The following is a 57,671-nucleotide window of genomic DNA, read 5'->3' on the forward strand; positions in this document are numbered from 1 at the left end:
TTGAAAAACAGGGCTATTTTAGGAGATAATTTGATTTTACAAATAAAATAAATTATGTCGGAGTAATTTTCAAATGAAATGCAATATAAAGATTAAAAAAATTAATTAACTTGTAAACTTAAGAATTATGAAAAAATTATATTTTGCCGGACCCCATGGTTTTTCTGAAATAGGAGTTACTGGAACTCAACAAATTAAAGATCTGTTAAAGAAGTATTTTGATGTTATTGATCCCTTCAATTACCCTAAAAACATAAAATTGGGGAAACAAATTAATACAATTATGAAAAATCTGCATGTAATGGATCGCTCTGGGGCTATTCTCAATTTTCATAAATCAATTGATGAATTATCAAAAATTAATATTCAAATTGCAAGAAATAATAAGGAATTGCTTCAATCGAGTGATTTAATTTTTGCAATTTTGGATGGTCCAGATGTAGATTCAGGAACTGCGACTGAAATTGGAATGGCGTATATACTTGGAAAAAAAATTTATGGATTTAGGAGTGATTTTCGGCTTTCAGGTGATAATTATGGGTGTACAGTCAACTTACAAGTAGAATATTGTATTAAAGAAAGTGGTGGACGTCTGTTTCACAGTTTAGCAGATCTTGAATCTTATCTTAATATTAATTAAGTGATCAAGTTTTAGTTGAAATCGAATAAATAATTGGGCTTGAAAAGTAATATATAATCAAAATCATTCAATTAAAGTGATGGAATTGCAAGAACTTCTCCTCAAACAGAAAAGATATTTAAAATTTCCTGATGATTTAAATAAAATTTCTAATTACAATCCAGATATTGAAAAATTATCATTTCATAATTGCTCAAATTGTAATCTTTTATTAGATGGTGAGCACTGGCCAAATTTGAGGTATATTGAAATGATAGGTTGCAAATACTTCTCTTTTTCCCTATATTTTCCTTCTTCAGCGAAATTTGAACAAATTTTTATTTCTAATTCAGAATATTTTGACATTCTTGATATAATTGGAGAATTTCCTTCATGGCGTCGATGGTTATTTAAGAATTCCAAATACATTAAGTTTAAAGGTGATTTATTAGGAAACATTCAATTAGAATTGCTGGAGTTTCATAAATGTCTTCAATCTACCCTCTTTTTAGGAAAAACCGTTCTTCCAAATTTAGTTTCAATTCAATTTCTTGATCATTCTCATTTTTGTTCAATCGATTTTAGATCATTAAAGGCAGAACGGCTGCAACAGCTTTGGTTTGCAGATTCAAATTACTTGAATATAATATCATTAGGCGATATCGCTAAAAATCTAAGATCGTTCAAATTTGAGAATTGTTCGTATCCAAAATTAAATGTCGATTTTTCAAAGTTGAATCAAGCAGCTAAATTAAAAGAAAAGAAAGATATCGATTCATATATCCAAGATATAAAAAGAAGCCTTCCATTTCCTTTTCGAAAAGTATCAAATCCTCTAAATAATAAGGAAATAGATCAAAATCACCTTAAAATGCAAACCCAAAAGGAATTGCAAGAAGAATTAGAGGAAATCTCGCTAAATAGAGACTTAAATACCAAATATTGTCCAGAATGTGGAACAAAAAATTTATTATCTGCTCAATTTTGTCGTGGATGTGGTAATCCATTTCCATTTTAATATTTCTTATTATTAATTATTTATATAATCAACTGAAACTTATTCGCACATCTCACACTAATAAGATTATTTACTCTTTATGACTAAATATTTAATTTGAAATCCTATCATCAAATTTAGAAGCTAACCAAATACCTGGTTGTATACTAAGAATTGGAGATAAGATATATGGGATTGCAATAAAAAATTGTATAAATGGAATAATTTGGAGTAAAAACCATAATCCAGAAAAAATTGTGATAATGGAAAAAATTGATGTAACTAGACCAATTATACGAGATTTCCAAGCAAAATGCGAATAATCTACGTTAATGGTTTGTTCTGTTAGATAAAAATTAAAAGAGCAGCCAATTATCAATCCTGTAGTTACAGAAAGATCATAAATAATTTGAACATGATTTTCTGGATAAATTCTCACAAAAATAGCAACTAAAATACCCCAATAAAATAATCCACTTAAAATTCCAATTATTCCGCATTTTTTATATTTTAAGTGAAAATTAATAAAATTAGCATCAATTATTAAGAAAATACTGAGAAATGCAAAGCTGATTAGGTATCCACCAAGAATGTCTTCTAGATCGTTAGTTCCAATTACAATTCGACTTAAAGGTAGAATACACATTAAAATACTACCAATCCAGTATAAAATCTTTTTAATCTTTCTAGTTTGCAAATCTTTTGCCCGAAATAGTACATATCCCCAAAAACATATGGTACTTGCAGTAATACTTGATGGAAAACCCCATCCTTGTGCAATTGGACTGCCTGCATAGATATTTTGCGGCGGTCGTAAATCTTGAATAAGAATTTTAAAAAAAGTAGTAATTATCAAGACGCAACTATATGAATATAAGGCACTTCTTGCAATTTTTTTATCTACAAGGAAAAAAAGCAAAGAAAAAGCAAATAGAACTGCAATGGTGGAACCTAAATAAGAAATTGTTCTAAAAAACCAAAAAAAGATTTGATTTTTCGCATAAAAATATTTATCAATATCCCAATCATTAAAGAAAATTCCAATAAAGAAAAATACTAATGAAATAACTAGAATAATTGTTAGGAAATGGATGAATTCCTTCCGATCTAAACGAGATCCCCAATTTTTCCAATCGATATTATCCAAAGGCAAGAAAATCATGTTACAATTAGATTTTTCGCTTATTAATATATTTATACGCCAATTTTCGTTTATTTTTCCCAGCTAATATATGCAAATTTCGTAGTGAGTGCAAGCTATTCGGATTGAAACGGTTTAATGGGATAAAAATTATTGTAAGATTTAGCCTTGCTGCAAATGTATAGAAAATTTGTCGAGGTTTAGATGTAGAAACATAAGTTATAAATTTTTTTTGAGCGAAAATAAGTGCACTTGTTAAAAGAATCTCTGCTTTTGATTGAACAAAGGGATAATCCTTTCGAAATTTTGTAGACCAAACATTTGGTACATTTCTTGGGGGGAAAAAGGAAGTAACTCCTCCTAATTCTATTCGAGAAATACCTGGCCCAACAAGATTTACTCCAGGAAAAGTGCTGTAAAATGCTAAATCACTCTCTTTTGGATGTTCTGCATACCACATCATTTTATATGGGTATTTTTCTTTATTTGAATTTGATTTTGGATCATTATCAGGATCAAAAATAATCACAACACTATCCACAGAACCATGAATTGGAAATTCTTCTTTCACATAAATCGTCTGATTAAGAGGCCAATTTCTTATAGTTTCGCGAAAATCTATTCCGTCCATTAACGTAGATGAAAATTTATAGGTTTTTTTATATGTATCACGAAGAATTTCAAAAGAACGATCGCGAATATGATGAAAATATTGCTCTTCAAAAATATCCTCCGGTATATGCGAAACAAGCTGAAATCGTCCCTTATTCCATTCATCTTTCCACTCTCCCTTATAATGTTCTTTTGGTTTTGGTTTTAAAGGGAGCTTTACAGCTTTTAATTTAATAGGGATACTTCTCCGAAGGGTAAAATACTTTCCATTTAAGAATAAACCTTTGTTTGAAAGTTCTAAAGTCGGAATTTCTGCAGGATCTTCAGAGAATGGATAATCTATACATTCCTCATAGACAATCCATGCAAAATCATCATTGATAATACTTTTTGATGCTAAAACTAGGTTAAAAAGATCTGGAACAAGTTGGTTTTCAATTAAAGCAAGATTTCTCGCATATTTTGTTAAAGATTGTATTTTAAAAATTGAAATTCTTTCTTGATATTCATTTTTATATCGTTCAATTGATTTACTTAAAATTTCCCTAATACCTTCTAACACATCGAAATTTTGAAATAGTTCTGCTGGCGGTTGCTTATTTTCCAAATCATCCCATTTCATTTTTTGCTGATGTCGAAAAATCTCAAATTGAAAAATTATATTAGGAATTCCTTGGAACAATTGAGGCATATCCTTATTTCGAATATTGAGTAAAGTTGTTTTGACTTCCGGTTGAAAAGCTGTAAGATCTAAATCAATTATTTTATGATCTAATAATATTTTAATTTGTTCCCAATGATTTAATCCAATTACAACAAGAATTGTTGCATTTAAATTCTCCACCATAATCTGGTGCAATCGAGACGCCATATATAAATTACGCATTTCATCCAATTCTTTAGATGATTGCATCCATTGTTCTGCGTCTTTTCCTATTTTTAATGTATCTTGAAGAGAGTCATCAGAATTTGTTTCATTATTCAGATTTTGATTTTGGTTCTTATTTTTATATTTAGATCCTAGTTTATCTGGAAGTTTTTTTTGATAATAATGTTGTGCTTTTCTTTTTAGTCCTAATGTGTTATTGAGAATAGAATAAAACTGTTTAAGAGAAATATAATGGAGTGCATAAGAATCTGGAAGGGGAATTACTGGAGGATCGTAATTTTTAATAAAAATGTCAATAAATTCCACAGGGATTCCATATTCATCCCCTAGTCGAATAGCTTCAACCAAAGAGTCAATCGGAGTGATTGGAATATATAATTGTGTTTTTAAAAATTCATCAAAATATAGAACCACTGAAATTTTAGGTAAACGCGCTACTCCAGTTAAGATGTCTTGTTTTAAATTCTCAGGAAATTCAACTGCAATTATATCGGGAGGGTTACGATAGAAAATATTCCTGATCTCTGTAGTAAATTCAAGTGAATCGTGATAAGTTGGAAGAATAAAAAGATTTTTATATCGGATCATTTGGGTCTTTCCCCTGAGTTCCATGCTTAAGTTTTTTATTTTTAGAATCTTTAGAAGGTTTTTTTTTTATTCTTTTCTTTTTCTCTCGATATTTACGTTCTAAAAATTCCCTAATTATTTCATTCGGATCTCTATCTAGGGGTTCTTTTTTAAGTCTTTCATCAAGATCATCATCCAATATTGGTTCAAGAAAATCTTTTCTCTCTTTTTCAGAATTCCATTTGATATCACTTTTTTCTAATAAATCAAGAAAATCTTCATCTTCTTCATTAAATTCATCAAGCTCATCAAAGAAAGTTTCTTCATTTCTAAAATTATGGTATTTCTCTGTTTTTTCTTTATCATTTTCAAACCTTTCATTATAGTTCTCTTCATCAGAAGAAAGATCATTATGATATCCAGGGTTATCAATAGTTTCATCATAAAAAATTGCATTTAATTGATCAAAGATATCTTGAAATTGAAGTGAATTATCGGATTTAGTTGATTTTTTTCCTAAATAAAAATTAAAACCCTCTTCACCGAGAATATGAAAAATTGCTTGTTGAAATAATTTTTTATTTATTCTATCCTTTTGAATTTGATTCTCTTGAGAATTTTCATGTAAAGAATCAAATGAACCTTTAGTTGATGGTTTATTGGGAGAATTAGTCCTTATAGGTGATGTTTCTTCCACATGTTCATCCATTTTTGAATAATATATAGATTTGTCGCGCATTTTGTCATTTTTTTCTTCAGTAGATGATACAGATGAAATTGATTTTTGAGAATGATATTTATTAAAGAAATATTGTTCGATTTTTAAATAATATCTACAAATATTGATTCCGTCTCTAATTGTGTAATCCTTATTTGCTTTATGGGCTCTTTGTAGAAAATTGACTGTATAGTCAATTATTTGCTTAGGAGAATAAGGAATATTAAATTTTAATATTTGATATTCCTCTTCTGAATCTGGAAATTCAATGAAAATTTGGGGTTGCAAGCGAGAGTGAATATATTCTGGGATTTCAAAGGTACTTGAATCTTCATTCATTGTAACACATATTCGAAAATTTGGATGGGCAGAGAGTTTAATTCCAGCTATAACAGATTCTACATATCTTCTACGATCTAATAATGGTGCTAAAGAAGCCCATGATTTCTCTGCCATTCGGTTTGCTTCATCTAAAATGCAAATTCCTCCCTCAATCAAAGCAGTGACAAGTGGACTTGCATGATATTCGATGGTATTATTCTCTCCAATTACAGGAGTTATTAAAAGATCTTCAGGACGAGTATCAACTGTGCATTGAAATATATATACAGGAAGATTAAGTGATTTTGCAGCACTATAAGCTAAAGTTGTTTTTCCTACTCCTGGTTTTCCTAAAATTTGCGGACTCATAGGAATATCATGATTTGTATCCACTATAGTCCATGCTGCTAAAAGTTGAGATAAATATAACTCACCACCGATCCATTGAATATGAGGTATTTCATCGGGGGTACTTAAAATAAGTGAAATTCCAGCAATTTGAACAGTCTTTCGCATCGGTGTTGCCTATTTACGATTTAAATTATATCTCTATAATAATTTCTTTTCTTGTAAAAACGGTTATCTAGTATTCCAGAATAGTATTAAGATCCGTTTTTTACTCGCAATGAATACAATGAAATCTATACCTAAATTCCTTCTGATATTATTCAAAGCTTTAATACATAGAATATATATTCAGATTATATCCAGAATTTCTATCGTACTTGAAAAAGAATTGAAAAAATATTTCTCAAGGTAGCCTCTTGCATGGCGTTGGTGAAAGACATTGATCGAAGCAATTTGATCATTTTGTTTATTCTTTCACTTCATTCAAATCTTGAGATAAAGTCTTTTGATGATATTGCTTATTGTAGAATTGATATATTTCTGAATCTTCACCGCACTGGGTTTTTAATCCGTTTAGAAATTTTCCAGGTTTCAACCGCTCTTCTACTGCATTTCATCAACATTGTGCATCTGGCATCAAGACTATCCATGCATTATTAGGTACAGGTGTTTTCCATTCTATTTCGACAGGAACTGTACGAGATTCAGGAGGTGGAGTTCTACATTCAACTCCAACATCATCATAAAACATTCCTGTTTCTGGATTCCACAACATTTGCAAGCTGCTTTTTATTTTTGGAGCCATAAAATCTAAGCGATGGCTGCGTTTTGAATTTTTTCGGTTCTTGAAATATTGCTTATCAATTTGATAAATCACATCGATAATATTCATATCCAGAGGCCCTCGCAAGATCTGTGGTATTTTTACATAACGCTTCAGTGGATGCCAGCTGATTGAAACGTGCATTTCTTTTTCTTTCATGTATTTATAAACGCCTCCTATTGCACGTAGTAAATTGAATTTTAAATTCTTAAAAAAGATTGATCTTTCTTAAAATAAGAATCAAATATTTTTTTCTCTTTTCAATAATGTTAATGAAATATTTATCAAAGGAATTATAACTTAATCATTTTCATATGGTTCTGTATGGATTGTACAGTCCTTCAATTGAGGATAATGAGTAAAAAGCACCTGTTCAATTTGCTCGTTAAGAGCATGTGCTCGCATAATTGAAATATTTCCATCGATGTGTATCATAAATGAAAGGAACCACCCTTCTGCTTCTGTCAATATTCGGACATCGTGAATCTCCTTAACATCTGGAAATTTTTTCACAATTTGCTCTATTTCAACTTTAAGATCTTCAGGAGCTTGTTCTAAAACAGGATGAGAATGTACTCTCTCATATTCATGTGTTGGCTCTAAATGTGTAATTATCTCAATATTTGTGCTTTGATTTAGTGTTTGATTTATAATATCCCTTAAATCTTTTTCATATTGTGTGATAATTTCATGTCCTTCAGATAATGATAATGTACCTGGAATATCCATATGTAATTGAATTAAAAAATCGTCTTTGAATTGATCTATAGCAATATTGTGAACATTGGTTATAAATGAGTTGTTTTCTGCTAATTTTCTTATTATATTAGAAATCCATTGAATGTCAGTCAAATGGGGGTGTATTTTGGGAGATTGAGTGCAGAAATATGTGTTACAATTATATTCTAAAAATTCTTTTTCAATTATTTTGCGCATTCTTTCGTTAATCAAATCTATTTGAAATGCTCTTTGTTTTCCCTTAATTTTAATACATAGTGATAAATCGAGCTTATTACCAGCAGTTCTAATTTTAAGATCTTGGATTTCTCGAATTCCTGGAAGACTTTCTAGTTTTTTCTGCAATTTTTCAACTTGTTCTTTCGAAATTGGGTTAGTATCGATTAATTCTTTATAACTTTGTAATAATATTTGGAATCCTTCAAAAATTGCTTTAAGTGAAAATAAAATCGCAACAATTGCATCGATATATTTAATACCAAAATATGATACTGTCAAACTGAATATTACAGTAATATTACGATAAAAATCGCCACGAAAATTGGTTCCTTGGGCCAGAATTAATTGGTTTTTACTTTTCCTTCCAATTTGAATTATTTTATGAGAAATAATAAACACTAATGTAATTATTAGCACTAATGCACCTACTCCCCATAAAGTGTTGGATGTTTCAATTAGAGTTCCGTTTATCCAATTTTCTATAGTGCTGAAAAGTAATCCCCCATATAATCCTAAAATTAGTAAACTCTGTAAAAATGCAGCAAATGAATTAATCTTTTCATGACCAAACATATGCTCAAAATCAGGTTCTTTTTGACTTTCTTTTAGTGCGATAAACGTAATTGAAACAGCTACCAAATCTATTATAGAATCAGAAAGTTCAACTATAAAAGATAAACTTCTGGTAATAAAAGAAACACTTACCTTAATTATGAAAACAATAATAACCAATATAATCGATAATCGAGTAACTATACTCTCATCGGAATATTTTTTCTTATTTTTAGTGTTTTTCTCTGTTTTAGTACCTTTTTCTTTCTTCGTTTTATTACCTTTTTTGTGATAAAGACGATTAAAACTATCATTCTTAATATTCTCTGAAGTTAATTGCGTAGAAGAATCCGGTTTATGGGTTGAATTACTCATGTTCACATAATCCTTTTTTTATTAATTTACATTTGAATATTTGGTTAAAAATTGCTAATAATAATTAATTTGAAATGGAAATTTGTGTGTTTGGTGATTTTATGGGCATTTACGGATTTTTAAGTGGCGTTATATGTGACTTTAATGATTTTATGGGGAATTCGGGTGATTTAATGGTCTTTAGATAATTTACAGGAAATTTGAGGGTCTTATATTAATTTTATAAAAATATAAGGATTTAATTGGAACTTGATGAATCTTGAGGATTAGGTTTAGTTGGATCATATTTTCTGATGATTTCAAACTGGAAAATCTCCTCATCTGGACTTTCTCGGGGAACCTTTTTGATTTCCTTTATGCGAATTCGATCCCACATTTTTCCTGTGAAATACTGTGGTAATGTCATTTCAAAATACGGATCCAAACCTAAATTCTCCACATGTTCCCAAGTCTGTTGATCAATTATGAAATTCAAAGTCAACCAACAGCCCTTATTATTCTTAACCACTTTATCTAAAGTTACATCAAAGCGATCTGCCCATTGCTTCCATTCCGGATTTTGACCAAAAAAGCTCATCGTCAAAAATCCAATGTTTTCCCACTAATAAATTCTTTTAGAAATTAGTAAATTTAAGAAAAATTATGGCACAAGTTGGAATTTGGATCGTGTGGGCTCTCTCACTTTTACTTTCTACTGTGTTTATGTCAATTTATATTCGGAAAGTTCACAAATCTGAGGGAATTATCGCCGTATATGTAATTTATTTAGCACTAAGTCAAATTTTAGCTTTAAAAATTGTGAAAATTGGTATTTGGGAACCTCCTGCAGGTGTTCTTACTTTTCCATTTTTATTTCAGCTAACAGACACCATGAATGAACATTTCGGGCAAAAAGAAACCCATAAAATGGTTTTTATTGCTTTTATTACTCAAATATTAATGGTAATGTTTATCTTTTTTGCAAACGAACTGCCTGCGGGTGATTCTTGGTGGGTTTCTCCTGATGCATGGTTAGCAATTTTCCAGCAACAAACCGCGATTGTTGCAGCCTCGTGGATCACCTTTCTACTTACAAATAATCTAGATGCTGTAATTTTCACGTGGGTGAAGAAACTTACCAAAGGTAAATATCTCTGGGTGCGCAGTATTTTTTCTGATGTCCCCATGTTGATGTTAGATTCTGCAATTTTCATCACATTAGGCTTTGGACTCTTTCAAGGTCTTTGGTTTTTGGTTTGGGAATTGATCGTGGCACAAACCATTACAAAATGGATTTTTGGGGTAGTGGATACGCCTTTTATCTATCTTGATCGTTGGATTGTTAATTCCTCAAAATTATCAAAATTTTTTGGCGAATATTCATCTGTCAATTAATTTTTAGTAAAGTTTTGGAGAATAAAAGTATTCAATAACGATTATTTAATCAAAGGTCAAAAAGAATATTAAATAGAATCAAATCAGAGTGAAGTTTTGCTCTTTTTTTAAATTTATTCTCCTATTTTCACCCCAGGTTAAATAAATTATAGATTTACTTTGAATATACAAATAATTCACTACAAACGTTCACATGAGCGAAAATCTACTTATCTAGTAATGCCATGTTGGTATGTAAAATAAAAAAGTTAAATTGTTATACCTAAAGAATTTGTAAAGAAAAATATCTAAACGAAAAATAACCTGCTCATTCTTCTAAAAAGAGAACTTCAACTTGAGAGATATTGAGAATAATTCTTTTGAAGATATCTCTTTTATTTTTAACAAAGTGAAAAAAAAAATATTCTCTTTATAATCTTAAAGCAATTCTAAAGCTAACTTAATGTCATCGGCGATTAATTTCTTACGCCCACTGTGTCTTGTCATTTCAAGTGCTTTATTCGTAATTTTTTTCGCTTCAACTTCTAAAAACTCGATCATACGATCGACAGCATCTTTTGATACCATCTCAGCGCCGCTTTCTTTCATAAGTTCACGAATTGGGCTCCATGCAAATACTTTGGTCATTTTTCATTCACTCCTTATTTGGATTTTTAATCCATTAATTCCAAAGCCATCTCCATGTCAGACTTTGTAAGTTTTTTCCTTTGAGAATGTCTTGTCATTTCAAGAGCACGTGTTGTTAGTGCTTTGGCGTATTTTTCCAAATAGCTGATAAGTTCATCTACAGCATCTTTAGAAACCATTTCTGCGCCCGCTTCTTTCATAAGTTCGCGAATTGGGCTCCATGCAAATACTTTCATATCGATTAATCCTCCGTGTGAAGTATTGTGATGAGGAAGTATTGTTCCTGCAGTAAACTGCAAGTTCTATATGACCTTCCCGCAATACTTACTAATGTATTAATGGATGGATGGATATATAAATGTTTGTCATTTCGGGAAAATTTTGTGGCGATGGGGTTGATCTGGGGGAAAGATTGGTCGACAAAAAGGATTCGGTCAATGATCTATCTTAGTATGTTTTTACGTGCTAAAGAAAAAATGGGGATTTTTTGAGAGATCTCAGATCAATATAGGGATTTTTTTTCAAATGTGTAGCAACTGTGGATGAAAACTAAAGCATAGTTGGGAAAATTATAATATTTAGGGTAAATCTAATAATTATTTTGCACAATCAAATAATATTCTTTTTTTATGATTGTTTTTTGTAAAATAAAGTCTTATAAAAAATAAATTAATATATAATTACTCTCCTCAAAATCATCAAAAAGCATAGAATTAAAGATAAAGATTATATTAGTCTTGTTCATAGAGAAGGATTATCTAAATATTACTATTTTTTCATCTAGAAGCATTCTTTATTCTAAAGATCGTTTTTATACAATAACAAAAGAATTTTATTGCAATAGTGTAGATTAGATTTTATTCAAACTTCCTAATTCCACTATGTCCGGTTGCCATGATCTGAATTGGGTGCTCTGCTAGAAGAGATTTTATACGTGCAATTGATTCTCGTTGTTGGGCATTGTTCATATTTACAAACAACATGAATGGAATAATTTTTCCTGATGGAAGCAGGCGAAGAGTATCACCTGTAAAGAGAACGCAATCATTAAGCAAATAGCATGTATGACCGATAGTATGACCTGGAGTAAAAATTGGTTTAATAGTAATATCTTCAATTTCAATTGAGTTTTCATTTTCAATGCCAATAAAATCAGAGCGAGCCATTGAGTTAAATTTCTTTTTTCCAAATCTTGGTGTTTTTCCAGTAATTAGTGGGATTTCTCTGCTGTTTAAATAAATTTGGGCGTTAGGAAGAAATTGAATACATCCTACATGATCATAATCAGAATGGGTTAAAAAGACCCTTTGAATTGAAGCAGGTGAAATTCCCAACGATTTTATCTCCTCAATAGTAGCATTACTTATACCAGCATCGATTAAAATAGTTGTTTTAGTAGATTGTATCAAATAACTATTAACCATTCGATCTTTTAAGGCATAAACTACCAAGTTCTTGCCATTAGAAAAGATTTCTCGTGTAGGGTTTGGACGAAACGTGATAAAAAACCAAATAAAAAGGGTAGCAAGTAAAAATAAAAGGAAAAATAGAATAATAATTAGAATTGGATGCATGTTACTGTTAATTATGCTGGCATCTATTTAATTACCTCGATATTGTGATTAAGTAACATTTCAATCTAATTCACCAATCATTAAAATGATTTCATGAGTTAATTAGCTTAAGTATTATGTGCGCTTCTTCATCTACAAATATTCTAAAGTTGGCTGGACAGACTATATATTTCCAATCAGCAGAAAAAATGAGTATGATCCCAGATAATTCTGTAACATTAGTAATAACTTCTCCTCCATATTGGAATGTACGGGATTATGGAGGGGAGCAAATAGGTTTTGGTCAAAGTTATCAAGATTATATCACATCTTTAAATCGAGTATGGAGTGAGTGTTTAAGAATATTACAACCAAATGGAAAGATTTGTATAAATGTTCAACCATTACCTATATCTTCTTCACTTTCTGGATTTAATTTTAGAATTATAAAGAATATTATGCATGATATTGAAGCATTTTTTCGATCTCACAACTGTTTTTTAAGCGGGATGCATTATTGGGATAAATCTGCTTATATTAACACTGTATCTTGGGGTTCTTATCCTCGTCCAACCAATATTGCTTCAAATACATCATTTGAGCAGATTTTTACCTTTGTAAAAGCAGGAAAAACGCGCAAAGTGTCAAAGGAACTAATGAATCAAAGTTTATTAACAAAAGAAGAATGGCGACATTGGGCTGTTAGGTGTATTTGGGATGATATTTCTCCCGTGATTAAAATTAATCCAAAAGGTGAAAATCTTTTTGGACATAGTGCCCCTTTTCCTGAAGATATTCCATATCGCTTAATAAAAATGCACACTATTGTGGGTGAAACAGTTGTAGATCCATTTTTAGGGTCAGGTACTACATTAAAAATGACCCGTTTATTGAATCGGCACGGTATTGGCTTTGAGCTCAATAAGCAATACTGTAATCTAATTAAAGAAAGAATAATGGAAACTTGGACCCCTCCATCGATTGAATCTGGATATAAAACATTGGGATTTGATTCTCTCATAACAATTCTCTATGATACAATCCAAATAGCTAAGAATTCTCAAAAAAATAAAACAGAAAAGCAATTATTAGAGAAATCTATTAGAAAAATGTATGAAAAAAGGATGTTAACTTCTCATCAAAGAAAAAAAATACTAAAATTAATCCAAAATTCGAAATTCGATACTTAAGGATGCTAATTGATCATTGATAAGCACAGGAAAGATAAAAGTATCACCATCATGAAGATTTAATCCTTCTGAAGTTAGAAATTGGTTATTCATGTATGTTTTTTGAAGATTAGCTTGATCCTTGATACGAAAAACTCCTCTTTTAGATTGTTCAATCACGCAATGCTCTGAAGGTTTTTCAGATTCATTTGAAAGTGGAATTATAGGTTCAAAGAAATTATCAGGTAATTCAATGGGAATTTCTATAGTTGCAAATAGGTCTCTACCAATTCGATATGTTGTTTGATCAAAATTTAATTGAATTTCTAAACCTAATTGGGAAATTATCAATTTTGCTGATTTATAAGGAGACTCTGATGGCATTTTTTGTGTTTCTTTCGATTTGCTAATCTCTTTTTCATTTAATGAATCAGGAAATGGTTCAGAGGCAATTTCAGACAAAGAAGATTGGAGTTTTTTAATTTGTTCTTCAGTTTGTTCAAAAATGTCTTCAGTAGATTGAGTTTTAGTTTGACTTTTAGTTTGATTGATTGATTGATTTGAAGTTAGATCATCTGTTTGCTTAATGTCTTGTACATTTTTTTCAGATATTGTTTGAATTTCTTCTTCATAATCATTATTCTTTGGTTGAATCATCGCTGGATTTGATTTATTTTCTGTTGATTGTTGAACTTTTTTGTATGTTTTATTTTTTAGAGATTTCGAAGCAAAAACAGATTTTTGGGATAATTTTCGCAAAATTGGAGAACTGCTTGGATCAAACCCCCCCACTTGAATTGAAGTAAGTGCTTCTTTTGTGGGTCGTTTTGGTATGAAAATATTATCAAATGATGTTGAAGATCTTCCAGAGATGCCCGATTTTAAGTCGTGGCTGATTCCTTTGATTTTTGTCATATCTTTTTCAATACGATTCAATTCTTGGAATATGAATTCTTTAAGGTTTTGATCATTTGTCTCTTCTAGTGTGGATTGACAAAGATCTTTTAACGTTAGCAACAGTGTTTTATTTTTTTGGGCAGTTCCATTGTCAAAATCAAGCCTATCGCGTAATTCATGAATTTTTTGCTTAAATTCTTTCACCGAACTCACTCTGGGTACCATTAGGAAAACTGATTTAAAATAATTTATGGTGTTCATTTCTTAGCGCGAGAACTCTTTAGAGGTCAAGTGATAAAGTTGGTATCAAACAAAAAAAAAAAATAATAGCGTAAAGATTCAAAGAGTAGATAATATACGAGTAGATAATATAAGAGTTGATAATAAAAGAGTAGATAATAAAAGAGTAGATATTTAATAGAAAGAAAGTTGAAAAAATCAATTCAGCTATGTATTTAAATAGAGTTGGAAATATATCGTGAATATGGAGTGGAATACAGAACTTTTTCTCCTTTTAATGGGATTTATTATCATTTTAGTCATTTTAATTGTTATTATTGCGAATTTGTGGCAGAAAAATCGCACTGTTCAAGCCTATCAAGCAAAATATCCTTCCCGATATGTATGTTTGGATGGAGATGTGGTACGTTCTATTTCTGAGTGTTTAGTAGATAATTTTCTTTACAGAAATGGAATAGCACATAAATATGAAGATGTGATTGTAAAATCAGCAGCTCATCAATACAAATATGATTGGTATTTGCCTGATCTAGATCTTTATTTGGAATTTTTTGGATTTTCAGGAAAAAAATATAAAGAAACTATGGAAAAAAAGCGTAAATTTTATCGAACTAACCATCTCTCAATGATGGAAATTATTCCAAGTGATTTATCCGATTTAAATACAAAGTTAAAGGAAAAATTTGGAAAGCAATGGGAGAAAATTGCACATGGCCGTCATTGTCCTCATTGTGGTGAAATTTTGGATGATCGTGTGTAGATTTGTTTAATTTCATTGCGAAATCTTTATCTACTTATCTGACTTAACAATTTTTCCTTCATTTTTCCCACCTACTAAAATTTCCTTAACTTAATTATTAAATGTATTACAACAAGATTAATTCAATTTAAGAAAAAATAATCACTCTGTTGTCTTTTATCTCATTTTAGATTATTTTTTAATCTCAACAATATTAATATTCCTAAAATTTATTCCGAAATTATACAAATTCTTTCTTAACATTATTTTATTATAGAAAATATAAAAAAATGGCGATAAAATCGCTATTATGGAACTTTTTACTGCGATTCAACAAAGTAAAAAGTCTACTAATCATTCTAATCTCGATTTATTGAGTAACTTCTTTCATGTACTGCATTATATCTGTGTAATTTTCCCGAATAGGAAGTTATTTTTTCTAATTTTTCTAGGCACCCAATTGCAGTTCCTACAATCGAGATCCATAAAATTATTCTAAAAATCCCTGATGGATCGAAGCTCCACTGAGAAAACATGCGAAGAACCTCAGGAATGTCAACAGCCCACAAAAATCGCTGAATATAGAAAATTTGTACAATAATCATTCCTAATATCAGCAATTGTTGAGTACGAATTCTCTGAATTCCAGCAAATACTTGAGAAATTTTGATAATTGCTTCAATCATACCCAACATTCCACACAATCGTATAAATTCTAAGAATTCTGGAGTAAATTGATTATTAATTGCTTCGATCGGTTGAATTATCATCATAATTGCCCAGAATGCACCCCAAATACCTTCACTTAATAATGATTTGGTATTTATTGGAGATTTTGTCCTCTTTTTTGATTTTTTGGTTTCAAATTCTATATGAATTTCTTTACTTATAGCATTCTTTATTTTTAACGTATCTTGACCTAAATCTTTAGGAAGATAGCCTTGCATGCTTAATGCAACAAAAATAATTGTGATAATTACAAAAGTGGGCAAAATGGAATTCCATAATCCGCCAAATATCCCTATGAAATTCTCCCAAAAAGGTACACTGAGTATTTGAGCAAAGAATACGATTAGATTTATAGCCGCTAATGAGACTACAGCAATGGTAAGCACTTTCTTGTAAATCTCCCACCATTCTTTAGTGATATAAATATAAGGAGTTCCTCGCTTTTTATATTCACGAGTAATACTTTCAGGTGTTCCCATCAAGTCAATTGCTTGTTGCACATGAACTAAGGTGATTTCACCTCCCATTGCTAATTCTTCTGCTTTATCCCAGATGTGTTCTTCTAATTCGTTTAGCACTTCCCGTTTTTCAAATTTATCATCTTTCAGCCATCCAGGAAGTTTTTCTTCTACATCTTTTAAAAATGCTTTAATTTCTATTTCCATATTATATTTATTCATTCTGATTTTCCTCCATTGTTTTATTATTTGCGATATAACCTTCTAAATTAAGACCACATACTTCGCAAAATCTAACATCAGGTTGTGAAATATCGATAATATTTGCGCAATTCGGGCAAAAAAAGTTGGTTTCATGTAATTCCACCTTCATCTCAAATAAGGTTGACATCGATTCAATGAGTTTATTAAAAAACCCTGTGAGGTGATTTTGAATGCGTCGACCTTTTGGTGTAATATAATAATATTTTCGCGGTCGATTATTGACAATTTTTCTATCTGCTTGAATTAAAGCATCTCTCTCTAATTTTTTTAAAAGTGGATATAATGTTCCTTCTTCAATAATCAACATCTGCTTAGTAGTTGCTTCAAGTTCTTGTAATATTCGATAACCATAGATTCCCTCTATAGAGTGATTATCGATTATTTTTAGTACAGAAATGGTTGAGATGCCTCGTAGTATCTCAGATTCGGCTTTCTCGACAAAGTTACGAAAATCTGAATCACTCATGAGGCTATCGGATTGAAAAGACTTTATTCTTTTAATCATATTATTCACCATATACTATGCCACTCAAGGTATAATACTATATTATTCAAGGTATACCACATATATAAATCTTCTATTGGTCCAATTTTTATCATTCCTTTTCTTTCTTCTATTCTGATTTCTGATAATTTTAATCACTTGAATAAAAAATTAATCATATAGTATTTCTTATTTTATGAGCTTGGAAAATTACCGAGATATTGGCTAATTCTTTTATAGAGGATGTTTCTTATAGTCAATGAACAATGATTTCTTCCAAATCAGAATTTAAATCAATTGAAAAGAAAATTCTAATAGTAATTGTTTTTTATATTATAATTATTCTAAAAGTGTTCACTCTTGTTATAATTTTACTTAATCCTTGAGAAACTCGAATAATTCTTGCACTTCGCCATTTCCTTTAGACTTTTTCTTCAAATTTATTCGCTTTTTTTTTTAAAGGATTTTTTTGGTATAGAATAGAAATATCTATGGAATTACATTATTATAAAGAAAGGGATAAAAAAATATATGAAAAATCAATTGTCATTAACATTCGTTCAATTGGTTATATTCATCTGCTTAAATCTATGGAAAAAAATCCTGCAAATCTAATCCAAAGTATTAATTGCTTTAAATTCCTGTATTATGAAATTCAACACTTCTTAATAGAAAACCGAAAACAAAATCCTAAAATCTTGTATTGAGTAAGATTCCCCGCAGATTAATATGTCCGCACTCTTTTTTGAAATATTTCAATAAACTTATTCGTACTAATCTGAATACATTGCCATTCATTCTTACTCTCCAATTGATTTTGAGCATGGCCCTAAATAAAGATAAATTTGTACAAAAAGTAACAATAATCAAAATTTTCATTAGTTTTATTAGAATGCTAGCACCAAGATAGAATTAATTTAAATTAATCAGGGAAATTTTAATTCTTTTAAACAAAACGCAGTCAAGGTGTAAAATGTGGAATTACGCAAAACTATTATATTCTTTTATGGAAGTTACGGATTACTTTTCTTATTTGCCATAATATATCGCTTATTTCTTCCAGTCGTAACCATTCCGTTTGTTATTTCAGAATTAGATAAACAAGTTTCATTTTCAATGGATTTGGCAGAATTAATGGATATTATATTGCTGGGTATTGTGTTCTCTGTAAATACCTTACATGTTTTTGAAATTTTAGAAGACCAAATTCCTACAAAGCGTTATTGGCGCAATTGGTATAAAACACTTTTTATTACATTTTTGATTATTTATAATTTTGGAATAATTTCTCATATGATTGCCAATCAACTTAATGAATTTATGCATTCAATGATTGATGAAGGAACAGTAATTCCTCCTAATTCTACATTAGAACAATTACAGTTAGGGTTGTATTTTTGGGATGAAATTGCTTCTCATTTCTTTACTGGATTGGGATATTTTATGATGATCCTCCTTTTTTTAAAGATGGAACGAAAAATAGACACAAAAGATGAGTATAACAGCAAAAAAGATAAGATTCTTCGCTTAATGAGCTTTTTTATTGGTATTGGAAATGCTTTTGGATTTATAGAAGGTCAATGGGGGCTAGTATTTAGTGGATTATTAATTCTCATTTTAATTCTTATAATAATTCAATTGATCAAATCAAAGAAGCATACAAAACCGTTTAATGTATGCTCTCTCTATATGATTTTTGGGTATCTAACATTTCTTATTATATATACAATAATAACCGGAATTAAGCCAACTTATCCATATATATATCAAATTTCAGAAGTTATACATTTTCCCTTTTAGATACTTGCTTTGATCTTATATCAATTCTTTTTTTTCTTGTTCAATTTTTTTCTTTGGTTTTGGTGCGAATAAGTTTTTCTTCTTTATATTTTTCGTCTAATTTCTCTAAATAATCATGAATTGCCACACTTTGAGACTTTGATTGAATTTTTTGAAGATTTTTCATTATAGAAATTGTTAATTCGGGAGTTGTTTCTATAATTGAATTAAAGCTGGAAAAAGTCCTAAGTAAAACTGAAGAATTGGAAATTCTGCAAAAATTATATAAAATTCCCAATACCGTGTTTATTTTTACAGGAAAAGAATTGATTATCTTGGGTATATATTGAATTACACCCAAAGCAAAATTCTCATTTTTATATCGGCTGAATCGATATATTAACTTGATTACTTGAAGCTTTTTCTCTGCTGTTTTTAGTTGATCGAAATTGTTGAAATATATATTTAAATATTCAATGAAAATGTCGAATGAATTATTTCTGTACTGATATTCTATTATTTTAATCAAAATCTCTGAAAATTTAGGTAACATATCGGGATTGTCAAAGAAAATGGAATGAATTAACTTCAATACTTGTGAATCTATTTCCTTTTCTTCAATATAAGAAAAATTAGAGAGTATTAAAAGTATTTGTCCTACTATCTTTTCTTTTGATTCCAAATCTGAGATTTTACATATTTGTTCTTTATATATTTTCGAAATTTGATGTAGAATAAGCTTTTTTGTTGAAATTTCTGGTACCCAAAGTGTCTTTTGGTAAAATTTTATTCCAATAAATAGCGCCTGAGGATGAATTGATATTATTTTCATTGCTATTTTTAATGCTTTCTCAGTTAAATTAACTGATTTTTCTTTGAGAATTTGCGCCAAAGATGCAAAAATATAACTGAATTCGATTGAAAAAGAAATAAATTGCTCTAATACATTAAGGTATTCTTGTTTTAGTGCGATTGAAGATAATTGTTTCGGTTTAATTTTAAAGAAATTATCCATTTGATTCTCAATTAAGCGTTGAAGTGATTTATCTATATGCGAATAATCACTATGGCTCGATCTAATATTTTCTAAAACTTCCAATCCATTAACCAGCATATTTGATAATAATTTTAAAGCAACAAGACCTACTTTTTCATTATTTGATTTTAATAATTTAAGTAAAATAGAATGAAGTCTTTTATCTTTGTAGATACCAGGTAATTTTTGAAAAACATCCAATATTGCAACCTTCACATCTGAATTGGTTGATTTCTGCAGAGAATTTTTCAGAAACTTTATAAAAATCATTATATCAGATGTGTTTTCTAAGATGAAATCAATTAAATCCCAGATGAATTCAATATCGATTGATTTTTTCCATGAAAGAACATTTACGATTAATGGAAATATTTGATATGACCAAAATTGAGGATCAATTTGATCTTTTACTCGCTTTTTATTATATCTCCTTTGAATATGTTTAGGGATGTATAAATCAGGTTGGATATGCGCACATTTTCCTAAAATTTTCACTATTGATATATGTACATTTACATCCTTAATTGAAATCAATTTTATAATTTTTGGATAAAAAAGTTTATGTTCTTGAGGTATATAATCGAGTATTTTGGATATAAAATCTAAACTTGTTTGAATTAACTGGATCGAGTTAGTACTCAAGAAATCATTGATTTTCTCTTTCAGCGCATCATAATTACACTCTTTTTCAATAATCGATGCAACATCTTTTATTTTTTCCTTTCGTAGATCTTCAAATATTGGTAAATCTATCAGAGAACTTTCAATTGAGAAGGGAGATTTGGCTTTTTTATCAAGTAAAGCAATTGCATAATAGCTTTTAATAGAAAATATTAATCCTTCTCGGATATCTTCTTGTAGTAAAGAAGTTGTTTGAAAATAATTCAAATAACGACAGAAAAATCCAAAGTTTGCAAATGCACCAATTTTGAATAAATCTGTAATATAATTTTGAAGTTTCAACTCTTTCCATGGGGTGGATAAAAGGTTTATATAAATCTGTGAAGAAGTGAATAGCTCTCCATTATTAGGAACAACTGCTGCAAAATAATCTTCTAACGCAATTAACAATTCTCTTTCCTTATTATCCATCTTTTTTTGACCTTTCATAAGGGGAACACAAATATCTTCAACAGTTTGTTCAATTTTTGGGAAAACAATAGAAATTTGAAAATTTGATAGACAAATAATGATTTTTTTCTTAAGTTGTTCTTCACTATTCTTTAAAATGTTAAATAAACCTTTAATATACAAATGGCTTTTTATTATTTCAGGATTAATTTTCATCATAAAATCAAAAGAAGCAAATAAATTCTCTAATATTATCTGATTTTCCATCTGTGATAGTTGTAAGCTAAATGGGTGAATGTGGACCAAGTAATGTTGTAAACTTGTTGAGGAAAATAATGATCCAAAAGAGATTGCAATTTTTTCTTGAAGAAATTCTGATTCTGTTGATAGTAAAGGTTTAATTTTCTCAAAAATATAATCGAATTGATTCTTTTTTTCTCCCATAATTCGAATTGCTGCTCCAAAAAAGATCAATTTCTCTTCATCTTTGGAGAGTTTTTCCAAATTGAAAGTATTGAAAAATTTTTCCATCAATCTTGAATTCTTAATCGCAATCTGAGAATTAACAGTTAAAATTGATTTTTTCAAAGCAAAATCTGCATGGTAATACAATTTTATTCCAATCTCAAATATTTCTTCTAGTTGGTTAGATAAGATCTTCAAATTTGCACCTACAATATCAAATACGCCTTTTTGCAAGAAAAGATTTTCAGAATTAAGTAGATGCATAAGAATTTTTTGAAGAGAAGAAGGATGTATATGACTAATGTTTTTAACTAATGAAAGAATTAACTGCTCTCCAGATGTAGTTATTTTGGTGCGATATAACTCTTTGATTATTCGTTCTAAGTCAGAAGAATGCTTGGTAGTAAACTTATTTAAAATTGACTCGTAATCTGAAAGAATATCGTTGTTTACCTCCTTGTTTGAGGTTAAAGTGGAAACTAAGGGAAGTATTTCACTAATAGAGCAATTATCAACAATTTTTTCAAATAAATTAGTAATTATTTGATGAATTCGTATATCTTTGTCAATTAAGAGATTCTGTATAATTTTTATAAGAGTTGGATCCAAAATCTTTTCTTTTTCTTTATTTTCGGCTTTTTGAATCAAAATTATTTCATCGATTTGTTCAAATATGCTGTTTACAACCATAAACCTTAAATTTGGATTGGAATTGCGACTTAAAAATTCTATAGTTGGATATTCGCGATTTTTTATTGCCTCATTTAAAATATTGAAATCAATTTGATAACGCATTTGCTTATTGCCAAAAATATTATATGTTAAAAACAAAACTGTTAAAATATTTTGTACAACAAGCAAAGGACCAAAGAAAAATAAAACGATTTTTTGAAATTCTGGATCTGAAAATTCAAGAGTAAGGAAATGGAAATTTTCGGGAAGTACCCATGGCCATGTTGTGAGAATATTGAGAAATATGTTAAATGCAATACCTATTAAGATATAAGTTGCAAATTTAACTAATAAGGGGCGATTAAGAGGTTCTTTTTTAAGAAATTCAGATGAAAAACCTAATAATCCAAATCCTACTGAAGTAATAATAAACAGTATAAAATCTAAGGGCACAATTGAGGTAAAATACTTAAAATCATCTAATCCGTTTTGATCAACATGCAATACTTCGCGCATTATATTAATAATAAGATTTTCTAAAAATCCTCCTTGTAAATCCTTATAGCTTGTTGTAATATCCGAGTACTGGCCCCACAGAATAGGAAAATCAGAAATCAAACTATATATTGAAGATACAAGCGATAATATGCCTAACATCAATACAAATATCATTCCCCAGTGTTTAACCTTTCGTAAATATCTTGGTGTCCTTAAAACTCGAAAACTGTGAAATAAAATTTGAGAATTACCCAAAGTACTGTAATATATTAAGTATATCATCGGTCCTAGCATTAAATAAGGTATAAACACTAAGATGCGCTGCCACAATTGGGGATTTTCTGGGAAGAAATAGTTAAAATCAAAATTATAGCTAAAAAATTGAGTTACCAAAGATCCTGGATTGTTAATAATAATTATTGAGAATTCACTAAGTACATATGGAATTAAAAAAATAATTATTAGTAAAAATCCTAAGGCTGAAAAAATGGTAAAGGGAAAAGGGAAGCGTTTAATTATCTTTTGTTCAAAATACTGCTGGATTTCCATTGGGCCTTCAAGGGAACGCTTTGAAAGGGCAAAATATTCGATAACCACATAGATTATTGATAAAACAAGGAGAGTTAATAATGCAAAGGGAATCAACTGAGAAAACTGCCATGGTCGTGCCATTGCATCAATATAAACTAATTTTCTTTCTTGAATGGCAAAAATTGTGTTGATAGCCAAAGAAGATATAACTAATGCTGAGATAAAGGTGATTACAAGCGTTCCTGTTGCAATAAAAAAGATTCCTGAAAAAATATAATTCAATTTTCCAAACAAGCTTTCATGAATTGCAGTTTTATATTCTTTTGCAATAAATTGCCATAATAAAATGGCAGAAAAGAATGCAATCATAAAAACTAACATTACAGGAATATCAGAAAAGGTGATTTCAAATGTCAAATTTATCTACGCCTCCTTTGAGTAAATATTCCAGATACAAGAGCAACAAAGGAAGCTAACGAGACTCCAGCTACAGTATTTAGATTAAATTCAGGTAGATCAAGAACTTCTAAGATGGGATAATCTTTTGTTAATTCATCTGGTTTTCTAATATTCCAGAAGATTATCTTGCGTTGATACCTATTGGTAATTTCAAGTGTATTAATATCTTGAAAATGCTCAGCAATAGTGAAATTTATGTTATAAGAAAGTAATATATTTGATTTTTGGCCATATACCAAATAAAGTTTTAGATCTAGTGAAATATTATACCACGCTAAGTGATTTGGATAAGTACTGCCATTAAATAGGATATTTGCATCACCTTCTATAGTGGCTAGTAGTGTTCTTTCTCGTTGATTTTGGATGTGACCTGCGAGATTGTAATATATGACTTCATTATTCTGGGATTTTTCATTTACTTTTGAATCGAAATATCCTAATTCATTTAAGTAAAATATCCTATATTGCCCATTTATCAATATATCTGAAGTAACATCCTGCATTGATGCATTTTTTTCATTAAAAAGAACTTGATACCTACTCAAAGGTTGGCTTTGATTGATAACCCCTAAAATAAATCCACCAAAGGCTAAAGGAGTTTGAAATCCAAATTGAAGGACTTCTGGGTTTTGCTCTATTTCTTCTAAACTAACATTATTGGCATCATATTTCGAAAAAACTACAGTAGTAGTTCCTAAACTTGAATTAGTTACAATATCATCAATTTTGATCTCACTCCATTTAGTTATATTATGAAATCGATTTCCATGGCTATCTAAATCGTAGTGCTCGTTTTTATAGAGAAAAACATCCCCAGATTTAAAATCTGTTTCGATAGATTGTGGAGATTGTTGCGCCTGAATAAGCGAAAAATTTGAAAATAACACACTCATCCCTAAAATTAACGTAATAATTAAGCAAAATTGTATCTTTTTTCTCACAATTATGTCCTCTGTTTTGAATTGAAATTATACTAATACTTTTTCATTATACATAGCAATAAATATTAGCTTTGTGCGCTCTAGTAAAATATGGAATCATCCTTAGTTGAACTTGAATATGATGAAAGTGGACAAATTGCAACCATTTGGCTTAACAGACCTCCGAAAAAGAACGCTTTAAATTGGGAAATGTTTACCCTACTAAGCGATTACTTGGATATACTAAGTAAAAAGTCAGAAGTTCGAATAATATATATCAAAAGTCGAGTTAAAGATGTATTTTCTGCTGGAATTGATGTGAAATTACTCGCTGGGCTTGATCCTAACGCCCCAAAACTCAATTTAAAAGGTGCACCGTTTCGTTATATGATGCGTACCCAATTACAAGGAATTTTTTCAAAATTGGTAGCAATTGAAAAACCAACAATCGCAGTTATTGATGGAATATGTTATGGATCAGGTTTTGAATTGATTTTAGCTTGCGACTTTCGCTACGCTACTTCTAATTCCGTTTTTCAAATGAAAGAAGCCCAGCTTGGAATAATACCTGATCTTGGTGGTACCACAAGAATTACAAGATTAGTAAATCCTTCATTTGCGAAAGAAATATGTATCGCAGCGCGCTCAATCACAGCATCTGAGGCTTATCGAATGGGTTTTGTCAATGATATTGCACCAAGTATGGATGAACTTCTAGAAAAAGTGAATAGACTACATGAAGCAATCCTTAAAGCTGCACCTCTAGCAGTAGGGATGGGAAAGCATCTAATCGATAATCTTTATGGAGAATCTGAAGAAAAAGGATTGGATAGAGAAGCAATGACCAATTCTTTCTTGTTTACAACAAAGGATCATCAACGAGCAGTACAAGCTTTTCTGAGCAAAACTAAGCCACAATGGAAAGGAAAATGAAACTTTTCACTCTAATCACTCTTACTATTAAGATTAATGTGATTAATCTTTTTTCTTTTCGCTAAAGGTAATTCCTATTTGAGATGAACACCAGAAATTGGAACGAGATCTATGAAAAATCTTACAATTATCATTTTATATGGAAGTACATGGCTTTTTCTTATCATTCTTTATGGAACTGTGATTTTTCAGCAGCGATATATGTTAAGATGGTATGTTCCGAAAAAATTACGAATAAAGGCTTCCTTCTTTTTTTTACTCCTTTTTTCATATTCAGGGGTAGAAATTTCGTTTTTTCTATTGTTTGAAGGATTCTTTTTATCGCAATGTTTCTGTACTTTAATACTCTTATTTTTATTTTTATTTCCAATCTATTCAGGTTTTAAACTTAAGCGCTTTTACTTTGACAAAAATGCATACTTACCCAAATCTATTAAAAATTGGAATAAATTCGGCCCATATCTTATCCCTCATTCGATAAATCATGAGATTATCTCTATAATCTGGGGAATAAGATTACCTTATAAAAAAAAATCAATTAATCACAACGAGAGTGTACCTTCAGAATGTAAGATAATTGAACCTACTTTCACAATTCACCTTGGTGAACCCTTAGATTCGCTAAAAAAAGAAAAAGGGCGGATTATTGCAAAGAAAAAGGCACAGTATCTTTTAAGGTATGATATAAATCTTGATAAATATCCAACAGGTTTCTTTTATCGACTGAATTCTATCTGCCAAAAAAATGAATCTTTCCACATATCTGAGAAAATGGTTCGATATTTGCTCAAATCAAATTATATTTCCTGTTTTCAAAAAGAAAAGATTGAGATTGTGGCTATTAGTGATTCACATTCAGATAAAAATTCTATCCAATTAGAAGCTGATACTATAAAAATGATATGTCCAAATGCCGATTTAGTTATAAGTAGCGGAGATAATATTTCGAATGCATATTTATGGACCAATTGGGGCCGATTTTTTGCTCCATTTAGAGATTATTTAGCCACACGTCCTTTTTTAACATGTTCGGGAAATCACGATGCAGATATAAGAGTTAAAATTCGTAACTGGCAACGTCTGTTTCCCTATACTGAATCTTCAATATTTTCTCCAGATTTTTATCATAAAGATGATTTGTATTATTCTTTGGACTTTGGGTCTGTAATTCTTTTTTTCATTGATTTATATAATGGCGGTAGAATGCCGCGTATCCCCAATTCTAATCAAATGAAGCGATTTGTAAATGATTTAAAGAGATCTCAGATGGACAAGATAAAGATCTTAATTATGCATAATTCAATTTTTTGTACAGGTGAATTTGGTTGTGATAATGAATTAGCTGATATTTTTCTACCTATTATTGATGAATATAATATTTCTTTGGTGATATCTGGCCATGCGCATATTTTTGAAGCATTTTATCGAGTGAATCCTAAAACAAAATTGGAGACTCTTTTTATTGTTAATGGTGGCGGTGGAGGAAAGCTTGATGACATAATTTTACTACCAAAATCATTTGTTACTGTACCATATCGTTGGGAATCCCCTGTACATCGTGCTCAAATCAAACCTTATCTTGGAGGTAGATCTAATAGTGCATTTCGTAATGATGAAGCAGTTGAAAAATACCAGCAATTTGGTATTATTGAGCATTCTTGGGTTCGTATTCAAGTTAAAGAAGCAAAAATTAAAGTTACTGCTTTTGATTGGAATGGAAATGCACTGTATGAAAAACTAATATCTACTCTTTGTGGAGATTACCTGTAAATGAGTGCGAATTAGTGCGAATAAGTTTATGAATTATTTCATTAAGTGGATGTTTTAGTTATTATTCTTTTTTCCATGTAAAATAAGTGGCTATTACATCAATAGTTCCACCAAATATTAGTCCTGCAAAGAAAAATGGTAAATCAATAAATTGCTGAAAAAATCCATATCCAACTGATGTGATCAACCCAAAAATCGCGCCTCGAATAAAAGAATTGAGAAGATTTCTTTTTGATTTAATAATTACTAAATCACCAACAAAACCAATTAAAAGGCCCATAACAACGCGCTCATACCAAGCACCCCAAAGGTACACAGAAATACTGGGATAAACACCAGAGGCTGGAATCCTTTGAGAAAGACCGATTATACAGATAATTCCCATAATCATTCCTAAAGGAATACTGAGAAAAATACGTTTCCAGTTCATAATTTCTTTAGAGTTTTGGATATAATAAAGGATTTGCTTATAATTGTAAAAGATTTGAATGAATATGAATATAAATGAAAAGAGAATAAATGCTCTCAAAAAAAGTAAACGTAAAAATGTAAATTAAATGGATTAACAAGATTAACGATATTTTCCTTTTCTTTTCATTGCTTGAACTGCTCGTTCAGCTAATTGAACTGCATCATCTGCTCGTTTTTGCTCTGCTTTTACTTTGTCTTTTAGGTTTTGATTTTCTACTTTAATTCCAGACATTTCTAATTCAAACGTTTGAACTTTTTCTATCATTTGATCTAATTTGCTTTTCATTGATTCCAGAATTTTGTTCTTTTCCTCGAGTTCTGCTTTTAAATCATCTCGTTCTCCCATTAATTCAAGCATTTTCTCATCGTACATTTCTTCTGGTTTGGGAAGATTTATTGAAGTAGATTGTTCCGTGTTTTCATCCAGGTCGGTAAGAACTTTGTCAATTTCATGAGCCAATTTACTTGCTTCTGGAATATCATCATCAGATTTATATTGTTTCATTGAAAATTTTGATTGTTCTAAAAATTCTGCTTGTTTTTGTTTTAATTTTTTGATTTCTGTCTGTAATTCGTAATTTTTTTGGCGTAAATTGTCTATTTGATTAAATAATTCAGTTGTAGATAATTGAACACCTTGATAAATTTCTTTTGATGCATCTTCTACAATTTCTTCTGTATATTTCTCGCGAAATTTATTGATTAAATCTGAACGGATCGTTTCCTTTTCTTTTCCTAAAATTTCTAAAATGCTTGTTCCTGTTCCACCATGAATTGTATAACGTTTTCGTATTTTTACTTGAATTGGGCAAAATGGGGTGATATCACCTGTGATAATTGCTTCTCCTGGCATTAAGTTTTGAATTTCCTCTTCATCATGCGTATCTAAGCCTTCAGCTGAACTTGTAGTGATATGAATATCGTTAATATCTGTAAGCTTATGGATGATCCAAGTTCCTGCTTGAGCTCGAATTGTAGTATCCAAAGCTTGGGGTTTTTGAGTTATAACCACTAAATTGCAACCAAATTTCCTTCCTTCTTGAGCAATTCTCTTTATTGTTTCAAGAGGACTACTGGATTTCTTTCCAGCAAATAAATGTGCTTCATCTAAAAAGATGAAGAGTGGTGGAATCTCTCTCAATGTACTTGCTTTATAAATTTTAGCGAAAAAATGTTGGATGATATTTTCTTGAATGGGAATATCCACTCCTCGTAAATTTATAGTAATACATTGACCCGGTAGTATTAATTCCTTCATTTGTATAACTGAAAGATATTTTAAATCTAAGTCTGCTTGAGGATTGTATGTCAAATCAGCAAATTCTAAAATATGTTTCCTGAAAGTATGGTTTTGATCATCTTTTTTGAAAAATGTTTCTAAATCAGGAATATTTTTTTCATCTAGAATCTTCAATGATGAATATTCACCATGTCTATCAATGATAATTATTGGAATTTGCTTTTTCATTAATTCTTCAATAAGTACACCAACAGTGTAAGATTTTCCTGAGCCAGATTTTCCCGTAATAAAAACTCGACCAAGTTTTTCAACATTTGGTGTTGCCAATAATCCTGGAATTCCAAATATTTCTCCTAAATATAACGCTTTTTCTTTAGGTGTATCCATTCCTATCGCTGTTTTAATTTCTTTAGGAAAAGCCCTTCTTATTTTAGAATCTAATGGAAATGGTGTTAATGGAGGATTTCCAATAATTTGGCATTCTCCATATTCACCCTTTTCATTATTCCAAACATTAGTTACTGTTAAAATATACGTTTTTTCTCCATGAGTTGCAGCTAGAAATGCTTTGCGCGGAATCTGGGATTCAAAACGAATTTTAAATCCAAATGGAGTCGTTTTTCCCTCAATTTTAGCGATAATCTGGGAAGAAGTGTTATTCATGGATATTTCTCACTTGTATTACTATATTACTTTCTATTGTTTATAATATTCTGGGAGCCCAAAAAAAGATACATCTATAAAAAAGGTATTTTCTTTTGATTACTTCAAAATTCCTTAAGTTTTTAAATTCTTTTAAGTAATCTAAGGATATTAAAATAAAGAAATTAAACTTATTCGCACCAATATTTCAAGATTTTCAAGAAAAATGCAATAAAGAAAAGAAAAGAAAAGAGATAAAAAATGTTATTTTTTTACTAATCGGTAGGTTTTATATTCAGTTACCCCATTAATTGAATTTTCCTTAACAGGAACTTGAACAAACAAATTTTCATCGAGTGGTTTATGAGTGATTTTATTTGATACTTGGGTTTGTTGATACTTTTGAAACGATTTTGCCGTTTCAAGTTCTCTAATTAAAAAATCTCTTACTGCTACTCGAATTAACTCTGAGCGTGAAGGATATAATCCTTCTTGACCAGTGAGAGAATCTATTGCCTTAAGATATGATACAGGTAAATTAACGGTAATAATGCGAATTAGTTATTCCTCCTATTATGTTGAAATACCATTACCTCAATCTACAGAATTATGTGTTAAAATGCAAGACCCACGTTTTAAGTTTTCGTAATTTATTGATGATTTCACTTATTTGATGTATCCTACTCTCCCCTAGTATAATAAACACACTATCCTGCAAAAGGGTGATTGTTATCTTTCCGAGATTCTCGAATTAATAACTATTGTTAATTATGTTGCACTTCTATATAATCCTTTTGTTTTAACAGAAAATTATCTAGTATTAAGTAGATAATAAATGCCAAAAGAAAGAATATTTTATCAGTTTTGGAAAAATCATCGTCTATTTAAAGTTATCTACCTTTAAAAGTAAATATTTAAATCGTTTAAGCAAAGATTGGCTATTGTATTAAATATTATGGTGTTTTTATTTTTTTTAAGATAGCGGGCTGGTTTATCTCTTTTGATTCAGTTAATATTTCATCTTTATTTTTTGATTGAAATTTTAACTTTTCAAATTCCCTAGCTGCTTCTAATTCTTTCAATAAGAATTCCCGCACCGCAACTCTAATTAATTCAGAACGAGAAGGATATAATCCTTGATGATTACTGGAGGTGATCAATTTATCAATTGCGTTTAAATATGTGGTTGGAACATTACATGTGATTATTCTAATTTCTTCATCCTCCTGTATTTCTTTCAAAAAAGATTATAAATTTGCTTTTATTTTCCAAAACGAATTAACTTTCAGTAAAGTATCTTCAAACGAAGATATATCACGATTTAATTGACAATTCTAAGAAAAAGTATATATAATCCCCCAAACTTTGATTTTTGTTCGTAATTTTCCTAGAATATCGTCAAAATTCGATTTCCTTCGCAAATATATACAATCATAATTATGTCGAATTCATATAAAAAGATTTTTGCTATTTAAAGATGTTCTTCTCGAAATATCCTTCCAATTTGTAATTTAATGTCAAAATTTCTTGAAATTTAATAGAATTTAAAATATATTGGGATATTTGTTATTGTAAATCAGTAAATTCAATGGAATTGGAAAAGATTTGTAGCAGCAAGATTAATGTAACAAAATACATTACAATAAATCTTTATCATTATAAGATTGGACAATTTTCGAATAAAAATAATCATTTTAAAATAATTATTAAATTCACTAATACTACTTTTTTCTGAATTCACAATTCGCTTAAGAAATCAAAAAATAATTAAATTTCAAAATGTAATATTTCGTACTAACTATCGTACTAACTAAATTAAGAAACACTGAAATGGAAAAAAAAAGGGGAGACTGCTTATAGATGGCTTATGATTGGTTTGCAATTATTGTTACATTTGTTATATTTGTCTTAATTATGATTATTTTTAGCAAAGAAAATGCAGACTATGTAGCCTTTGCTTTATTAGGTGCCGCCATTTCAAGTTTGATTACTTTTTTTAGATTTGAGGATGTTAATATAATTGAGTCGATTGAGTGGAGTCCGCTAATTTTTATCCTTTCTATGCAAGTAATCGTTTTAATTGCAGAGCGACATAAAATATTTCAATGGATCGCTGTAAAAACTCTACATTTGACAAAAGGGAATCACCGACTTTTCTTCTATCTTATTTGTATTATTGGAACTTTTACTGCGGCAATCATAGCAGATGTTACTGTTTCTATTATTTTTATCCCCTTAACTATTAGAGCTTGTCGAATTTTAAAAATAAATCCTGCACCATATCTTTATGGGATTACAATAACAATAAATATTGGCTCTATTTTTACTCCCTTCTCTTCGTCGGAGAATATTCTGATTAGTTCCAGTTTTGGATTAGGGGTTCAATGGTTTTTTGTTAATACTGGTATCTTCGTAATTACTGCTTTACTTGGAACATTAATATTATTAGATTTTTTACTTTTAAAAAAAATCACACCTCCAGCTGAAGCACAAAAACGCATTCTTTTAGAAATTATGAACCCAGAATTGGTAATAATTAATCGAAAGCAATTTTTACTAAATTCTATTTATTTCCTTGCTGTAATTATAGGATTTGTTATTCTCTCTGATTATGCCTATTTAGTCGCATTATTCGGAGCAATCATAATGTCTTTATTAAACCGCGATCAATTCACAGATAATGTGACAAAGATTGATTGGAAGGTCATCTTCTTTTTTATTTCGCTATTTTTGATTATTGGAAACATGATTGATAATGGAACTTTTACGTTAATTTTGGATAGTTTAAGATCTGTTGCAGGTGGGAATTTATGGCTACTTTCAATCGGGGTATTAATTATGACTAGTTTATTATCTGGGTTTTTAGCAAATTCTCCCACAGCAATTATTGGAATTACTCTTCTAAATGAAATGTTTGCATTTAATCCACCTGCAATTGTAATTATTGCATTTATCTTGGGGATTAATTTAGGTGGAAATTTATTACCACAAGGAGCAGCTTGTGATGTAATGACATTAAATATTGCACTTAAGCATAAAGTTGAAGGATTTACGTATAAGAACTTGCTACGAACAGGTGGAAAATTTGCCTTAATCCACATTTTGATGTGTATTATCTATATAAGCGGATATTATTTAGTTGTGTATTAAAATCAATATTCACTAAGTAAGAAATAGATGATATAGGCGAATAAGTGCGAATAAGTTTTTTATTGAAACAGCCAATATAGTGAAAGGTAAAACGATCCCATAATAATATGCAGCACAGTAATCATAGAACCTCGATAAAGAAGATTTTTGTAATTAAATTCTCGGACATCATTTTTCTCTGCAAGATTAAGTGCCATAAGATCACAAGCGGCTCCTTGAGGAAGAAAATTTGAGCCCAAATTAATTCCAAATAAAAATGCCATCATGATTAAATTCGGAACATCACCAGGATTTGTGCCATAAATATTCTGCAATAGAGTAATAAAAACCAAAGCAGTAGGAACTTGTGCTAAAAATCCAGATAATACTGCAATCATAATCAATATAGTAAGGGCTGCAAGAAATTCATTATCAGAGAGAAATAATTTTGCCCAATTGCCAATTATTTCAAATAATCCCGCCATTTTCATACAACCTATGAGTAAAAAAAGTGCAATAAAGAAGAAAATAATTTTCCAATCAATTTGTTTTGCATTCTCTGTAAACTGGAGCCTATTTAATAAACTCATAGCAAGAGCACCAATAGCAGCCACCACCCAAGGATTTGGGTAGAACAAGAATCCTAATAATATTGCTATAAAATAAATACTATTAAAAATGAATTGCTTTCGATTTACTACAACTAAGCTGGGATCCATAATTTCTAAGAGTATTCTCTTTCGTTCTTCTGCTGGAGGTGTGATTTTTCGAAGTAAAAACCAATCCAAAATTGCTAGTGTAAAAAGAAGCATTGGAAATACATAAAGAGAAAACGATTTTAAAAACCAAAGAAAATCAAGGCCAAATGCTGCTGAAATTAAGATATTTTCGGAAGAAGAGAAGGGAGTATAAAGACTACCAATATTAATAGTAAAACTTATTGCAAATAAATAAGGTGCTGCATTGATTCGTAAAATTCGACATGCTCGAACAACTAATGGAATAAAAATTATCGCTACTGTAATATCATCTATTAGCGATGCAGTTAATGCACTGATTGCGCTAATTAGATAAAAAAATTTTCGATGATTTCCTTTTGTGGCGCGTAAAACACGTAAAGCGATCCATTCGAAAATCTTCTGCTTTTCTACCATTAAAACGATTATCTGCATCGAAATTAAAAAGATAATGGGCTCAAATTCAATTGTATGAACAAATCTCCAAAAAATTATTTCTTGTGACGATTTTTCTCGACCAAATTCACCCAAAATGTTAGTACCAAGATCAGGGATTGTAATAATTGTGGTAAAGACCGCTATTGTCGCAAAAAGTAAAGAAATTGCAACGTAATCCCAATTTTCTTTGCTGAAAACAATTATTATTCCAATAAAAAGCGTTAATAGCAGAATGATGAGCCCAACATACTCCATTTTTACATAATCACCAAAATTAATTTGTCTAAATTCTTATAAATTTCTTATTAAATTCTTATACGTTTCTTATTAAATTTTTATTAAATTTCACAATTTACTCTTATATTGCATTTTCGTCTTTAAGTAAGATGAAGATTATTGATCATTCTTGTAATATTTTATAATTAAATTGCCCAAAAATCTTTCAAATCAGTAAGAACAATTTTAAGTGGAATCATTACTTCATTTATCTGAATAGATATTCATTGAAAATTCCATTGTGGGCCTAAATTTTGATAATTCAAATTCATATCAACTTATCAATGGAAAATTCAATAAAAGGAAGCAGAGAAAAATATGAGTAATGAAAATAAAAAAGTTGATGTCGAAATAGAAGTCACAGATGAAGATTTAAAGAAATTACATGGAAATACACCTAAAAAAGACTCGCAAGCGTCACAGATGGATGAAATTAATCAGATCATGGAAAAGATTAAGCACAAAATCATTGTTTGTTCTGGAAAAGGAGGAGTTGGAAAAAGTACTGTTGCCACAAATCTTGCTGTAGCCCTTGCCTCCCAAGGATTAAGCGTTGGTGTTTTGGATGTAGACATTACCGGCCCTAATATCCCAAAAATGTTAAATCTTGAAGGAAGACGTCCAGAAATTGTCCCTGGAACTAAAAAATTTAAACCTGTAAATGGGCCTTTAAATATTCAAGTTATGAGTATGGCGTTTTTATTAGAAACTCCAGATACTCCTGTAATTTGGAGAGGTCCACTAAAAATGGGTGCGATTCGTCAATTTATTGCTGATGGAGCTTGGGATTCGATGGATTATTTAGTTATAGATTTACCACCAGGAACATCTGATGAAACTTTAGATATAATGCAGTTAACTAAAGGTTCTGTGGTTATTGTGACCACTCCTCAAGAGGTGGCTATGATGGATTCCAGGAAAACAGTTCAAATGAGCAAGACTTTACAATTAGACGTAGTTGGAATCGTAGAAAATATGTCTGGATTGGTGGTAAAATGTCCACATTGTAACGAAACTATCGAAGTGGATGTGTTTGGTTCTGGAGGTGGAGAAAAAGCAGCACGCGAATTAGATGTGCCATTTCTGGGAAAAATTCCGCTTGAACCTATAGTAAGAGAACAAGGTGATTTAGGACTTCCTGTAGTTTTAAAAGATCCTGAAAGTGAATCCGCAAAGGCATTTGAAAGAGTGATTAAAAAGATTCGAGAAAGTGTGGAATAATAATAAAAATGCCCAGTGTTAATTTAAATTAAGTTAAGTTTTCTTTTTTATCTGTTTTTTATCAAGATGTATATTAAATAAAGATAATTAATTCTATATGTAGATTAATAAATACACCTGATTTTGTAATTTACTCTAGAGTTTGATTTTTAGCCTAATAAGGAAAAATTTAATCTTTTCAAGGTAAATCTTCAATTTATATCGATAACTAATTAACTAAATATCAGAACCTTTAAGTAAATCAATATTTGGATGTGTCTTTGCATAAATTTATATATTTGGAACTGATTAATTTTATTTGAAGTCTACATAAAAATATGTAGAATTTATTTGTTCAATATAACAAAACTTAATTTTTCATTCCCTTACTGTGTTTGCTCGAGTTAAGTTGTCTAATATTGAATCATAATATATCTCTAAAAATTGGTGAAAATTATGCCCCGATCAACTGGAAATCTTGTAAATAATCGCTTTATACATTTATCTCCTACTCAAGCTAAAATTGCTCACTCTGTAATACAAATCAAAGATGAGGATGTGAAAAGTTGTTTACAATATACAGATGATTTAATAAAGAGAGTTGGTCCTCGGTTGGCTGGAACTCATCAAGATCATGAAGCAGCTCAGTTTTTATTTGAAGAAATGAAAAAATTCGGTGATCATACACATATCGAGCAGTTTAGTGTTCATCCTGAATCATTTCTAAGCATTTTGCCTGTCTTAGCCACATCTTATTTAATCTCTTCAATATTCCTCTTCTTTGGAACATTTTGGCTTTATCTTGGCGTTTTTGGGTACCTTATTGGTGCCTTTTATGCAATTCTGCAATTTGTATTCTATGAAAAAACATTTGATCCTTTATATCGGAAAATGAAGGGTTACAATGTAAGCACAGTTATTGAACCGGCTGGTGAAGTCAAGCAGCAAATTATACTCTCAGGTCATCACGATTCTGCCTTTATCTTTAATTATATTCAGCATCATCCACGATTTTATACTATTCGTGTACTATCTGGATTTTTGATTTTCACAATTACTCTCTTTTTTGCTCTCTATTGGGCAATTTTTAAATTATTCTCTGGAATAAATCCTCCCATTGTAAATATTATTCGGTTTGGCGTAATCATAGGCTCTGTTATTGTTCTGCAGTATTATTTCTTCAAAAATCGAAAGGGAAGTCCTGGTGCTGGAGATAACCTAATTTCATCAGTAATGGCGATGAAAATCGGTCAAAAATTCTCAATTACAAAAAGTATGGGATGTTATCCATTGAATCACACACGACTTATTATTCTAAGTACCGATGGTGAAGAATGTGGTTTAAGAGGTGCTTCTGCTTACGTTCGGCAACATTTTCAAGAGTTAAGAGAGATTCCTACTTTCAATATCAACATGGATAGTATATATAATTTGAAAGATCTTCAGATAATGATAACTGATATTAATGGAACTGTAAGACTATCTCATTCTTTGGCTGAAGAGATAAAATCGCTTTTTGAAACCCTTGGATATTCAGCTTCGTTATATCCCATTCTCTTTGGTGCAGGAGGAACAGATGCAGCTGAGTTCTCAAAAATTGGAGTGGACGCGGTAACTATTTTAGCAGTACCTACAGAATTCAATGATAATAATGTTGTTTATCATACATCAAATGATACAGTTGAACATATTGAATATCAAGCTGTTATGGCAATTCTCTCATTACTAAAAGAATTTATTATTTCCAAAGATTTTGAAATTTCGTAAAGAAATTATTTTTTCGGTCGCAAATTGAATAAAATTTACTGTAATGTTTTCAGTAATATTATCCGTATTGTTTCCCAATTAAAATGGGCTATTTTTTTCATCATTTTCCTTAATATTTTTATTATTTTCCTTTTTTTTTCTATTAACCATTATAGTAGATCTTTTATATTATTTTGAATATGTTTCTCAAATTAATTATTTGGTTCGTTGTTGTTAATTTCGTGGGCAATATCCTCCCAGAATGATGTGAAAATTCACATTGCTGATTAATATTTAATATTCCAGTAAAAATTAATAAAAAAAAGTAATAACTTCATCTTTTGAACTATTTAGATGACTAGCTTACCATTTGACTCCGCAATTCGTCAGCCAAGTTCATCTTTTTAATACGCTTGGTTAATCGTAAAGTGGCCATCCATATTGAAATGAAACTTAAAAGTAAAGCGAGAGGCCATGTATACCAAGGAATTGAAAGAGGCATATAATACCTATTTCCTAATAGATAATCCATCGAGCGCCAATATACATAATATCCAACAGGTATTGTAATTATCAGACTAAATACACTTAATATGGCATTTTCCCAGAATATCATCTTGGTAAAATATCGAGGATTCGTTCCCATGGCTTTAAATGCCAAAAAATCATTTTCTCGGCTGATAAAACCCATGTACATGGTATTAAAACTAAACAAAATCCCAATGAACATTCCTATCAATATGAATAGGAAAAGAAGGCTCATCATAGATTGCATTAGAGTTAGAATTGATTGCTGGGATTGTTTTGCATTAACCCATTGGGCAACTGAAAAATTACTCTCAATTTGTGCCCGTAATGATGTGATGTCCACTCCCGCATGGGGATTGAAAATGAATCCATTTACATAATTTGGTAACAGACCAAATTTGGTGCTTATATTATTTGATTGAAAGGCTTCAATACTCCAAAATGCAGAATAATCAATTAATTCTCCAACTAATCCCACTACTTTTACTGAAATATTCTCAAATAACCCAATTTGAATTGTATCTCCTAAAGTAATCCCGAATTTATCTGCAATCCCACTACCCATAATTATTTCACTGGGAGTTGTATCTTTTATCGAGTTTATAGAGCCTTGAATAATATGTACATTACGTAAAGTAGAATTTTCTTGGTAACATTCAATTATTAAAGCGCCTTTGCTATCATTTTCACAATATAATGGTGAATATAAGGTAATTTTTGCTTCGTAATAATCAATCGTATTAGATGGTAATGAATTCATAAAATCTGTAATTTCTGATATAGGAATTGGAGTTTCGAGTATTACTTGATAATCTGCTGTATTATATTCTGTAAAATTCCTATTTATTCCCGTAAACATATTTGAAACCATAGCGAGTGAGTTAATCATCATTATCATGGAAGTGGAAATTGCTAAGATTGTGATTATCGATTTGCGCTTTCGTAAAAATATTTCACGAATGGGAATGCGCATATGAAGGGGATGAAAAATTGGAATCCAACTGAAAAATTTCTCTGAGACTGTGGATTTTATTGATTTAATTCGATTAAATACAGCGGACATGGCTTCACGAGGTGTGATCTTTGTGATCGGAAAAGCACTAATACCAGAAAAGATTACACAGACAGCAAATGTAATCAAAGATCCAAAAAGATATTCTTGCCAAACGATAGGAAATACAAATGTTTGAAATGGAAAAAATCTCGCTATGAGCTTCGTCATTCCAGTAGCAAAAAAATGTCCCAAAGGAACACCAATTATTACTCCTATCAAGGAAAGAATCATAGTTATTTTCATGTAATGCAAGATTATTACAGAAGGTTCAGCCCCCATACTCATATAAAGACCAATGTTTTTCCGCTGTGCTTGAACTAAGCGAGAGATAGTATTAAATATAGCAACACAGCACATTACCAATCCAATTGCGCCAAAAATTGTACCCATTTTATCAATGGAACCAGCATCAGCGTCAAAAAAGGTGCGGTCATCTGTTTCATCATAAATTGTAAATTTAGTAGTGCTTATATCAATATTTTGGCTAATAAATCGTTGCGTTAAAGCCTCTGCTGCGTGATTTATCATTGATTTATCTAAACGAAAATCAACTGTAAATAGTATTTGATTGACCAATGTCAAGCCACCGAATAAATCTTGTTGCAATCCGGATAGATTTATCCATATAATTGCCATTTGGCCCATTAAAGTCATTTGACTGACAGGATCAACTACATAAACTTGATCAGTATCTTGACCGATAGCTTGCACAGTATAGTTATTATGAACAGTTCCCAATAGAACAGAAACATTTTCTCCCAATTGCACATCTTGTCCCAACATTGTTCCAGCAAAGCGTGATTCAATAATACAATTTGTAGTTTCATTTAACACACTTGCTGAATCAGTAATATTTTCTCCTATTGATTCTAAATATACTTTATTTATTACATTAGGAAAATCAACCCCAATAACTAAACAAGGGAATATTTCACCGTTATAAGTCATCTCGGTATAAATAATCAATCTTCCTTCAATATCTGCAATATTATTTTTCGTTAGGAAAACAGAATCATTTTGAATTTGTGTGATATTTGTATCCAATACAGGAGCTGTAAAAGTAAATCTACCATCCGCTACGTTATTTTGGCGTAAGTTTTCTTCATATGATGCCAGAACCATTGTACCGCCTGAACGCATTCCCAAAATCAGCGCTATTGTCACTGTTACAATTGTTATAATCAAAAATGATCTGAATTTTTGTGTTTTTATTTCGCGAAGTACCTTAATATCCATTAAGTTCATGGTTCTTACTCCTGGATTTTTTTTGTATATTGAAGTTCAGCTATGGAATTTTGCACTTTATCAATTTTACCCATTCTCAGATGATAAATGCGCTCAGCAAATTTAGTAATACTAATATCATGACTAACCACAATAAAAGTGATACCCTCTTGGCGATTGAGCTTTTGCATCAATTCAGCAATTGTTTGACCAGTTATATAATCTAAATTGCCCGTTGGTTCATCTGCTACAATTAATTTTGGCTTTTTTACTAAAGCACGGGCAATTGCGACTCTTTGTTGTTCTCCTCCAGATAATTGGCTGGGAAATCGCATTTCTTTCCCTTTTAAACCAACCTTTTCTAAAATATCATAGGATTGGACTTTGATTTCTTTATAATCCTTCAATCCTTTAAATTCTAAGGCAAGTCCGACATTTTCCCAAGCACGAAGGCTATCAACAATATTAAAAAATTGGAAAACCCAACCTACTTTCTCCTTCCGATAATCATTTAACTGTTTATTAGAAAATTCGTGTATCAATTCACCATCTATTTCAATAGAACCTGAAGTGGGATGATCAATGCCTCCAATCATATTTAAAAGGGTTGTTTTTCCTGCTCCAGAAGGACCTAAAATTACAATAAACTCTCCTTCTTTAACTTCTAAGTCAATGCCATCTAAAGCATGGATTTTCGTGTTTCCAAATTCAAACTCTCGGCGTAAATCTTTTGTTTTCACTAAAATTTCTTTGTTCATTTTACTCGCCATTATTTTTTGTAAAATGAAAAGCATCATATTATTTAAATGAAAAGGCGATTTTTGATTATCTTAATTTGAGAATCAATAATTTGAAATCACTGAAAATTATTCTCTTAAGAGTGAATTTTCGATGGTAATAGGAAATTATAAATAAAATTATAGGAAAACGAATAGATCTTTACACATGCTTTAAATTTTGCCCCAATAATATTTTTGGGGTAATTATTCATTCTTTATTTGTAAATATTTTCTTTATTTTCCAAAAATAAAATTCTGGGCAGCATAGTTGAACAAATCAAAATTTATATGATAAATTAATAGTGATTAATCTTGCTAAATAAAGAAAAAGAGAAGAAAAAAGATAGAAATTGAATTTACTTTATAATGTTGGCTAATTTTGTATAAATTTTCCGTTCATGGAGAGATTGGTAGATTTCTTGGTTGATCTTGAATATTTCTTCATATTTTAATGCATTATCAGGATTTGGGGTCCAAATATGATTGATATTTGCCATGTCATCAGCTGCTTTGGCTAAATCTGAATATTCTCCTGCTCCAAAAGCAGCTAATATGGATGCTCCCACAGCAGTTGATTCTTCTAAATCGCCTCGTCCGCATTGTATTCCCAGTACATCTGCCATAATTTGATTCCAGAGATTTGAACGAGAACCACCCCCAGTAATTCTCAAATCTTGAGGTTTCAAGCCGAGTTCAGAGAAAACTTTAATATTCTTTTTAACTTCAAATGCAACACCTTCTAATACAGCGCGGTATAAGTCTCTGGTTTTGTGTCCTAATGCTAAACCAAACATAATTCCACGTGCATTTGGATTCCAATAAGGTGCTCCTGCTCCTGCTAAATGAGGAAGGAAAAGCAATCCATTTGCTCCAACAGGAGATTTAGCTGCTTCATCTGTAATTAAGTCATAAGGATCAACTGTATTTCCACGACTTGTTTCTAAATAGGCTTGAATGGATTCAGCTGCTCCAATATTATCCCGACACCAGCGTAATGCTGCACCAGAAGTAAATATACTTGCTTCTTGTACCCACTTTCCAGGTACGGCTGCACAACTACAAAGTACTCGCTTTTGAGGATCAAAAGAAGGTTTATCCAAATATCCTAAAATAAAAGAACCTGTTCCAGTGGTACATTTCATTCGACCTGGTTTTACCACTCCAACTCCCAAAGCTGCACATTGTTGATCTCCTGCTCCTGCTATTACCTTTGTAGATGTACTAAAACCTGTATCTGATGATTGTATTGTTCCAATCTCCGTGCCAGGAGCAACTGCTTCGGGCATTTTATCTAAATCAATCTCCATTTTTACAGCAAAATCATCAGACCATTTTAATTGATTTATATCAAATAGCATAGTTCTGCTCGCATTTGAAAAATCAGTTATAAATTTCCCTGTTAATTTATGCAGAATAAAATCATGTACGAGTAAAAATTTATGTGTCTTAGAATAAATATCAGGATGATGATTTTTGAACCATAAAATTTTCGATCCACTAAAATACGGATCAATTGTTAACCCAGTTGTATGATATACTTGGTCTTCTCCGATATTGTTCTTTATCCAGTCACATTCTGCTGTTGTTCTTCTATCTTGCCAGACAATTGCATTATGTAATGGATTCCCGTTTAAATCAACTGGAACAATTGTTTCTCGCTGATTTGTTATTGCTACGCTAATTATATCTTCGCTGTTTATTTTCGAGCGACGAATGGCATTAAAGATTGTTTTTCTTACTGCATCCCACCATGCATTTGCATCTTGTTCTACCATAGCGGGAGAAGGATAGAAACTTTGCCATTCTTTATAATCTCTGCCTATTTCTTTTCCAGATAAATCAAAAATGATACATCTGGTTCCTGTAGTGCCTACATCTAAAGCTGCAACATATTTACTCATATTTTTTCATTCCTCTGAATTGATCAAATAGTTACTTCGTATTATTTAATATTTAATTTGACCTTTCTTCTTCTTAAACCCTCAGCTTTTTATACTTAAAAAATAAACAACATTTATGTTAGAGAAAATCCAAAAGTTTATGAAAAATTTACATAAATTTGATCATCCTATGGAGATCTATGATCTATTAGAAAAAATTGATAATCTTCATATTAGATTAAAGAAATCTTTAGAACAAGAAGGAAAAAATGAAATCGAAAAAATTTTAGGAGATTATATCATGGAGTTTGTTGAAATTGCAAATCGTTATGAGATTAATTTGACTACTCTTCTTCAACAGCGCTATAATTTAAATTGAGGCACAAATTAACCAAACTTGATCAACAGTACATGAAAAACCATTTTTCTAATTCTTTTTGCAATCCAATTATCTTTGCTCATCGAGGTGCTTCAGGCTATGCTCACGAGAATTCTTTCGAAGCTTTTGATAAAGCAGTGGAATTAGGTGCTCATGGAGTTGAATTTGATTGTTGGTTAACGAAAGATAAGCATGTTATTATTCATCATGATCGTTTTTTTTTTAATCAAGCCACAAATCGTCATATTAACTTAAATAGGCTATCTATTTCTGAAATAAAGAAACTTATCCTTCCAAATGGCCAACATATTCCAACTTTAGAAGAATTCTGTCAACGTTATCAAGATGTAAAGATACATGAACCAATAAATGGTTATTCTAAACTATTATTTAGCATTGATTTACAAGATAATCGAGTAGGCTTTTACATTATTCCAATATTAGCCCATTATAATCTTTTGGATAGAACTTTTTTATGTAGCAATACTTTATGGAAAATTAGAGATTTGAAATTGCAATTCCCCAAATATTCACTACACTTTATTGCCTCAAATTTAGAATATCACATCCTTCAACATCATCTTGAACCTAATGGAAAAATTCGTAAATTAAAGATTGACGGATTTAATATTCAAGCCCCTCGGTTTAAAGAAGAATATAAATTACTTTTAAAGAGCGCTGGATTAAGGATATTTCTATGGGATATGCACACAAATACAATACTTAAAAAATTCTTAAAATTTAATCCTGATGCAATATATACAAATTTCCCAGATAAAGCTTGCCAAGTTAGAGATAAATATAATTGCAAAGTAAAATAATGACATATCTGTAGTTTAAATTGAAAAAATAGATGATTGAAAAAATAAGAAATAAAATGAATTACATACAATTACATCCCAATTCTACGACGTTCACTATGACCGCATTCTGGACATATTAAATAGCCAAAACCAATTCGATAATTATCTGAAATCCCCACTAAGGGATTACCACAAACAGGACATTTTGGAGCTGAACTTGGAAACCATTGCCCCTCTTTATTAGGTGTGGCTTTTAATTGGGCGATCCATTTTTGGAATCTAGCAAATGCTTGAAACTCTTGGCGTTCTTTTTGTTTATCTCTAAAAGATTTTGGACGGGATACAATAACACCTACTGATTTCATTTTTTCTGGAGTATTAATTAATGTAAGCAAAGGAAGAATGGCATTTTGCTTCATTCGTGCAAAAAATTCACCTAAATCTTGAGGACCTACTGCTGCTATTGCACCTCTTCCTTTATGTTTCACATTTCGATCAATCAAAATTTGATAGACTCGATCTTTGAAATCCAAAGCCCAAATTAAAATCCATGTATCTGGATTTAATTGCTGTTTTTCATTATTGAAAACACTGATTAATCCCATTTCAACGTAGTAAGTGGCTTGGGATCGGCATAATTTCATAAGATCATCAAAGAACTTCCTTTCAATTAAAGGATATGGATATAAAAATTCCTTCATATCAGATAAATCAAGGCGTGTTTGTTCCTTTTGCCAACTCGTACGAGTGGAGAGTGTAAACATTCTAATTTATTATATATTTCGTTCAAAAAAAATAGTGGTTTTTTAGAGGAGAAACAAAAAATTTGAAAAGGGTGAGTTCTAAAGAGTAACGAGGAAAATCTAATCACTTAATAAAAATAAATTGAGTTAATTAGCATATGAAAACATTAACAGAAGAAATTCAAGAAATATTATCTCCTCATGAAGGAGTCAGTTTTATTAAAGATAATCGAATTTATCAAATGTATCCTTTGATGTACCTATCTGATTTCCTTGAAATTGGAAGAAATCTTCCATTTAGTTATCAATCTAAATTTCTTTCACTTATTCACTCAGAAGAAATAGTGATATTCAATGGTATTATTTATAGTGTAAAATATGGTCTCAATCTGAAAGGAAGATTAAAAGAAATTCTCACAGTTTACCATCAACACATGAGACAAATTGTAGGAGAAAAGAAATCTCTTATTGATTTATATGAAAAAATTCCTCCCCAAGATATTGCCAATTTAACTGAAAGTCATATTATATTTGTAATGAAACCTTTATTTCGGAATCCTCAAGAAAAAGCTTTAGCTGCAATCCGATATCTTCCTCCTTATCAAATTCATTTTGAAAATCTTGTTTATCAAATGCCTGCTTGCACGATTGCCATTCGAATTGATGAAAATTTCCATCCAGAAAACCCAGAAGTTATTGCAGAAAGCCCAAGCTCATTTTATGAGCATCCATTTGTTTATCGCGATTTTCACTTTTTTGGTCAAAAAATCTGTATGGGTTCCTTTTATAATTCTGATGATGAAAAAGAATTCAACCGATTAAGATTTGCTAATACAATTAATAGTTTGATACGTCAAGCAGTCCAAATTTTAATCACAGGTTATAATCGGCGTGTATCGCCAGCTAATGGGCATCTAGGTACACCTCAATACTCAAAATACTTAGCAACAATAACTTCTACAAAAAAGAATAAAAAAAATAAAAGATGAGAAGATATGTCAAAAAAGAGGATTTTAGTTGGAAATTCTATTGAAGAGATTTTAAATAAATCAAATATAACTGAACTCCATAATAAACAAAGTAAAATTACAGAAAAAGAGATAATAAGAGAAAACGGGCTCAAATATGTCCAAAATTCTTCTGTAACATCTAATTCTGCTGATCTTTCCGAGGTTTTAAACGGTTTTCATCCAATTACTGAAATTTCAATAACTGAATATGCCTTAAAAAAAATGTTTATAATGGCTGAAGAAGTTACAAAAATCACTACTAAAGAAGTTGAGGTCTATGCATTGTGCATAGGAAAAAACCATTTGATTGAAGATATTCTTATTCCTAATCAACAAGTTCATTTTGCATCCGTTCACGTAGAAGGGCGCGATCTTTTAGATTTAAGTTCTTATATACATAAAGAAAACCTAACAATTTTAGGCTGGACTCACAGTCATGCAAATCTCAATGTGTTTTTTTCAGGTACAGATTATTTTAATCAAGATACTCTCTTGGCTGAGACATCTAATTATAGAAAATGGAATGGAATTCAAGTTAAATATGTTTATGGCATGACAGTTAATTTAAACCATAAATATTTTGGTTTGGTAAGTACTCAAGTTTTTACTGGAAAAATATTTCATGAACCTGCTTCTTTTAAAATAATTAAAACCTTACCAAATGATTTAGATTTAATTGAAACTAGAAATAAAGTTCAAATAGAGTTAAAAAACAAAATTTTTTTTGAAAAAAAAAAAAAATGGGGTTAAATGATGAATTCTTTAAAATATGATAGACAATCTAGAATTCCAGGGTGGAATCAAGAAAAATTATCAAATGCAACTGTTGCTGTAATTGGTGCTGGGGCTCTTGGAAATCATGTCTGTCTTGGTCTTATCGGCTTAGGAATTGGAACAATTAAAATATTCGATTTTGATACAATTTCGACTCATAATTTAAATCGGCAATCACTTTTCTGTGAAAAAGATATTGGTAAAAATAAAGCAGAAGTACTTGCTGAACGATTAACTGAAAGAAATTCCTCCTTAATTATTGTTGGTATCGATGAAAAGATCGAAGAAACAACTATTAATTCAGTAATTCGAAATGTGGATTTAATTATAGATTGTGTTGATCGAATTAGAGTGAGAAAAATCCTGAATTTTTACTGTATTCGTAAAAATATCCCTATGATTCATGGTGGACTGTCTTGGTTTGGGGGTCAAATTGGAATATTAACAAGAAAAACACCGTGTATAAATTGTATTTTTCCTAAATCAATACAAGAACAAGAAACTCAACAAGAAACATCGTGTATCCAAAAACCTGAACCCAGTGTGGTATATACTAGTCAAATTGTAGCTGGGTTTATGGTAAACTGTGTTCGCCAAGTCCTTTTACCACTTCCATCAGATCCACCTTTTATTCCAGGATTATTTAAATTTGATTTTCGATTTGAAAAATCGTTTTATTTTGAGCGTACTACTCGCCAAAAAAAGTGTGAATGCCGCAAGATCTTAAAAGAAGTTGATCCTGATATATTAAAACAAGAATTAAAACGTAAACAAGAACAAAAAAAGGCAGAAATTGAAGAAATTGCCGCTTTCCTCGCTGAAACTCATTAATCATTATCATAAATCATAAATAAAAATTAAAATTAAGGTGATAACCATAAGTGACGAATTAAAAAAAGCATTAGAAAAAGGAGAAATCCTAACTGTAGGAAAGACTATTAAATCTTCATTAGATAAAGATGAACTTGACGTTCTTCTCTCTTCAAATGTAGATTTAATGACAAAATATTATAATGATCCAATTGGGGTTGATTTTCAGAAAGTTTTTCCTCCATCAATCTATATAATGGTAAGATCTATTTTTCTTGATTTACTACAATGGAAAAATATCAAAAAAGAATTTCGATATGCTGTTGATGATATATTTATAAAATTTCAACAAGGGGATTGGAACAGTTTCTTCAATCTTATTAAGAATTTTCTTAATCGACATGATCCTAAAGAAGAATATAAAATACCTATTCATTATTCCTTACTATTCATTCTTAAACTTCAAGTATTGAAGTTTCAAGCTGAATTTGGTAAAAATTTTACCGATTCTTTATTTATAATAAAAGATAACTTAGAAATCAAAAAAATATCAGAAAAAGAAGCAGATGAAATTATTGAAGAATTAAGAATTAGTTTTCAGCGAAAATCCCGCGATACTATAGATAAAAATTCGAAAAAAAATAGAATTATCCAATTTAATGAACATATATTTCGAATACGAACAACACTATGGTTATTTACGAAAACTTATTTAGCCACAGCAAAACAAACAAAAATTCCTTTAAAACAACTAAAATTAACTAAATCTTTTCAATATTTTATCGAAAATGGGAAATTTGAACAGGCTTTGGATGATATTGATCAAATATTTTCATTAATTCATAATGATTTAAAATCACAAATTGCTGAAGAAAATTTTGTAGTAAAAAGATCAAAAATAGATAGTAATAAAATTCTTATTGTCTTGTGGGCATTATATGAGATCTTGTCCAAATTTGATCCATTATAATAGATCGAATGTAGCTTGATTGATAGAGTGAATGATTCTTTTTTTTCAAATTGATAGATAAATATTCAATTTTTCTCTTTATTTTTCTTTTTAGGAAATGTTGAATTTTCTTGTATTTGTTTTTTTATATTTTGATTTCGAATCCAATAGGTATGAATTGGATTTACTTCTTCATTTTCTCCTTTTTTTTTAAAAGGGTTTTCTGGAGTTCGTAAAACTTGCTGTTCTGAAAAATTTTGAGGTTTAAATAAAGTTTCAAATTCCTGGTTTGATGTTAATTTCATTGTTATTTCGTTTTGAGAAGATTTTAGAGGTTTTATAGTAGCATTTTGTTTTCTTCTATTTGGGAATATTGTGGGCATCTGAGTACTTGATAGTGGGGCAATAGGATCCATGTTTACTGAATTAGGTTGAATTGTTTGATTACTATTTTGGCTTAAATCGATTTTCTCGTCAAGTGGATTCATGATTGTATCACTATTTAAATCTTGTTTTTGTGAAATTTGAGAAGTGATTAGAGGAGATTGCTGTTTTTTATTTGATGTGGCAATGTCTGCAATTCTTTCTAATGTATTTTGAATTTTTTCACGCACCCAATCATATAAATATTCACGATCAGGATGATTGTTCATAGTTCGAACACCTTTAAGTATTAGGTTGTATGAATCTTCAATTTTGCCTTGAGAGAAAAGTTCCCATACATCTTCGTTTAGATTCAAAAATTGAAGATTTAAATTACAAGACTTAAATAAAGTTATTCGAAAAGGTTCAAAGTCTTGGAGAGCTGGATTATTTTTAGAAGCTTCAAATAATTTTAACAATGCGAGCTTAAGTGTTTCAATTTCTTTCTGATTTTTTACAATAGCAAGTAATTTTTTTATTTTAATAAGCTTATTACGGTAATCTTGTTGAGATAGGCTTTTCTTCTTTTTTTTATTTTCTTTTCCCATTATGAATTCAGCTCATGCTGATAATGGAAATTTATCCTTTTAAGCATTTTTAACTTGGCTAATGCAAATAAATTAAGGTGTTGATTTTTGTTAATAATTTGACATTCAATGCAATCTCGTTCGATAATTAAGCGATCTCGAATTCCGAAAATAATTGAATTATGGATTTTCAATAATTCAGGGTTGCTTTTGCTTAATACACGAAATTTAAACTATTCAAATACTAATAAAGTTGATCCTCTATTATTTTCAGGAATGTTAGCTGCAATGGAATTCATTTCTGAAAAAAAATTAAGCCATATTGCTATGAACGATTTGCAATTAGTCTTACTTCCTATTTTAGAACCTATTCCGCTCTTTTTAGTAGCACTTACTTATAAATATGTAAAATCTCGCAGAGTAAGAGCAGTTTTACAAGAGATTTATGAGGAATTTATAAAAGAATTTAATGAATTAATTCCACATTGGAATGGAAATCTCTCGATTTTTGACTATTTTCAAAAAAGGTTAACAGATAAATATTTTTCATAATATCCTTATCTTTCAAAATTTAACTTCAAGTTCGAAAATTTCTATATTTATTCTTTCACTCGCTTGATAAATTCAACTGATAATTGGATTATTGCCTCAACATCATAAAGATTAACTACTTCAGAATAACTGTGCATATATCGATTTGGAATTCCAATCAAACCAATCGCAACACCTTTTTTTGATAATTGAATCCTATTTGCATCAGTTCCAGTTCCCTTTGGTTCTGCGATTAATTGAATGGGAATATGCAAATCATTCGCAGTTTCCTTTAATAATTCAATAACTTTTGAATTCATGTTTGGACCAATAGAAATAATTGGACCGCCCCCTAATTTAGCTCGACCTTGATATTTTTCTTGAGAATGTGGAGTATCCATGGAAAAATCAACGTCATATACTAAGGCGATATCTGGTTCAACTTGAAATGAAGCGGTGGTCGCACCACGCAATCCTACTTCTTCTTGTGTAGTTGATACACCGATTACTTGAGCTGAAATTTGTTCGTGCTGAATATCTGATAATCTCTTCATGATTTCAGCAATAATAAATACACCTATTTTATCATCAAAGCAGCGACTAACGATATCTCCATTAGAGCCTAAGCGAGTATAATAGTAATCAAATATTGCTGAATCTCCTATTCTGATCCCAAGATTTTCTACTTCTTTTCTTGAACGAGCCCCTATATCGATGAATAAATCTGAAATTTGAACAACTTTTTTTCGTTCATTGGGTTCTTGAAGGTGAATTGCTTTTTTCCCAATTACTCCAAAAATTTCCCCTTGATTTGTAATGATTTTCACATATGTTCCAGGTAATAGATGAGGATCCAAGCCGTTTGCATAGAAATAGAGAAATCCATCCTTAGAAATATATTTAATTAGTAAACCAACTTCATCACAATGCGCCGCCAACATAATTTTGGGGCTTCCTGAGGAATTGAAGGTTGTAAATACATTTCCCATAACATCTGTGTTTATTTTTTCAACATATGATGCAAGATAATTCTTAAAAATATGCTGAACAGAGGTCTCATATCCAGAAACACTAGGAGTATTCACCAATAATTGCAGAAATTTTTCATCTGCTTTGATATCGGAGGGTAATGTGAAAGATTTCATCTTTTATATTTCCTGACTTGTCAATTACAAAAAAAGATATAAAAAAAGGTAAGTATTACCATTTTATTATTTAAGGCTAGTAGATAAAATATTTATTCTGGAATGAAAGAAGTGTCTTTGGTGATTTTCTTAATTACTGCTACGGTTAATTTCACAATCTGTTCTACATCTTTCAAATTTACTATTTCAGTCATGCTGTGCATGTATCTATTAGGAATTCCAATTAAACCTGTCGCAACTCCTGCTCGGGTCATTTGAATTGAACGGGCATCAGTTCCTGTCGGTCTAGATGCAGCACTTAGCTGAAGAGGTATTTTAAGCTCTTCAGCAGTTTTTACGAATAATTCATAGAGTTTTGGGTTAATATTAGGACCACGTACCACCACAGGACCGCCGCCGAGTTTTTTTATTCCTAAATCTGCTTCTTTTATTCCTGGAGTATCACTGGTGTGTGTTACATCAAAAGCAATTCCAACATCAGGATCAATACTGAACGCTGAAACTACTGCTCCACGAGTGCCAATTTCTTCTTGAACACTGGAAACAGCATGAATGGATGCTTCAATATTTTCTTGTTTTAAATAACGTAACACCTCAGCAATGATAAAAGCACCGATTTTATCATCAAAACATCGACTAACAATATCCCCATTATTACCCAAGTAGGCAAATGAATCATTGAAAATAATAGGATCACCGATTTGAATACCCATTTTTTCCACTTCTTCCCTTGATCTTGCTCCTACATCAATGTATTGGTCTTGAATTTTTATAACCTTTTTACGTTCATCTGGGTCTTGGAGATGGATTGCTTTTTTTCCAATTACTCCGAAAATATTGCCTGATTTTGCTAGAATTGTTATACGTTTGCTGGGTAATAGATGTGCATCCAATCCACCTAATGGATTAAAATATATGAATCCTTTATCAGATATATAACGCACTTGTAAACCTACTTCGTCGACATGACCCATTAAAACAATACGAGGTTTTCCATTAGGATTCAAAACGGCATCTACGTTACCTAATACATCAGTTTTAATCTCATCAGCAATATCTTTTAAGTAATCACGGTATAATCTTTGTGCTGCTTCTTCAGATCCTGTTGGAGAAGGTGCATTTACAAACTTTTCAAGAAATTCCAAATTGATCGTTTCATCAAAGCTCATAATATGATAAATTAAGTGAAAAGCTTTTAAGAATTGTTCTCTTTTTTATTTGAAGAATTTCTAAAATGGCTGAACATACATAAAAGATGTGTTTATAATTATTTTTAGATTGAAGAACACCTTTTTTTGAATAAATTTAAAAATCTATACCTAATTTTTTAAGTTAAAAATTCTCTTTATTATTGACCTAAAATGTATAAAGATAAATTTAATAGCCCATTAAAGAGAGAATTAAACGCACCACTTCGTGAAAAATTTATAGAACTTGGGAAAAGCTTTAAAACACTAAATACAACTCGTTGGATATTTATTATTTTTACAATTCTCTTTGCCTTTAAATCGTATCTTCAAAAAATATTCATGGGACCAATTTTAATTTGGTTTACTAACATAAATCCTGGTGATGGAAGTAGTTATTCAAGCGTTCCTGTAAGCTTGTTAATTTTTGGCTTTATATTCCTATCAATTCCTCGATTAATTAGTAATATTAATTTTATAATACAATTGAATCAAACATCAAAGCAAATTAATGATCGGCAATTTAGTGAAGCATTCTGGTATCAGAAAATTCGATTACTACTTTATGCTTTTCTTGTTTTTATATTTATTCTGATTGCTAAACGTGTACTCACGCAATTAGATGCTTATTACCGCATGATTAATGTTTTCGCTGATTTAAATCGAATATTTTATGATATTTCTCATTATCCAGAAATCTTTGGAATTGATCTTATTATTATTGTATTGGGGATTATGCTTGTAATTTCTTCGCTTGCAGAAAAGAGAGTTAATTATCTTAGCTGGAATGCATTTAAAAAATGGATACTATTACAAATTGAACAAGTTGAAAATGGTTATTCTTCTAAAATTCTACGACAAATGGACTTAGGTTGTTATTTAATGAAATTGGGTATTGGTGTTATGCTTGTAGAGAATGTTGTTGGAAATATCATTTTCAATATAGGATTAAAGAAATTGGCAGATGGTTTCAATCTATATTCATTTAAAGAAATTTACATCATTCCTAAATACCAAATGAAAAATACTTTAAAAGTTGGTTATCAACCTACGCAATTTTTATATCAATCTATTCCATCTCATTTAAGTTCTGGTCAAGCAACAGTGCAATATCCACAAATAGGAGTAGATACAACTCCTAAAACTCAAGTAAACGAGAAATATAATCCTATATACTGTACATATTGTGGGAACAAATTAATCTCTTCAAATGCTAAATTCTGTACAAATTGCGGCAATCGAGTCCAGTAATTTCAAGAAAAATCGATGTTAATAATAAAAGAAAAAATTTTTTTAGTAAAGATTAAAAAGCCCATTTTCTCATTACACGCCCCAAATAAAGGTGGGTATTATAATGAATTTGGATTTTTCCTTCTTTTTGATATTTTTCAAATAATTGCGTAAGTGCATCAATAAATGGTGTATACTCAGCAGAACCAGGTAATGGTGTATATGATGAAGATAATACTCTGCCGATGAACCCTTTCTCATCAAATTCTTGCGTATTAGAGTAATGGAATTCTTGTAGTGAGATCTCTTCAATCAAATTGAAGATGCGTTCTTTATCTATGTAGAGATGAGGTGAATTTTTATATTCTGGGCATAGATCGATTAAAAATTGATCATATTCCTTCATAAAGGGTGTGGCTGTTAAATCTCGTTCGTTCCATATAAAAGCTATTATTCCTTCAGGTTGCAAAATCCTTTGAAACTCTGTCAATGTTAATTCAGGATCAAACCAATGAAGCGCTTGGGCAGCTGTTATTAAATCAATGGATTCATCAGGAAGAGTTGTACTTTCTGCCGTTCCTTTGATATTATGAAAATTTGGATTGACACATAACGATTTTTCTGCAATAATACGCATTTCATCATTAGGTTCAACTGCATAAACTTCAAAATTAGCATCAATCAAATGCTTAGTAAAAATTCCAGTACCTGATCCAATATCTGCTACTATTATTCTTGATTTATTTGGAAAGAATGACTTAATTTCTTGAATTACCTCAATAGGATAGTCTGGGCGATATTTCTGATAGTATTCTGCTCTTAAAGAAAATCTTTTTGTCGAGTTTTTTTCATTCATTTAATGATCATAATTCCAAAAATCATCACCTTTTAAAAATAGCTGTTTCACGGGAACTCAATGGGTCAAATTTAATGCTTAGCAACCCGAATATATTTAAGAATTCGCAGTAATTATTATTCAATGCAATAATTATTCAACATGATAATTATTCAATACAATAATTATTAAAAACTACCTAGTTGATAATTGTTATGGTTGTGAATCCTAAACCTCGTGAACTTCCCTCAAAGATTGCACTCTTTGGTCTCAGTAATGCTGGAAAAACATCTATTGTAAAAACCTTATTAAGTGAATTTAATGCATTTTCATCGTTGTTACCTACTACTGGAGTAGATAGAACAAGTATTGATTTTTTTGGAAGAGAATTACTGGTCTGGGACTTTGGCGGGCAAGTAATTTATCGAGATTCTTATCTACAGAATCCCATGATGTATTTTCAAGGAATACAGTATCTGTATTATGTAATTGATACACAAGATGTAGAAAGAATAGATGAAAGTATTGATTATTTTATTCAAATTTTCGAAAATTGCTTAGAATTTAGTGATAATTTTCAAATATTTCTCTTTTTCCATAAAGTGGACCCAGATTATGAAGGACCAGTGATTTTTCCAGAAATTGAAGATCGATTTCTTTCAGCTATTCTTCCAAAAATTCAAGACTCTAAAATCACACCAACTGTATTTCATACTTCTATTTACAAACCCATGTCGGTGATTTCTGCTTTTTCACAGCCATTATTGGGAAATAAAACAATCTATGAAACATTATGTGATGCTATCGAATCATTTTGTTGGGAATATGAATTCTCTTTTGGAATGCTATTTGTTGAAAATTACGAGATTGGAAGTTTTTTTGAATCAAAGCAGTTGAATGAATATATTGATAAACACATTACCAATTATCTTGATTCGTTAGATGAAGTTGAAGAAGTACCCCCATATCATGTAGGAAGATATAAGATTCATACTGAACAATTTAGCATTGTTGTTGGAGCTGAAAAATTCGTTTTTAATTTTGCAATAGGTTATGATCCATTGGAATTTGAGGGCGATATGACTACGATTTACGAATCTATTACTGAATTTACAGAAGCATTAGAAAAAATCCTACAAAATGCTGAAATTATTCGAACAGGACAGCTTCGAATAGATGAGATATATGATAAAGAAAAAATTGAAGAAATTCGTCGCCGACAAGAAGAATTGGAGGAATTAAGTCTACTAGATGAAGAAGATCGCCAGAAATACCTTCAAAAAGAGCGCGAACTGGAAATAATTGAAGATCAACGAGTAAATTTTGAATTAAGCAATTTAGATTGGACAGGATCTATAACTCCAGAAGAAGAAATTGAGAAAGAAAATGATGGAAAAATAGATCCTGACGAAAATAATGACAAGAGAATTTTTGAAGAAAAAAATTTTGAAGAAGAAGATTTCACTGATGAAGAAAATGAAGAATAAAAAGAGATTAAGATTCTCCTGATGAATAATGACTCATATTTTTTATGCTGATCGGAAATTTGAGCGGGAAATAAAAAGAAATACTATTCATGAAAAAGAAAATCCACCTCCCGTGCATGCTGGAACTAGTTGGATTGATTCACTTGGATATGTTTTTTGGTTTTTAAAACAGTGGATGAGATTACGATTATATCTTCTTTTTAATCTTTTTCCTCTCCCACTAAGAGAAGGAATTGCGGGTGCATTAGGGCAGCTTTTTCTCTATTTTTCAAAAAATAATCGTAATAAGGTAGTATCTGCTTTTCGTGTTTTATATCCTAAGATAAAATCACGATCAAAACTTCATCAACTTTATTTTGCACACTGCGCTTATATGGGGAAATTATTTTTTGATTTTATGAATGGACTGCCGAAAAATATCGACTTGTCTTTGAAATACTTCATTTCATTTAGAAATCTTGATTTACTATTCCGTGAGTTGGAAAAGGGAAAAGGAGTGATAATTCCAACGACTCACCTTGGACAACTGGTTCATTCTGTCTATGCAATTATGAAATTACCTCAAAAAATTCCTGTTGCCACCGTTATTTATACACCCCATTTGATTACATATCAATATACAAACCGAATTGGCTATGATCATGTTTACCTTTATGCCAGTACTTCATTTGCAAAAATATCATATCATCTAGAACGTCACCTACGAAAAAATCATATTGTTGTTTTATATTTTGATTTCGGAACGAAAAAGCAACTACGAGTACCATTTTATTTTGACAAATACCCCTATCTTCTACATACACCCCAAAGTTGCGTGAGCTTATATTTAAGAACGGGTGCATCGATTTTACCCTGTATAAATCAACCAGATCGTTATATTCATTATTCTCGATTAATTTTCTGTGAAAATCAGAACTTAATGAAAATAGCTGCAGAATTACAGGATAAACCCAAAAAAATCATTCACGGGAAACTTTCAATGGAAATCAATCGAATTCTTTATCCCACAATTATTAAATACGCTCATGCATGGGAAGAAATTACAGATCTTGCAACTGCTCGTTTAGCTGATGAATTAATACTTCCTCAATATCTTAATGGTTATCAAAATTCTGAACTTATTTTGGAAAAAATGAAATCAATTATTAAAAATAGTTATGAACCAAATCGAAATGATGAACTTATCTTTGAAAAATTAGATATACTTCAAAATACAATAAAAAAATATAGAAAGAATTTAGCGAATTTGGATTGTTACCCAAAAACAATTAATCTTTCTTGGATGAACTCTTTTGACGAATTCCGAATTCTTATGCAAGAGTTAATTTCAATTACTAAAAAATGCGGAGAAATCGAATTAAAAACACAAATTGATGATCAATGGCAAATTCTTATTCTAAAATTTTATTCTTCTAATATATGAAATTGCTTCATCTGTTCTTTTAATCTATTTGTTGTAGTACAAAATGAACACATATCTAAATATGTCGTCATCCCACATTGGCTACATTTCTTGACGATTTGATGATCCTCTATTATGGTTTCTGCTAAGATTGGTTTGAGATTTTTCTGAAAATCTCTTACCATATTCATCATAGAACCCCTACGAAAACTCTCTATTTTTTCGAGAGATTTCTTAACACTGATAACAGGAGAATCGGTAGCATATTCACATTCTGTAGGAAGATGCTCAACCTTGGCGAAATAAGCATACATAATTAGTTCTGTCTCATAAATATAATACAATGGTTTAATTCGTGGAATAAGTCCTTCAACATCTCGTAAAGTAATGGGTCCTGCTCGGCTCATTAATTCTATATCAATACTAAAAAAATTGGATAATAATTGTGAAGCTTCATCCGTCAAATTATGTCCTGTGGCAACTTTTGTAAAATTATGCTTTACCG

49 protein-coding genes and 1 pseudogene (1 of these 50 running past the window's edge) are annotated in these 57,671 nt (G+C 30.3%); 21 read left to right on the plus strand and 29 right to left on the minus strand.

Annotation, left to right across the window (positions count from 1 at the left end):
* Nucleotides 1-127 precede the first annotated feature (127 nt).
* A complete protein-coding gene (locus ACXLDF_RS11135; RefSeq protein WP_457558605.1) occupies nucleotides 128-640 on the plus strand; it encodes a nucleoside 2-deoxyribosyltransferase in 513 nt (170 codons plus the stop codon).
* A gap of 79 nt (nucleotides 641-719) precedes the next feature.
* Complete coding sequence (locus ACXLDF_RS11140) at nucleotides 720-1,637, plus strand: zinc ribbon domain-containing protein (protein ID WP_457558606.1); 918 nt, start codon at nucleotides 720-722, stop codon at nucleotides 1,635-1,637.
* A gap of 91 nt (nucleotides 1,638-1,728) precedes the next feature.
* Here the strand turns inward: ACXLDF_RS11140 and ACXLDF_RS11145 are convergent, their stop codons facing one another.
* From ACXLDF_RS11145 to ACXLDF_RS11175, 7 genes and pseudogenes are all read right to left on the minus strand, one after another.
* On the minus strand, nucleotides 1,729-2,778 hold the full coding sequence (locus ACXLDF_RS11145; protein WP_457558607.1) for a phosphatase PAP2 family protein: 1,050 nt from the start codon (nucleotides 2,776-2,778) through the stop codon (nucleotides 1,729-1,731).
* Between the two features lie 7 nt (nucleotides 2,779-2,785).
* Nucleotides 2,786-4,846 (minus strand): hypothetical protein, encoded by a 2,061-nt coding sequence (locus ACXLDF_RS11150; RefSeq protein WP_457558608.1) that lies wholly within the window; start codon nucleotides 4,844-4,846, stop codon nucleotides 2,786-2,788.
* Between the two features lie 799 nt (nucleotides 4,847-5,645).
* Nucleotides 5,646-6,380: pseudogene (locus ACXLDF_RS11155) on the minus strand (AAA family ATPase); the annotation flags it as partial.
* Between the two features lie 298 nt (nucleotides 6,381-6,678).
* On the minus strand, nucleotides 6,679-6,807 hold the full coding sequence (locus ACXLDF_RS11160; protein ID WP_457558609.1) for a hypothetical protein: 129 nt from the start codon (nucleotides 6,805-6,807) through the stop codon (nucleotides 6,679-6,681).
* A 21-nt stretch (nucleotides 6,808-6,828) separates the two neighbouring features.
* Nucleotides 6,829-7,194, minus strand: a complete 366-nt coding sequence (locus ACXLDF_RS11165; protein WP_457558610.1) for a hypothetical protein — start codon at nucleotides 7,192-7,194, stop codon at nucleotides 6,829-6,831.
* Nucleotides 7,195-7,335: 141 nt separating this feature from the next.
* Nucleotides 7,336-8,919, minus strand: a complete 1,584-nt coding sequence (locus tag ACXLDF_RS11170; protein WP_457558611.1) for a cation diffusion facilitator family transporter — start codon at nucleotides 8,917-8,919, stop codon at nucleotides 7,336-7,338.
* A 238-nt stretch (nucleotides 8,920-9,157) separates the two neighbouring features.
* Nucleotides 9,158-9,496, minus strand: coding sequence for a hypothetical protein (locus ACXLDF_RS11175; RefSeq protein WP_457558612.1), 339 nt, complete (start codon nucleotides 9,494-9,496; stop codon nucleotides 9,158-9,160).
* A 65-nt stretch (nucleotides 9,497-9,561) separates the two neighbouring features.
* Between ACXLDF_RS11175 and ACXLDF_RS11180 the strand changes: the two genes are divergently transcribed.
* A complete protein-coding gene (locus tag ACXLDF_RS11180) occupies nucleotides 9,562-10,293 on the plus strand; it encodes a queuosine precursor transporter (protein WP_457558613.1) in 732 nt (243 codons plus the stop codon).
* 417 nt (nucleotides 10,294-10,710) lie between these two features.
* On the opposite strand, the gene ACXLDF_RS11185 is transcribed toward ACXLDF_RS11180, so the two are convergent.
* The 3 genes from ACXLDF_RS11185 to ACXLDF_RS11195 form a co-directional block, all read right to left on the minus strand.
* Nucleotides 10,711-10,920: a histone gene (locus ACXLDF_RS11185; RefSeq protein WP_457558614.1), complete on the minus strand. Its 210-nt coding sequence runs from the start codon at nucleotides 10,918-10,920 to the stop codon at nucleotides 10,711-10,713.
* Between the two features lie 26 nt (nucleotides 10,921-10,946).
* On the minus strand, nucleotides 10,947-11,219 hold the full coding sequence (locus ACXLDF_RS11190; RefSeq protein WP_457558615.1) for a histone: 273 nt from the start codon (nucleotides 11,217-11,219) through the stop codon (nucleotides 10,947-10,949).
* A gap of 558 nt (nucleotides 11,220-11,777) precedes the next feature.
* Entirely contained in the window at nucleotides 11,778-12,494 is a 717-nt protein-coding gene (locus ACXLDF_RS11195) for an MBL fold metallo-hydrolase (RefSeq protein ID WP_457558616.1), read from the minus strand.
* Between the two features lie 116 nt (nucleotides 12,495-12,610).
* Here ACXLDF_RS11195 and ACXLDF_RS11200 point away from each other — a divergent pair, with 116 nt between their 5' ends.
* Nucleotides 12,611-13,663 (plus strand): DNA-methyltransferase, encoded by a 1,053-nt coding sequence (locus ACXLDF_RS11200; protein ID WP_457558617.1) that lies wholly within the window; start codon nucleotides 12,611-12,613, stop codon nucleotides 13,661-13,663.
* Here ACXLDF_RS11200 and ACXLDF_RS11205 read toward each other — a convergent pair.
* A complete protein-coding gene (locus ACXLDF_RS11205) occupies nucleotides 13,634-14,764 on the minus strand; it encodes an FHA domain-containing protein (protein ID WP_457558618.1) in 1,131 nt (376 codons plus the stop codon). The two genes, ACXLDF_RS11200 and ACXLDF_RS11205, sit on opposite strands and share 30 nt — an antisense overlap.
* Before the next feature lie 259 nt (nucleotides 14,765-15,023).
* On the opposite strand from ACXLDF_RS11205, the gene ACXLDF_RS11210 reads away from it, so the two are divergent.
* The gene (locus ACXLDF_RS11210; protein ID WP_457558619.1) at nucleotides 15,024-15,539 is read left to right on the plus strand and encodes a hypothetical protein; all 516 of its coding nucleotides are present in this window, start codon (nucleotides 15,024-15,026) and stop codon (nucleotides 15,537-15,539) included.
* A 338-nt stretch (nucleotides 15,540-15,877) separates the two neighbouring features.
* On the opposite strand, the gene ACXLDF_RS11215 is transcribed toward ACXLDF_RS11210, so the two are convergent.
* Together ACXLDF_RS11215 and ACXLDF_RS11220 are read right to left on the minus strand one after the other, a co-directional pair.
* On the minus strand, nucleotides 15,878-16,927 hold the full coding sequence (locus tag ACXLDF_RS11215) for an HAAS signaling domain-containing protein (RefSeq protein ID WP_457558620.1): 1,050 nt from the start codon (nucleotides 16,925-16,927) through the stop codon (nucleotides 15,878-15,880).
* A complete protein-coding gene (locus ACXLDF_RS11220) occupies nucleotides 16,920-17,474 on the minus strand; it encodes a PadR family transcriptional regulator (protein ID WP_457558621.1) in 555 nt (184 codons plus the stop codon). Before ACXLDF_RS11220 ends, ACXLDF_RS11215 begins: the two co-directional genes overlap by 8 nt.
* Nucleotides 17,475-18,428: 954 nt before the next feature.
* On the opposite strand from ACXLDF_RS11220, the gene ACXLDF_RS11225 reads away from it, so the two are divergent.
* Nucleotides 18,429-19,253 (plus strand): hypothetical protein, encoded by an 825-nt coding sequence (locus tag ACXLDF_RS11225; RefSeq protein WP_457558622.1) that lies wholly within the window; start codon nucleotides 18,429-18,431, stop codon nucleotides 19,251-19,253.
* Between the two features lie 40 nt (nucleotides 19,254-19,293).
* Here the strand turns inward: ACXLDF_RS11225 and ACXLDF_RS11230 are convergent, their stop codons facing one another.
* Nucleotides 19,294-23,922 carry a hypothetical protein gene (locus tag ACXLDF_RS11230; protein WP_457558623.1) on the minus strand — a complete coding sequence of 1,543 codons (4,629 nt, stop codon included), beginning with the start codon at nucleotides 23,920-23,922 and terminating at the stop codon, nucleotides 19,294-19,296.
* Between the two features lie 2 nt (nucleotides 23,923-23,924).
* Nucleotides 23,925-24,905 carry a hypothetical protein gene (locus tag ACXLDF_RS11235; protein ID WP_457558624.1) on the minus strand — a complete coding sequence of 327 codons (981 nt, stop codon included), beginning with the start codon at nucleotides 24,903-24,905 and terminating at the stop codon, nucleotides 23,925-23,927.
* 90 nt (nucleotides 24,906-24,995) lie between these two features.
* Between ACXLDF_RS11235 and ACXLDF_RS11240 the strand changes: the two genes are divergently transcribed.
* Together ACXLDF_RS11240 and ACXLDF_RS11245 are read left to right on the plus strand one after the other, a co-directional pair.
* Nucleotides 24,996-25,817, plus strand: a complete 822-nt coding sequence (locus tag ACXLDF_RS11240) for an enoyl-CoA hydratase/isomerase family protein (protein WP_457558625.1) — start codon at nucleotides 24,996-24,998, stop codon at nucleotides 25,815-25,817.
* A 111-nt stretch (nucleotides 25,818-25,928) separates the two neighbouring features.
* Nucleotides 25,929-27,587, plus strand: coding sequence for a metallophosphoesterase family protein (locus tag ACXLDF_RS11245; protein ID WP_457558626.1), 1,659 nt, complete (start codon nucleotides 25,929-25,931; stop codon nucleotides 27,585-27,587).
* A gap of 61 nt (nucleotides 27,588-27,648) precedes the next feature.
* Here ACXLDF_RS11245 and ACXLDF_RS11250 read toward each other — a convergent pair whose 3' ends face one another.
* From ACXLDF_RS11250 to ACXLDF_RS11265, 4 genes are all read right to left on the minus strand, one after another.
* Entirely contained in the window at nucleotides 27,649-28,017 is a 369-nt protein-coding gene (locus tag ACXLDF_RS11250) for a hypothetical protein (protein WP_457558627.1), read from the minus strand.
* A 141-nt stretch (nucleotides 28,018-28,158) separates the two neighbouring features.
* Entirely contained in the window at nucleotides 28,159-29,961 is a 1,803-nt protein-coding gene (locus ACXLDF_RS11255) for an ATP-binding protein (RefSeq protein WP_457558628.1), read from the minus strand.
* A 243-nt stretch (nucleotides 29,962-30,204) separates the two neighbouring features.
* A complete protein-coding gene (locus tag ACXLDF_RS11260) occupies nucleotides 30,205-30,498 on the minus strand; it encodes a ribbon-helix-helix domain-containing protein (RefSeq protein ID WP_457558670.1) in 294 nt (97 codons plus the stop codon).
* A 395-nt stretch (nucleotides 30,499-30,893) separates the two neighbouring features.
* Nucleotides 30,894-31,181 carry a ribbon-helix-helix domain-containing protein gene (locus ACXLDF_RS11265; RefSeq protein WP_457558629.1) on the minus strand — a complete coding sequence of 96 codons (288 nt, stop codon included), beginning with the start codon at nucleotides 31,179-31,181 and terminating at the stop codon, nucleotides 30,894-30,896.
* 619 nt (nucleotides 31,182-31,800) lie between these two features.
* Between ACXLDF_RS11265 and ACXLDF_RS11270 the strand changes: the two genes are divergently transcribed.
* Nucleotides 31,801-33,090, plus strand: a complete 1,290-nt coding sequence (locus tag ACXLDF_RS11270; protein WP_457558630.1) for an ArsB/NhaD family transporter — start codon at nucleotides 31,801-31,803, stop codon at nucleotides 33,088-33,090.
* A gap of 59 nt (nucleotides 33,091-33,149) precedes the next feature.
* Here ACXLDF_RS11270 and ACXLDF_RS11275 read toward each other — a convergent pair whose 3' ends face one another.
* A complete protein-coding gene (locus tag ACXLDF_RS11275; RefSeq protein WP_457558631.1) occupies nucleotides 33,150-34,499 on the minus strand; it encodes an ArsB/NhaD family transporter in 1,350 nt (449 codons plus the stop codon).
* A 339-nt stretch (nucleotides 34,500-34,838) separates the two neighbouring features.
* Here ACXLDF_RS11275 and ACXLDF_RS11280 point away from each other — a divergent pair, with 339 nt between their 5' ends.
* Nucleotides 34,839-35,741, plus strand: a complete 903-nt coding sequence (locus ACXLDF_RS11280) for an Mrp/NBP35 family ATP-binding protein (RefSeq protein ID WP_457558632.1) — start codon at nucleotides 34,839-34,841, stop codon at nucleotides 35,739-35,741.
* A 435-nt stretch (nucleotides 35,742-36,176) separates the two neighbouring features.
* Nucleotides 36,177-37,487 (plus strand): M28 family metallopeptidase, encoded by a 1,311-nt coding sequence (locus ACXLDF_RS11285; RefSeq protein ID WP_457558633.1) that lies wholly within the window; start codon nucleotides 36,177-36,179, stop codon nucleotides 37,485-37,487.
* Nucleotides 37,488-37,824: 337 nt separating this feature from the next.
* Here the strand turns inward: ACXLDF_RS11285 and ACXLDF_RS11290 are convergent, their stop codons facing one another.
* The 3 genes from ACXLDF_RS11290 to ACXLDF_RS11300 form a co-directional block, all read right to left on the minus strand.
* Nucleotides 37,825-40,293, minus strand: coding sequence for an ABC transporter permease (locus ACXLDF_RS11290; protein WP_457558634.1), 2,469 nt, complete (start codon nucleotides 40,291-40,293; stop codon nucleotides 37,825-37,827).
* A 5-nt stretch (nucleotides 40,294-40,298) separates the two neighbouring features.
* A complete protein-coding gene (locus ACXLDF_RS11295; protein WP_457558635.1) occupies nucleotides 40,299-41,030 on the minus strand; it encodes an ABC transporter ATP-binding protein in 732 nt (243 codons plus the stop codon).
* A gap of 377 nt (nucleotides 41,031-41,407) precedes the next feature.
* Nucleotides 41,408-42,952 carry an FGGY-family carbohydrate kinase gene (locus ACXLDF_RS11300; RefSeq protein ID WP_457558636.1) on the minus strand — a complete coding sequence of 515 codons (1,545 nt, stop codon included), beginning with the start codon at nucleotides 42,950-42,952 and terminating at the stop codon, nucleotides 41,408-41,410.
* Between the two features lie 139 nt (nucleotides 42,953-43,091).
* Here ACXLDF_RS11300 and ACXLDF_RS11305 point away from each other — a divergent pair, with 139 nt between their 5' ends.
* Entirely contained in the window at nucleotides 43,092-43,310 is a 219-nt protein-coding gene (locus ACXLDF_RS11305) for a hypothetical protein (protein ID WP_457558637.1), read from the plus strand.
* Between the two features lie 32 nt (nucleotides 43,311-43,342).
* Nucleotides 43,343-44,131: a glycerophosphodiester phosphodiesterase gene (locus ACXLDF_RS11310; RefSeq protein ID WP_457558638.1), complete on the plus strand. Its 789-nt coding sequence runs from the start codon at nucleotides 43,343-43,345 to the stop codon at nucleotides 44,129-44,131.
* Between the two features lie 71 nt (nucleotides 44,132-44,202).
* On the opposite strand, the gene ACXLDF_RS11315 is transcribed toward ACXLDF_RS11310, so the two are convergent.
* Nucleotides 44,203-44,877, minus strand: a complete 675-nt coding sequence (locus ACXLDF_RS11315; protein ID WP_457558639.1) for a hypothetical protein — start codon at nucleotides 44,875-44,877, stop codon at nucleotides 44,203-44,205.
* 137 nt (nucleotides 44,878-45,014) lie between these two features.
* Between ACXLDF_RS11315 and ACXLDF_RS11320 the strand changes: the two genes are divergently transcribed.
* The 4 genes from ACXLDF_RS11320 to ACXLDF_RS11335 are packed head-to-tail and all read left to right on the plus strand — an operon-like array spanning nucleotide 45,015 to nucleotide 48,420.
* The gene (locus tag ACXLDF_RS11320) at nucleotides 45,015-45,845 is read left to right on the plus strand and encodes a hypothetical protein (protein ID WP_457558640.1); all 831 of its coding nucleotides are present in this window, start codon (nucleotides 45,015-45,017) and stop codon (nucleotides 45,843-45,845) included.
* Between the two features lie 6 nt (nucleotides 45,846-45,851).
* Nucleotides 45,852-46,616, plus strand: coding sequence for a hypothetical protein (locus tag ACXLDF_RS11325; protein WP_457558641.1), 765 nt, complete (start codon nucleotides 45,852-45,854; stop codon nucleotides 46,614-46,616).
* The gene (locus ACXLDF_RS11330; RefSeq protein ID WP_457558642.1) at nucleotides 46,617-47,471 is read left to right on the plus strand and encodes a HesA/MoeB/ThiF family protein; all 855 of its coding nucleotides are present in this window, start codon (nucleotides 46,617-46,619) and stop codon (nucleotides 47,469-47,471) included.
* 37 nt (nucleotides 47,472-47,508) lie between these two features.
* The gene (locus ACXLDF_RS11335) at nucleotides 47,509-48,420 is read left to right on the plus strand and encodes a hypothetical protein (RefSeq protein ID WP_457558643.1); all 912 of its coding nucleotides are present in this window, start codon (nucleotides 47,509-47,511) and stop codon (nucleotides 48,418-48,420) included.
* A 65-nt stretch (nucleotides 48,421-48,485) separates the two neighbouring features.
* On the opposite strand, the gene ACXLDF_RS11340 is transcribed toward ACXLDF_RS11335, so the two are convergent.
* A complete protein-coding gene (locus tag ACXLDF_RS11340) occupies nucleotides 48,486-49,370 on the minus strand; it encodes a hypothetical protein (RefSeq protein ID WP_457558644.1) in 885 nt (294 codons plus the stop codon).
* A 108-nt stretch (nucleotides 49,371-49,478) separates the two neighbouring features.
* Here ACXLDF_RS11340 and ACXLDF_RS11345 point away from each other — a divergent pair, with 108 nt between their 5' ends.
* On the plus strand, nucleotides 49,479-49,901 hold the full coding sequence (locus ACXLDF_RS11345) for a hypothetical protein (protein WP_457558645.1): 423 nt from the start codon (nucleotides 49,479-49,481) through the stop codon (nucleotides 49,899-49,901).
* A 47-nt stretch (nucleotides 49,902-49,948) separates the two neighbouring features.
* Here ACXLDF_RS11345 and ACXLDF_RS11350 read toward each other — a convergent pair whose 3' ends face one another.
* Entirely contained in the window at nucleotides 49,949-51,025 is a 1,077-nt protein-coding gene (locus tag ACXLDF_RS11350) for a M42 family metallopeptidase (RefSeq protein WP_457558646.1), read from the minus strand.
* 92 nt (nucleotides 51,026-51,117) lie between these two features.
* Nucleotides 51,118-52,194, minus strand: a complete 1,077-nt coding sequence (locus tag ACXLDF_RS11355; RefSeq protein WP_457558647.1) for a M42 family metallopeptidase — start codon at nucleotides 52,192-52,194, stop codon at nucleotides 51,118-51,120.
* A gap of 192 nt (nucleotides 52,195-52,386) precedes the next feature.
* Between ACXLDF_RS11355 and ACXLDF_RS11360 the strand changes: the two genes are divergently transcribed.
* On the plus strand, nucleotides 52,387-53,463 hold the full coding sequence (locus ACXLDF_RS11360) for a zinc ribbon domain-containing protein (protein ID WP_457558648.1): 1,077 nt from the start codon (nucleotides 52,387-52,389) through the stop codon (nucleotides 53,461-53,463).
* Nucleotides 53,464-53,515: 52 nt separating this feature from the next.
* Here ACXLDF_RS11360 and ACXLDF_RS11365 read toward each other — a convergent pair whose 3' ends face one another.
* A complete protein-coding gene (locus tag ACXLDF_RS11365) occupies nucleotides 53,516-54,298 on the minus strand; it encodes a class I SAM-dependent methyltransferase (RefSeq protein WP_457558649.1) in 783 nt (260 codons plus the stop codon).
* Nucleotides 54,299-54,492: 194 nt separating this feature from the next.
* Between ACXLDF_RS11365 and ACXLDF_RS11370 the strand changes: the two genes are divergently transcribed.
* Nucleotides 54,493-55,764, plus strand: coding sequence for an ADP-ribosylation factor-like protein (locus ACXLDF_RS11370; protein WP_457558650.1), 1,272 nt, complete (start codon nucleotides 54,493-54,495; stop codon nucleotides 55,762-55,764).
* 28 nt (nucleotides 55,765-55,792) lie between these two features.
* Nucleotides 55,793-57,187 (plus strand): LpxL/LpxP family acyltransferase, encoded by a 1,395-nt coding sequence (locus ACXLDF_RS11375; protein ID WP_457558651.1) that lies wholly within the window; start codon nucleotides 55,793-55,795, stop codon nucleotides 57,185-57,187.
* Here ACXLDF_RS11375 and ACXLDF_RS11380 read toward each other — a convergent pair.
* Nucleotides 57,169-57,671, minus strand: the 3' portion of a protein-coding gene (locus ACXLDF_RS11380; protein ID WP_457558652.1) for a PP-loop family protein. Its footprint extends 511 nt past the window's final position; the window shows 503 of its 1,014 coding nt (coding positions 512-1,014); the start codon falls outside the window, past its right edge; it ends in the stop codon at nucleotides 57,169-57,171. The two genes, ACXLDF_RS11375 and ACXLDF_RS11380, sit on opposite strands and share 19 nt — an antisense overlap.

The organism is Candidatus Harpocratesius sp. (genome assembly GCF_054039255.1).

What these genes read in the sequence shown, in the direction of transcription:
- ACXLDF_RS11135 (WP_457558605.1), top strand. Translation starts at nt 128, where the DNA reads ATGAAAAAATTATATTTTGCCGGACCCCATGGTTTTTCTGAAATAGGA.
- ACXLDF_RS11140 (WP_457558606.1), top strand. Translation starts at nt 720, where the DNA reads ATGGAATTGCAAGAACTTCTCCTCAAACAGAAAAGATATTTAAAATTT.
- ACXLDF_RS11145 (WP_457558607.1), bottom strand. Translation starts at nt 2,778, where the DNA reads ATGATTTTCTTGCCTTTGGATAATATCGATTGGAAAAATTGGGGATCT.
- ACXLDF_RS11150 (WP_457558608.1), bottom strand. Translation starts at nt 4,846, where the DNA reads ATGATCCGATATAAAAATCTTTTTATTCTTCCAACTTATCACGATTCA.
- ACXLDF_RS11165 (WP_457558610.1), bottom strand. Translation starts at nt 7,194, where the DNA reads ATGAAAGAAAAAGAAATGCACGTTTCAATCAGCTGGCATCCACTGAAG.
- ACXLDF_RS11170 (WP_457558611.1), bottom strand. Translation starts at nt 8,919, where the DNA reads ATGAGTAATTCAACCCATAAACCGGATTCTTCTACGCAATTAACTTCA.
- ACXLDF_RS11175 (WP_457558612.1), bottom strand. Translation starts at nt 9,496, where the DNA reads ATGAGCTTTTTTGGTCAAAATCCGGAATGGAAGCAATGGGCAGATCGC.
- ACXLDF_RS11180 (WP_457558613.1), top strand. Translation starts at nt 9,562, where the DNA reads ATGGCACAAGTTGGAATTTGGATCGTGTGGGCTCTCTCACTTTTACTT.
- ACXLDF_RS11185 (WP_457558614.1), bottom strand. Translation starts at nt 10,920, where the DNA reads ATGACCAAAGTATTTGCATGGAGCCCAATTCGTGAACTTATGAAAGAA.
- ACXLDF_RS11195 (WP_457558616.1), bottom strand. Translation starts at nt 12,494, where the DNA reads ATGCATCCAATTCTAATTATTATTCTATTTTTCCTTTTATTTTTACTT.
- ACXLDF_RS11200 (WP_457558617.1), top strand. Translation starts at nt 12,611, where the DNA reads ATGTGCGCTTCTTCATCTACAAATATTCTAAAGTTGGCTGGACAGACT.
- ACXLDF_RS11205 (WP_457558618.1), bottom strand. Translation starts at nt 14,764, where the DNA reads ATGGTACCCAGAGTGAGTTCGGTGAAAGAATTTAAGCAAAAAATTCAT.
- ACXLDF_RS11210 (WP_457558619.1), top strand. Translation starts at nt 15,024, where the DNA reads ATGGAGTGGAATACAGAACTTTTTCTCCTTTTAATGGGATTTATTATC.
- ACXLDF_RS11215 (WP_457558620.1), bottom strand. Translation starts at nt 16,927, where the DNA reads ATGAATAAATATAATATGGAAATAGAAATTAAAGCATTTTTAAAAGAT.
- ACXLDF_RS11220 (WP_457558621.1), bottom strand. Translation starts at nt 17,474, where the DNA reads ATGATTAAAAGAATAAAGTCTTTTCAATCCGATAGCCTCATGAGTGAT.
- ACXLDF_RS11240 (WP_457558625.1), top strand. Translation starts at nt 24,996, where the DNA reads ATGGAATCATCCTTAGTTGAACTTGAATATGATGAAAGTGGACAAATT.
- ACXLDF_RS11245 (WP_457558626.1), top strand. Translation starts at nt 25,929, where the DNA reads ATGAAAAATCTTACAATTATCATTTTATATGGAAGTACATGGCTTTTT.
- ACXLDF_RS11250 (WP_457558627.1), bottom strand. Translation starts at nt 28,017, where the DNA reads ATGAACTGGAAACGTATTTTTCTCAGTATTCCTTTAGGAATGATTATG.
- ACXLDF_RS11255 (WP_457558628.1), bottom strand. Translation starts at nt 29,961, where the DNA reads ATGAATAACACTTCTTCCCAGATTATCGCTAAAATTGAGGGAAAAACG.
- ACXLDF_RS11270 (WP_457558630.1), top strand. Translation starts at nt 31,801, where the DNA reads ATGGCTTATGATTGGTTTGCAATTATTGTTACATTTGTTATATTTGTC.
- ACXLDF_RS11275 (WP_457558631.1), bottom strand. Translation starts at nt 34,499, where the DNA reads ATGGAGTATGTTGGGCTCATCATTCTGCTATTAACGCTTTTTATTGGA.
- ACXLDF_RS11280 (WP_457558632.1), top strand. Translation starts at nt 34,839, where the DNA reads ATGAGTAATGAAAATAAAAAAGTTGATGTCGAAATAGAAGTCACAGAT.
- ACXLDF_RS11285 (WP_457558633.1), top strand. Translation starts at nt 36,177, where the DNA reads ATGCCCCGATCAACTGGAAATCTTGTAAATAATCGCTTTATACATTTA.
- ACXLDF_RS11290 (WP_457558634.1), bottom strand. Translation starts at nt 40,293, where the DNA reads ATGAACTTAATGGATATTAAGGTACTTCGCGAAATAAAAACACAAAAA.
- ACXLDF_RS11295 (WP_457558635.1), bottom strand. Translation starts at nt 41,030, where the DNA reads ATGAACAAAGAAATTTTAGTGAAAACAAAAGATTTACGCCGAGAGTTT.
- ACXLDF_RS11300 (WP_457558636.1), bottom strand. Translation starts at nt 42,952, where the DNA reads ATGAGTAAATATGTTGCAGCTTTAGATGTAGGCACTACAGGAACCAGA.
- ACXLDF_RS11305 (WP_457558637.1), top strand. Translation starts at nt 43,092, where the DNA reads ATGAAAAATTTACATAAATTTGATCATCCTATGGAGATCTATGATCTA.
- ACXLDF_RS11310 (WP_457558638.1), top strand. Translation starts at nt 43,343, where the DNA reads ATGAAAAACCATTTTTCTAATTCTTTTTGCAATCCAATTATCTTTGCT.
- ACXLDF_RS11315 (WP_457558639.1), bottom strand. Translation starts at nt 44,877, where the DNA reads ATGTTTACACTCTCCACTCGTACGAGTTGGCAAAAGGAACAAACACGC.
- ACXLDF_RS11320 (WP_457558640.1), top strand. Translation starts at nt 45,015, where the DNA reads ATGAAAACATTAACAGAAGAAATTCAAGAAATATTATCTCCTCATGAA.
- ACXLDF_RS11325 (WP_457558641.1), top strand. Translation starts at nt 45,852, where the DNA reads ATGTCAAAAAAGAGGATTTTAGTTGGAAATTCTATTGAAGAGATTTTA.
- ACXLDF_RS11330 (WP_457558642.1), top strand. Translation starts at nt 46,617, where the DNA reads ATGATGAATTCTTTAAAATATGATAGACAATCTAGAATTCCAGGGTGG.
- ACXLDF_RS11340 (WP_457558644.1), bottom strand. Translation starts at nt 49,370, where the DNA reads ATGGGAAAAGAAAATAAAAAAAAGAAGAAAAGCCTATCTCAACAAGAT.
- ACXLDF_RS11345 (WP_457558645.1), top strand. Translation starts at nt 49,479, where the DNA reads ATGCAATCTCGTTCGATAATTAAGCGATCTCGAATTCCGAAAATAATT.
- ACXLDF_RS11350 (WP_457558646.1), bottom strand. Translation starts at nt 51,025, where the DNA reads ATGAAATCTTTCACATTACCCTCCGATATCAAAGCAGATGAAAAATTT.
- ACXLDF_RS11355 (WP_457558647.1), bottom strand. Translation starts at nt 52,194, where the DNA reads ATGAGCTTTGATGAAACGATCAATTTGGAATTTCTTGAAAAGTTTGTA.
- ACXLDF_RS11360 (WP_457558648.1), top strand. Translation starts at nt 52,387, where the DNA reads ATGTATAAAGATAAATTTAATAGCCCATTAAAGAGAGAATTAAACGCA.
- ACXLDF_RS11365 (WP_457558649.1), bottom strand. Translation starts at nt 54,298, where the DNA reads ATGAATGAAAAAAACTCGACAAAAAGATTTTCTTTAAGAGCAGAATAC.
- ACXLDF_RS11370 (WP_457558650.1), top strand. Translation starts at nt 54,493, where the DNA reads ATGGTTGTGAATCCTAAACCTCGTGAACTTCCCTCAAAGATTGCACTC.
- ACXLDF_RS11375 (WP_457558651.1), top strand. Translation starts at nt 55,793, where the DNA reads ATGACTCATATTTTTTATGCTGATCGGAAATTTGAGCGGGAAATAAAA.